The organism is Rhodococcus sp. LB1 (assembly GCF_001583455.1).
Classification (GTDB): Bacteria; Actinomycetota; Actinomycetes; order Mycobacteriales; family Mycobacteriaceae; genus Rhodococcus_F; species Rhodococcus_F opacus.
Map to the genome: position 1 here is coordinate 1 of NZ_LTCZ01000009.1, position 57,671 is coordinate 57,671.

A 57,671-nucleotide genomic window follows, 5' to 3' on the forward strand; every position below is an offset into this window, starting at 1 on the left:
CATCTCGGGGGGAACGCCCGTAGAACAGATCGCCGGGCAGGGTGACCGACCATCGTTGCGCCGGAACCCGCCACAAGCGGGCCCCGGTGAAGAACACTGTCGCCGCCAGCACCCCGAGAGCCAGCGCAATCAGTGGAGCCCGCCGCCCTGCAGCCGAGTACGCCGCCGCACCAAGCATCAGGCCGGCACCCACCGCGTTCAGAGTCAGGGCCGGTTCGGTCGACACCGCCACAACAGCAGGCAGGCCGATCACTGCGGCGCCCATGAGGGTGGTTGCGGCTGCGCCGATCCCGGAACGCAACCGCAGCAGAGCACCGTCAGCGCGGCGATGGCAACGACTGCTGCGACGGTTCCGGCCCACTGAGGAGTGACCAACACCCGCTCAGGCCGTCCTTCGCAGCGATGGTGTGGTCGAGTACCTCCGATTCGCGGAGAGCGAAGGCAGCGAGCACGCCGCCGATCATGGCGGCAAGGACTGGGCCATACCGGTCAACGAGATGCACCGGCCGACCGTAACCCGCGACATCGTCAGAACCCGGAACGTCGGAATAGTGGCGCCGTTCCGATCAGCGATCCCTCAGTGGGATTGATTCTTCACCGTCCATCGCGCCCTGTTTGGAGGGCGTGACCGACAGCCCCACGACTCCGGCAGGCACAACAGGCTCAGGTGGGACTTGCGGGCAGCCCCCGGCCGGGCCGACGCTCATCCGGATTGGTGCTCGATCCCATGACCCGGGTCGGGAGGTTCGTCGTGGGATCTGACCAGCGTGGTGATGTACTGCATGATGGGGCCGATCTGCAGGTGTGTCTGCGGTTGCAGTTCACCGGGTTCGGGCGGCACGTACGGGTCGGGCGTGCCCGGCCGGATGGGCGGCTCGACGGCGAGCGACTTGAGGAATGCGCCGGCCCCGGCGGCGACCGGGTGCAGGACCCAGGCGTGGGGGAAGTCGACCTGATGCTCCTCGCGCGGATCCCACTCCAGGTTGTAGAGGATCGGCACGTTGGTCGGTGCCCAGGTGGAATAGAAGTCGTCCTGCTGGAACAGGTGAACCTTCCATTGACGCCACTTCGCCGCCTGCAGCCGGTTGCCCTGCAGACACAGGATCATGTCGCGGCCCGAATCCTCGTCCGCGCCCAGCAGAAAGCTGGACATGTCCATCCCGTCGATCTGCCGGTCCGTCGGGACCGTGCCACCGGCGGCCGTCACCAGCGTGGTGAAGAAATCGACCTCGTGCACCAACTCGTTGCTGACCCGCCCGGCGGGTACATTCCCGGGCCAGCGCACCAGGCACGGTGTCCGATTGGAGCCTTCGAGGGCGGTGAACAACCCACCCCGCCAGGGTCCGGAGAATCCGTGCCATTGACCGCCGACCGGATCCGGGTCGATCGCCGGGAGGTGGTTGGTGGTGTCCGCGCCGTTGTCGGACGCCCAGACCACGATTGTGTTCTCGCGGATGCCCAGCTCGTCAAGCTTGTCCAGGATCGTGCCGGTGAAGGCATCCATCTGGGTGAGAATGTCGGCCCAGTTCCCTCGCTGGGTGGTGCCCGCGTACTGCGGGTCCGGGATCGGCGGGATGTGGACCTGTGTGTAGGGCAGGTAGACATAAAAAGACTTGCCCGCCTGCGTGGAGCGGGTCATGAAATCACAGGCCCAGTCGGTGATCTTCCGATCGAATCCGGCCCGGAACTCGGCGTCGTAGGTCGCGATCCTCTCCGATTTCTCGCCCTTGCGCCGCGAGTAGATCGGCTCCGGTTCCAGCGGGATCCGCGTCGACCCCGCATAAGGGGCGGCGGTCACCGCGCCATCCGGGAAGTACGACTGCATGGTCCACAGCACCTCGTCGGCCGTGCGCGGGCACCACACCGCCTCGTCGAACCCGAAGTCGACCGGGCTCCGCTGCTCGGGGTCGCTGCCCAGATGCCACTTGCCCCACATCCCGGTGGCGTACCCCACGTCCGAGAGCGCCCGGGCGATCGTGACCTCCCACCGGGTCATCCCGTCCGGGCCGCCGGTGAGGGGCACCGCCTGGGTGCCCGAGCGGATCGCGTGGCGCCCGGTCAGCAAGGCCGAACGGCTCGGCGTGCACTGCGCCTCGACGTTGAAATTCAGTAACTTGAGGCCTTCCCCGGCCAGGTCGTCGATCCGCGGTGTCACCGCACCGCGGAGCACGCCGCCGCCATAGCACCCGAGCTCACCCCATCCGAAGTTGTCCCAGAAAAAGAACACGATGTTCGGTTGTTCGTCGCTCATGCCTAATCCCGCCTGCGGTCGTGACGCTCTGCCGTCCGGTCGGAGCCGAGCACGTGTCCTGTACCGGTAGTGACCACCCCGGGGTGTCGGGCCTTCCGGGCGGCTCAGAAAGGCCGACACAGAAACGGTAATCCGTCGGACAGAGTTCAGGTCAGTGATTTGAATATCGATGGACTGGCTGGCTCTCGCTGAGGAACGACGACCGGGACGGATCATCCGAACGTCGAAGTCCCGACCCGTCCCGCATGCGGATCCGCTTACGGAACCTTCGTCCCGGTGCAGGTTCGGCTTCCGGGTCTCAGTCATCGAGGCCGTTGAGTCCCGCTTCCTCGTCGGACCACTCGAACAACGAATCCGGAAGCCACTCGAAAACCTGAACCGTCCGGAGTTCTCCGGACAGTCGCCCATTGACCGATCCAATACGAAGAGCCAGCCCGGTCTTGTCGTCTATGACGAACTCCAAACGATCCTCCAGGGTGTTCCGTGCTCCCAGAGTCAGTTGGTCGGCGACGAACGACCACCCCCTGCGCCCGCCAACCTCTGCAGCGATTGCGGAGACTGAGGGGGCAAGAACGCCGGACCTCGACAGAAGAGAGCTGGGGCCGAAGAACGACAGCGGATTGACGGGCTGCAGCACCTTGAACTGCCTCGCTGTGGGCTCCTGCCTCTGCATCGTGCCCTTCTTCAGGGCGAACGCAACGTCCCCGGTGCGGACGTACACAGGTTGCTCCGCCACTTCAACCCGCCAACGGTCCTGCGGACCATGCCAAACGGCGAAAGTGCCAGTCTCTTCGGCGTCATCGCGAACACGGAACGAGTACTCAATCGAGCATGACACGAACAGGTCGTGACTCGCCTCATGCCGGTTCACCAGATCGGCCCAGGTTGGAACACTGTCGCCCACGTTCAACACGTTACGGTCGACGGCCAGCGACGCGAGACATATTCCGATCAGCGATTTCCTGCGATCCGCCGATTGCGAATGCGTCCGTCAAAACGACGGACAGCTGACACGGTTCGACGGATTCGGGTGTTCTGCGTCAGTCGACGGGATTCTCGACTGACTTCCCGGAGCCTCTGCCGCGCTTTCTCTGCCTGATTTCGACTTCAGGGTGTGGCGCCGGCGGCATGAACATCGGTCGCTCGAACGAGACGCGGGCCGTCCGATCACGATCGGATCGGTGGATCTCGGCGATGGTCGGGTAGCTGACCCACTCACATACCCAGACTCCGCCCACACGATGGACGACGGGGTCGGATACATCGTCCTCGTCAATGTGGACTCTCACCTCCACGGATGGGTCCGCGTTACCGTAGAGCACCCACCACGAGGGGCGGCCAAGTTCTCCCGGGTCGGCTTCTATGAAACTTGCGGTCGTGCCCGGGCCGCGTGGTTTCTGCCAGATACCGTGCGGACTCGGAGGATCTCGCAGGAGGATCGCGTCAAGGTCGTCTTCCGGGGCTACGAGGCTCATGCCATCGACGCGCCATTGCACGACCACGCGGGACCGCTCGAGTACGAGTCGGATCGGGTCCTCGGGGTCATCGTCTGCATTCATGTGTCACCAGTCCTATCCTCATCCTCGCGGTCCCCGGGTAGGGCGTATCAGTCAGGGCTCGATGTCCGGTCATGGATCCGCTTACGGAACGCTTCGTCCCGGTGCAGGTTCCGCCTACGGGTCACCCATATGGAGCGGTTGGCTCAACAACCATGTTCCAGCTAAGAGACCTGCGCGATGATGTCCTCGGACGCTTGCAGGGCGATGTGCTCGTCGATGAGTACACGGCGGCATCCATCGATCTCGATGAGTACCGGCAACGGTTCGACATCCTCTGGCCCGGCTAGCGTCACTGTCGTGCCGGCCGTGAGGTTCGCGACCGACAAGCACTCGTTTGCGGGCGGGAGCGAGAAGAACGTCTGCCCCAGGCTGTCCTGGAGTTCTTCGGCTCCCGCGAAGGTGATACTCCCGTCCGGATCGGTGGTGTAACGACAAACTGCGCTGCGGACCCAGTACTGGTCGGCTACGAGGTGATCACTACCGATTTCTGGCGTCACCCGACGCGTGCTGCATCCCATCAGCTGTTGCAGCGAATCCGGCGTGTGGCGGACGTAGTGTTCGATCCGATCGACCTGGACTAGTTTTTCGATCTCGCGGAGTCCACCGATCTTGAGGAATCCACAGTCGTCGACAGGGTAGGACGGGCGTAGTGCGCGACCGTGCGCGTCGATCAGCCACAAGTCCGGTATCGGTGCCAAACTCGGCGTTCCGCAACTGTTCTGATCCAGACGTTGGCCCTCAGACGGGGAATTGAGCTTGTCGATTGCCGCAGCGAAGTCGCCCTCCCATCGGTGCTCGGCAAAGCTCCCGGTGAGATCAGCGGCGATCGAATTCGCGAGCCATTCGTCGCAGGTAATGGCCGCGACCGGCTCGAAATCCGACGGCACCGTTCCTGAGCGCGGTGCCGGCGCCCCCATCAATTCGGTCGGTGGAGTGACGCCCAGCAGTTCGCTGCCTTGCGGCATTCGACAGACCGCAGCGTCCACGATCTCGGCAGGATCGCGATCAGGGGCTGGTCCACGGATCAGACTGCATCCGCTCATTAGTGCCGTCAGCGCGACCACTGCGGTGAACAGGCGGCGACGGTCCATGTTGTGCACGCTACCGTCGACGAACATCGCGGGCCGCTGCATCCGAGCGGCCGCCAATCAGCGCCACATACCGCCCGTAAGCGCGGATCAACACGGTGCTCCAGCTCTGCGAGTACCGCCCACTGGTCGATAGGGATCCCTGATCGGTCCGATCATCGATCCTCATCCGGTGCCGACAGGCTTTCCCCGCTGGGGTGCTTCGTTGACATGTGCGGACTTTCGGTCGCCACGCAATGAGGTGTGTCAGGATCCGGACATGGCCTGGTTCATGATCGACCCGTCGAATGAAAAAGAGATCGGTGCGATCGCGCATGGTCCAGTACTGCTCGCCCGTGTCGAGGGTGTCACGGTCGGATTGCGCTCGATCATGGCTTACTCGGCCGGCCTCGAGGTCGCGGTGACCGTCGTCGGCAGCGGCATCCACGCCGAAGCGATGAGACGCCAATACACGGCGCCAGCTGTCATCGACCCTGAGACGGGTAAGCGCAGTCACGGCCAGGTGCACGGTCGTCCGATGCGACTTCGTGCACTCGAAGATTCGATCCTCCAGCCAGTGCCTCGAAGCGACAATCGCGGTTGGTACAACAGCCAGGACCTCTACCAGCGCGAGTACCTGTACGAAGTAACCGGGTTACCGCAAACCCGAAACCTGCCGCTGATCGCTGAGTGGCCCGAGGAACCTGTGACCACGCACCTGGTGCTTCCGGACCCGTCAGAGCTCGCCGCCGCGATCATTCCTCTGCCGTAGTGAAATCTGACGACCCGTCGGTGGATGGGCTTACGGCACTGGTCATAGTCCCGATGGGCTCGCGGGTAGCGGGTTGATGGTGTCGCTGTCCCAGGTGACCCTTTGATTAGGGGTCGCGGGGAGTGCTTCGAGTGCGGCGTCGGCGAGAACGGTGTCGACGCATTCCGCTGAGGCTCCCAGGTAGGTCGTCATGAGGTCGATGTCCGTCGCTACACACCAGGCGTGGTCGTTGGGCCACCACAGGTGCGCGCTCATCCCTCTCGGAAACTGCTTGTCGGCCCCGAACTGGATATCTGCCAGGTCGATACTTCCCGAGAAGAGGATCATGTCTCGGCTAGGGATGGGCAGCCGAGGGTAGTTCGACGGCGGCGTGATGTAGCCGGATCCTTCCCAGTGGGCGAACCAACAGTGGTCGGGTGTGCCTGTGAATCGCCGAAGGATGTCGGCCAGCGCGCGTGTTGTTCGCGCAGGCAGCGAGCCGGCGACCGGGGAGTCGTGCCACAGACCCTCCTGTTCGCTGGTGTTCCAGCTACCCACGATGGACCCCCATTCCATGACGGGGTGCGCGATGGTGCCGTTGGCTTCGGCGACGTCTGCCCAGCGCACGGTCTCATCGTCAAGGGTGTTCGCGGGGTGGAAGATTCGGGCGTACGCGGGGAACACGGGTGGCACCAGGGCGGCGACCGTGTGGTCGAAGTTGTGCACGTGTTTGACGATCCAGGTGCCGGCGGTGGTCTCGGCTGCCATTCGGAGGCCGCGCTCGGCCCAGTCCTGGCTATCAGTGGCGTCGGGATCCCAGGCCATGGTCCTACTGCACCACATCGCGCGGACCGGTGTCCTGACAGTCACGCGCAATACTGACCGATGGCCGAACCCGCACCGGGACGAGATCGGCGCCCAGCGCGCACCAGCGAGGATCAACGCTCGTCCCGAAAGCGGATCGCTGACCGGTGACGTGCTTTCGTCGGTGGGCATCATGTGAACAAAAGGTTCGACAGCGCGCGATAATTCGATGATGAGGAGGTCGGATTCCGAAGAGAACCGGTCAGACCCGGGGCTGGTTCAGCTCGGCTCCCTCGAAGTCGACCCGGCGGCGCTCGAAGGACCCGGTTCGTCGCTGTGGGACCTGATCGGTGGCCGCAAGCTCACCCTTCGCTCTCCTGATGACCTGCTCGATCTCCCCCGCCAGGGTTGGCGACCGATCTTCCCCAGCTGGGAGTTCATCGACAACCCACGAGACGTCTTCGCCGCGCCGCACCCACACCAGCGAAATGGGTGGGTACTGGTGTTCCTGCACTGGATCGGAGAAGCCTGGACCGTCAGCACCGATCCCGGCCCGGTCCCGGTGCGGCGGCCCTGCGCGGCCCGGCGGGCGGGCCTGGAACTGCGGTGGCCCGCCGAGCAGACCGCCACGGTTGGCACAGTGCCCGAATTGTCGATCGATGTACTCAATACCGCCGACCACGTTTGGAGGAACGACGTCGGCGATCACATGACCGTCCGCGGGTGGGTGCTCGGACCGGACGGCGAACGGCTGGGATCCGGCGTGACGCTCTTCGCCCACGCACCTCCGCTGCCCGACCTTGAGCCGGGCGGCCGCATGTCCCTCCAGGTCAACCTGGGATCGGACATCGAGGAGCTTGCGGCTGGGCGCTACCGGGTCGTCGCCGAACTGCTCGACCTACAGTTGCAGTCACCTCCGGGCACGCTCGTCCTGACGGAGCCCGACGACACCAGATGACCCGCTTAGTTCGGCATGGGGATGATGTGGCGACGCAGATCATCCGGGTCAGGGAGCGTGAGTTCGACTGTGGTGGCGGAAAGCCCGACCTGCGGCCATGCGACGAGGTACCGCAGGAGGGTCGAGCGAGGAAGTTCACTCGTGGTGTACAAGAATTCGCGCCGGAACATGCCGGGTTTCGATCGTGCGGCGGTGCTGCGGCGGGGAAATGGTTGCTCGGTCGAGTCGTCGGCAGCACTGAACCGGAAGGCCACCCCCAGGACCGGGTGGGGGTTCGGGCGTCCGGTGACCGGGTCGATCTCGGCCGGCGCCCTGTACTGGCGTTCGGCGACGTCGGCATGCGCGCCGGTCGCGACGACCATCACGGCGATTTCGAGCCCACCCTTGTAGGCGATGATCGTGCGAAGCCCGACCTGCAAGCCTTGGCTGCGCGCCAGAATGGCAGGCCCGTGCGCGATGGCGCCGAGGTCGGGTGTTTCCGGCGGAAGCATCCCTATGTGCCACGACATAGCTCTCCCGATGCGGACGTAGCTCGACGGCGGTACATACCCGAAAACCAGCTCAGAGACGCGACACCGACCCGGATAGGCATGGTCAGGACGTTAGCCTCATCGACGCCATCACCGCCGTGAAACACGGCAGACGAGTGTCCCTCGACAAGGCGACCCGTCCCATTGACGGATCCCTAACCGGAGCAGCCATAATCTGTTTCCAGTACCAGGCGCGGAGATCGTGGGATCCTACTGGTCATGTGGACTGCGGATAGCTTTCAACGCGACGTATCAGCAGGCACATGGGTGGACGAAAGCCTGAAGCGATTCGCCATAGACCATCGTGCCGGCCTCGTCGGTCAGGTGGTGCCGCCGGAATTCGATGCATACGCACGGATATTTCATCCTGCCCATCGGCGCACAGGTCCCTCCGCTGGGCAACGCGAGCCCATCACCTGGCACGCCGTCGCAGCGGCGAACGAGCGTACCGCGCATCCACTGATGGAATGGGAGTTCCTACTCCCTACACCCGCGGCCAGAAAAGGTCAGCCGGGCCTATGGGACGAAGCTCCGAGTACCGGTGAGCTCACTGGCCCGACAGCTGAAGCTCTCATCGGTACCTCGTCATTTCGTCGAGGCGTGCCAGGCAGTCGGTCGGGACACTCAGTGCTTTACCGAGTTCAACAAGTACAGCTCACTCATGTGGACAATCGAAGACACCACGGACGAGATCCCGGCATGGACGATCGGGCTCAATGCCGTCGAGACCCGGACCAACGGTCCGGACGTTCCAAGCGGATTCGGTTTCGGTCTCCCATACGAGACGGACGTCGCGACGGCGACCTCCGTGATTGCCGAGGCAGTTCAGGACTGGCTCTCGGGATACGAGTTCGTTCTGTGGCCCGTGTCGAGCCGCAGCCCATTGCTGCTTTTCGCACCTGAAGTCCGGGATGGGAACGCCGTCTGGATCGACCGCGCTGCCGGCTCCGTCACTTGCCTGATCGGTGAGCTCTGCGCGTGGCGTGCCTCAGCTCAGGTGACACAGTCGTAAAGCAGAGGTGCGCCGTCGAACGCCTGTCGGAGTACCGGATGACGATCCGCTTACGGAACGAAGGCCGACTGCCGCCGGCATGCGCTGGGACACCACTTCGTCCCGGTGCAGGTTCATCTATCGGTCGTCTGGATTGCGGAGGTTGGGATAGTGACTCAAAGCTTGCGTTCGTTCCTCGGTTCCGGCCGTGTAGAACCTGGTTCTTAGTTGATCGAAATGCATTCCGGCGTCTGAGAGGACGTGCACGAGTTGGTCGCCGAGGACGGTGCGGTCCCCGGAGCCTTGGAGGGCCAATGAAGATCTCCCACAGTCGAGTTCCCGGTGGAGGTGATTTCGGTCGATGCTTGGCGTGCAACGCTGCGGTGCACTCGGAGGCCAGCACAGGATTGAGGATCTGCCAGCGGCCGAAGGCTGCGAGGGTGTCGGGAAGGACTGGGTGCAGTGCGGCGACGTACTTGGAGGCGGTGGCTTCGTCCGCGTAGATCTGCAACACGTTTTCGACACCATCTTCGTCGTGGAACGGTGCCGGCGGATCCGGCCCGAGATCCCAGACGCCGCCGAAGTAGACCGGGCGGCCACCGACCGCGGGATAGTCGGTGACCGTGGATTCGACCAGACATAGCATCGGGTGCGCGTAGAGAGCGGCTAAACGCGCATGGACCGCGAAGATGTCGAGAACTATGCCGGCGGTGCGCCGGTCCATTCGGGCGAGAGTGTCGTATCCGGCGATGGCGAGGACGGTCCCAGAGCTGGCGGGATCGCTGCCGTAGTCGAACCTGGCGACGTCGGAGTGCACGTCGTTGAACGCGTCGAGGTTGCGGCCGTAGTAGGAGGGAAAGGACATCGCCTTCGCGAATGCGGTGTGCATGTTCGCGACGGTGGTCCATGGATGGGCGTCGATGCGGTGCACGATGTAGCCGAGATCGGTGAGGCGGGCGCAAGCTCCGCGGGCCCTGTGGAGAGTCCCGGTCACCGCCCCACTCCACACTGAGCAAGGTCGACATGTCGGCACTCTGCGAGGCTCTGCCCCGTTGGGGCATGTAGGTGGGCCAGGCGCGTCAAAACTCAGCGAGAGACACCAGCCGGTCCTGCAGCGCCCGGCTCAATGATCCAGACTTATCGGCAACGGGGCGCCCTGCGGCAGCGTACTTCGCTCGGACCCAGATCAGTGGGTGTTGAAGCTTATTCGCCTCCAGCTGCGCGGCGATGACGACGGACTTCGGTGATGTCGGTGCCCACACTGACGCCGCACGACGTTGAGTCCGCCCATGGTGGGATTCCGCAGCGTGCGATTCTTCTGCCCTCGGTCGCTCGCGAGCTGGTGGGTGGGAGGTACTCGTGCTCAGGCTAATTCCCAGGTCGATGCGGCAACAGTCTTCGATTCACTGCGCTGCCACAAGCGAAGGATCTCCAGCTCGCGCGGTGTCAGCGTGGCCGCCGTTGTGGTTCCCCGACATAGCCGGGCGTGAGGCCAGGGACAGAAGTCATAGCGGGCTCACCTTCTCCAGCCGCAAGGGTTGCTGCAGGACAATGTGTGTTTCGAGGCAGCACACCGGCCGGATGGGTCAATACGATCGGCCCGGCGATGCCTGGCGCAGTCGAGTTCAGGACGCAGAGGTCAATCCGGATGGTCGGGTCTGTGCTCGATCACATTCACGGCGACCTCGTTGACCGGAATATTGACAAGCTGGGACCGCGTGGCCAGGATCGGGAAGGCCTCGTCGGGGTCGGTCGAGCCCACCAGAATGATCTGCAGCGATCACCACCGTTCGCGGTAGTGCGCGGACGTGCCCGCAGCACGCGGAATCAGGTGTGATCGGAGACCCTCATACGCGTGATTACCGGCGAGTCAGTTCGCGGAGCTACCAAGGCCCACATCGTCGCTCGCCATAGGTGAACACCCCCATATGCCGAACGCTGACCCGCACGTCCCGACAGCCGGCCTCGAGCTGAACTCTCTGAGCTGGTGGCACGGGAAACTCTGCTATCCCGGCGGCCGATGAGTTCCGCGTCGCCACGCAGTCTGTATGTAATGAATGCTCCTTCCGCTCCAGCGGGAGGCCCGAGATGAGGTGACAAGGAGCGTGCATACCGTGGACCGAGAGAACGTGAGCGCCACGCTGACTGTCGCCGTGCCCGCCGCCAGGGTGTTCGCACTGCTCGCCGACCCGACGACCCATTCTGCGATCGACGGCACCGGCTGGGTGCAGGAAGCCGCCGATCAGGCGCCGCTGACCGAGGTGGGGCAGATCTTCCGGATGGACATGTATCACCCCAACCACCCAAACGGTGACTACCAGGTGGCCAACCAGGTCCAGGTGCTCGACCCGCCGCGCGCCATTGCCTGGCTGACGGGGCAGGAGAAGGACGACGGTCACCTGGAGTTCGGCGGCTGGTTCTGGCGTTACGACCTGGTGCGACTTGGTCCGTCCGAGACTGCGGTCACGCTCACCTACGACTGGTCGGCGGTGCCGCAGTCCATCCGGGAGTACCTTCAGTTCCCGCCGTTCGGTCCTGAGCATCTCACCAACTCGCTGCACCACCTGGCCGAGCTTGCCGCACCGACGTCCCGGGCTCGGACGCCCGACCGCTAGACATCTGCCTGTCGGCCCGCCGTCACGGTCCGCCCGTGCACAGAAGGCCGTCGAGTAGTCCTACGGTTGGGCGAGCCGCTCGAGGAGCCATGAATCGATGCCGGTGAGCGCCGTCCTGGCCATTGCCGTGGGGTGGGCGGTGAACCCGTGGGGCGACTCGGGATAGATCCGGAGCTCGACGTCATTGCCGGCGGCGGAGAGCCGACCTGCCATCGCGAGGTTGTCTTCCAACAGCACATCATTGCACCCGACGACCAGCAGCGCCGGGGGAAGGCCGTGGAGGTCGCCGTAGACGGGAGAGATGTCCGGAGTGGTGCGATCTTCCACGTGGCCGACGTAGGCCTGGATGAAATACTCGTCTGCGATCCGACGTCCGGCCGGAGTCTGCGCGCTCGAGTCATATGTGCCGAATTGGAGTGCGGCGCCGGTGAACCCGCCGACGGCCCCTCTGTCCCTCAGTCGGAGCAGGGTTACCAGAGCGAGTGTTGCTCCCGCCGACCGCCCCCCGATCGCCAGTCGAGATGATCCGAAGCGGGCATCAGCGTGGCCGACGAGCCAGAGCGCCGCCGCTTCACAGTCATCGGGTGCGGCCGGCCACGGGTGCTCGGGTGCCAGCCGGTAGTCGACGCTGACAACGGCGATGTGGAGAGCGTCTGCGAGCTCACGGTTACGCGCGTCATCTCGCGCTGCGGAATCCATGTAGAAGCCGCCACCGTGTATGTCCAGATAGACGCCCCGCGCTCGGCCGTCGGTGGGAGTGAAGATCCTCACCGGGACATGTGCTCCCGCGGCTTCGACCGTCTCTTCGATCGCCGGTGGATCGACGGGAGAAGGAGCGGACCGCCTCGCCCGCATTTCCCTCAACTCCTCGAGAGTGCTGGGGCCACGTCCAGCTGGCCGCGAGTTGTAGAAGCTCCGAGCTTCTTCGACCTGCTCCGCCGGCACCTCAGCCGACAAATCGCCCAGCGCGAACCGCACGCGCCCTCCTCACACTCGGGGGTCTCATCACGACGCTGGTACCGCACCGAGCGACGCGGACACATCATGTCCTACTTGCTCGCAACAGGTCGCCGGTCAGCGATCGCCAATCGGGTACGCCGATAGGCGTTCGGCTTGCGGAAAGGCTGCATTGCCACGGCCGGAGTTCCCGACGGTTTTTACTGTTCGCGACCCGGCCGAGATGCTATCGGTGCGGATGGCTGCAAGAGTTCGGCACGGGTGCCGGGCATGCCGCTGTCACCGCGTTCGGAGGATTTGACTGCCAGAACCTGGTTGATCCCGAGCCTATTCGCCGAAAACGCCAACGCGGCGCCGGCCATGTAGAGCCGCCATACCCGAGCCCGCCCGGCGCTGCTGCACGCCACCGCTTCGTCCCAGTTCGCCTCCAGGTTCCCCACCCAGGCCCGCAGGGTCAGCGCGTAGTGCTCGCGCAGCGACTCGACGTCGCGCACCTCGAACCCGGCCCCTTCGAGTGCCTCGATCATCGGCGCGATCGGTTCGATTTCTCCGTCGGGGAACACATAGCGATCGATGAAGGACGTTTTGGAGAACTTGGCAGCGGGTTTGCCTGGTCGTCGCGAAATCGCGTGGTTGAGCAACCGCCCCCGCGGGCGCAGCAGTGCGAACAGGTCCGCGGCGTAGGTCGCCAGCATCGCGGCGCCGACGTGCTCGGCCATGCCGATGCTCGAGATCGCGTCGTAGGGACCGTCTGTGACGTCGCGGTAGTCCTGGACTCGGATCTGCACCAACTCCCCCACGCCCGCGTCGACCATCCGTTTGCCGGCGTAGTCCGCCTGCTCGTGGGACAGGGTGACACCGACGACGTGCACGCCGTAGTGACGTGCCGCGTGCAGTGCGAAGGTCCCCCACCCGCAGCCGACGTCGAGGACCCGCATCCCCGCGGTCAGGCCGAGCTTGCGGGCCACCAGATCGCATTTGGCGTACTGGGCCGCGTCAAGATCCTCGCTCGGCTGCGACCAGTACGCGCACGAGTAGGTCATCGACTCACCGAGCACGAGTCGATAGAAGTCGTTGCCGACGTCGTAGTGGTGGCTGATCGCGGCGGCGTCACGATCCTTGTCGTGCCGGTGCCCGCGCGCCGGTTTCATCTCCTCCGCCGGCGGCTTCGGTGGCAGGCCGATGATCCCGAGACGCAGCGCCGCTGTCGCCAGTGCCTTCTTCGTTTGCTTGTCGATCCGCACGCCGGGGCCCCTGCTCGGGTCCGACACCTGCTCCAACACGTCCAGCCCGGCGAGCAGGTCTCCCTCGATGTCGATGTCGCCGGACACGTAGGCCCGGGCGAAACCGAGATCGTTGGGCGCCCACAGCAACCGCCGCAGACCACGCCGATTGACGATGTGCACCTGCCACGGCGCGTCCGAAGGACCACTGCGACTACCGTCCCAACACCTGATCCCCACCGGGACCTGCGCACCCACCACCGCGCGAACCAGCGGCGCCACCGTGTCAGCGACCGTCATACACACCTCCGTCGAAGTTTGGGGTCCGACCAGCCCACAGGCGTGTCAACCCGCATCACCGTCCCGCAAACCCACCTCGTCGACCATATCGATGGAACCCCCGTCGCCGCACACCTTCACACCAATTCCCAATCGGCACAACCCTGCCCCTGAACGCCGCTCGGTTTCACGCGCCGACCGCGATGGCGCGCTGCAACTCCGAGCGAACGGATCAGGCGCCATCGGCTCCGGCGTTATGATTGCGTCGACGAGTCCGTCCGAGAGCCAGGGGTGCCGATGTCGGATCTGGATCAGGCGTTTACCGATGCACAGGAGAACGTCAAGAAGCTCACCTCGCGGCCGGCCAACGATGAGTTACTACGGCTGTACGCGCTGTTCAAACAGGGGTCGAAGGGTGATGTCGAGGGCAAGCGGCCCGGTCGGTTGGACATGGTCAACCGCGCTAAATACGACGCCTGGGCTAAGTTGGCGGGTACGAGCAGCGCCGATGCCAAGCAAGGCTACGTCGACCTGGTAGCCAAGCTGACGCAGGGCTGAGTTCGGAGATTCCGTCCCTGCCCGATCGCCCATCGAGAGCCGAATTGTGTCGCCGCAAGCCGACGTGCGCCCGCACGCGCAGGCGTGCCCGGTGTGCAGGATGTCGTCGGCGGGATGTGCGGCGCGCGCATCGAGATGGGAGTGTTCGGGCAGCGAACCCGGCTTTCACAGCGGGCAGGCCGCTGGCTCTGTGCGGGTCGAAGCCGGAGAAGTACATCGTTCCTCGAAATCAGCTCCCTTTGGCCTTGGACAAAACCGGCACACGCGGAGAACGGCACTCCACGGCGAACCTGTCAGTTTCACTAGTCGCCTGCACGGCGTCCTGTGGTGTTTTGAGCGAGCGCAAGGGTCTTCCGATACCTGCGATCAAGTGCTGTGCACTGTCGCCGGCATTTGTACGCCCGCACCGGTCGGTTGTGATGGGTTCGGAACTCCACTGTGGCAAGGCGGGACCTCGAGGCACAGTGGGCGAAGACGGGTCGGCGGTCCAGGACAGGCCGACCGTCATCGGCGGAGGGTTTCCGAGGGCGACTCGCCGAACTTTTCGCGGTACTGCACCGAGAATCGTCCGAGATGGAGGAATCCACACCTGGTAGCCGCATCGGACACCGTCGTCGTCGACGGATCGGCGTCGAGGAGCCACGTGCGGACCGCCTTCATTCGGACCTCGCGCAGGTATCCCATCGGGGTGGTGCCGTAATACTTCTTGAAACCGTCTTGAAGTGCCCGCACACTGATTCCCGTGGCCGATGCGACATCCTCGACGGTAAGCAGTTCGTCAGCGTGGTGCTCGAGGATTTCGACTGCGCGGCGAATAGTTCGAGGCGCCACCGGCACTGGCCGCTGCAACACTTCGGTGTAGTTATGGGGTTGGGCCACGATGAGCTGACTCAGCAGCAGTCGTTCGAACTCTTTCATGACGATCGGCTCGGTGGGGAGAGTTCCACCGTTCTCCATCTCGGCACGCAAGAGCGTGAGCATGCCGCGCCACGATTGGATACCCGGTCGGTCCAGCTCCATGTGGGGGTCGAACCGCAGGGGCTCGCGGAGCGGCGCTCCGAGTGCCTCTTGCAACTGCCTCTCCATGCTCTGGCGATCGAGGCGAACGATCAGCTGCCGGTTCCCTGGGTGCCACTGCATGGTCACCGACCCGCCCGGTTGCAGGATCGATGCGACGGCGGGCGTCGACTCGAACGTTTCTGAACCCCAGGTTATTTCCGCCACTCCGGAGAGGGGAATCTGTATGAGATAGAAATCGTCGAGATCACTCGGGCGAATGCACATCCCGGTGCCGTAATCCAGGTAGTGCAGGCCGACAGTTCCGGCGGTGGCCGAGTGAAACCTGACGGGCGAGGCGCCATCGGTCCCGATGGGTTCGAGCGTATGTGGGCAGAAGGCGGACCCCACCGCCGACCTGACCTGGTCCAGATCGATTGTGTGAACCTGTTCGAACCGCGCAATGGGCAACGCAGTCGCCCCGTCCGCAGTTGATCTCGGCTCCATCGCCATCCTAGCCTTCCAGCGCGCGCGAAATAGCGACATCAGAACGACCGTCACAATCTCTACGTACGCCATCGTACCTGCCTGGGATTTCTCACGAAGCGCGATTTCCCCAGCTGCACTACTCCGACGACAGCCGACCCGGCTCACGGCAAGGCAGGGAGGGAAGCAGGTGGTGGTGGGGTACCTCCCCAGTGCGGCACCCGTCGGCCTGACGTGATTTCTTGGGATAGCCCTGCCCTGGGAAACACGGCTTCCGCAGATCCGAGCCATCCGGGCGGGTGCCGCCGGGTGTCTATCTCGCCGGGATCTCGTCCTCACCCCAGGGGCCGATCAGTACGCCTTCCGGCTCCGGCGGTGGTCCTCCCGCCCCGTTGAAGGTGAGTGGCTGCAACGGGGCGGTGTTGACGTTGAGAGAGAAGATGTCGAAGCGATTGTAGTGGCCGATGATGTCGTGCATCTGTTTCGGTGCGATGCATCGTGCCAGGTCGATCTCGCCGTAGACGATCCCTTCCTTGTCGACCAGAGGTTCGGACACTGGGCGCCCGTCGGGTCCGAAAATCCCTGACAGGGCGCTGCGTTCGCGCCGTAGCATCTGCGCCGCTTCCTCATCGTCCCCGGCGACGATGTCGATAATTTCCTCGGACACAGTCGAGCATGAGACGACGGAGAACAGTTTGCCTTCGAAGGCGTGCGCCGCGGTGCGGATGGCGATGGCGTCGGCCATGTCGTAGTCCTTGGGCGCCACCGGGAGGGAGATGTAGTTGGCGACGTGCACGAGCTCTCCCTGCGCCAGCAGCGCGAAGCGGGCGAGGGTGTTGGTGTTCTCCCCGCAGGCGAGGACACCGAGCGGACCGACGTCGGTTTGATGCACCCGGAGCGTCGACCCGTCGCCGTTCGTCCAGGTCAGCTTCTCAGCCCAGGTCGGTACCAGTTTCCGGTGAACAGCGATCAGGGAGCCGTCCGGCCCGATCGTGAGGACGCTGTTGTACAGCACTCCGAGGCTGTGTCGGCCGCGTTCGTTGACGCCGATCACGACCGTGGTCTTGGTGGCTGCCGCAGCGGCACGGAGGGTGTCCAGATGGGGGCCGGGAATGTCGATGGCGGCGCGGTACAGCCGTTCGAACCACTCCCCTCCCTTGACCGGGTTCATCGTCCAGTTCCAATACGGATAGCCGGGGACGAACACCTCGGGGAAGGCGATCAGCGTGGCGCCGGCGGCGGCGGCCTCGTGGATGAGTCCGACCGCTTTCTCCACGGTGGCGTCGGGGTCGAGATACACCGGGGAGGCCTGCACGGCCGCCGCGGTGAAACGCGGGAAGGTGTCCATCAGTGTGCCGCCTCGGTTACGGCGCCGGCGCCTGGGCGCCAGCGTTGGTGGATGTTGTGCTCGGTCGCCCCGAACAGGGCCAGCTGGGGCCGCGCCCGTCCGGCTGTGGGCGGCTTCGCCGATCCGGCAGCGTAGAGAGTCGGCCATTGGCCACCAGCTCCGCGGTATCCGATCTCGGCGGCGGCGTGCAGGGTCCAGGAGGGGTTGTGCAGGTGCGCGCGGCCGATCGCGATGAGGTCGGCGCGCCCGGCCAGCAGGATCGAGTTGGCGTCGTCGTCGGAGGAAATGGCACCGACGGCGATGGTGGTGATGCCCACGTCGGCGCGGATTCGCTCGGCGAAGGGGGTCTGGAAGCCACGGCCGTACTCGGGGCGCTCCTCGGCCACGACCTCACCACTGGAGACGTCGATGGCGTCGACTCCGTGTTCGGCGAACGCCCGCGCGATGGCGACGGCGTCGTCGATGGTGGTGCCGCCTGGGTGCCAGTCGACGGCCGAGATACGCACCAGCAGGGCCTTGCCTTTCGGCCAGGTCGCCCGGACCGCATCGATGACCTGCAGCGGGAATCGGAGGCGGTTCCGCAGGCTTCCGCCGAAGTCGTCGGTGCGCTGGTTCGTCAGCGGCGACAGGAAGGTCGAGAGCAAGAATCCGTGACCGGCCTGGATTTCGAGGACATCGAATCCGGCGGTGTCGGCGGCCCGGGCGGCCCGGGCGAAATCCTCGGCGATGCCCTCCAGCTCGGAAGCGTCGAGTTCGCGGGGCGCGGGGAGGTCACCGAACGCGATCGTGGACGGGCCGACGGTCTCCCAGCCCTTGTCACCGAGGGACGTACCGAGGGTTCCGGCGGCGGGAACGGTGGTCGCACCCTTGCGTCCGGAATGGTTGAGCTGGACGCCGATGGCCGCGGTGGTGTTGTTGTGGACCAGATTGGTGATCCGACGGTAGGCGAAGATTTGTTCGGGGGCGTACAGGCCGGCGCACGCGGGTGTCACGCGTCCGGCAGCGCTGACGGCGGTCATGCCGGTCATCACCAGGCCGGCGCCGCCGAGTGCCGCGCCGGCCAGGCGTGCGAGTTCCGGGTCGCCGACTATCCCGTCCGTGGCGGAGTAGGTGGCCACGGGTGCGGCGACGATGCGGTTCTTCAGCCGCGTGTTCGCGATCCGATAGGGCTCGAACATCGGACGGGGCGGCTGTTCGGTGGAGTCCGCCGGCTGGGCACGGTGGTACCAGTCGTTGAGGGTGTCGATGTATTCCGGATCGCGGTCGCGCAGGTTGTCGTAGGTTACGCGGCGGCTGCGGGTGAGCAGGTTGAAGCCGAACTGTGGCGGTTCCTGCCCGACGGAGTGCTCGATCGACTCGAACCACTCCAGGCTCGCCTGTGCCGCACGTTGCGTGGATTCGACGACGGGTCGCCGTTCCTGCTCGTAGCGGAGCAGGGCCTGTGCGACGTCCCGGTCGTCGACTGCCAGGCTCGCTGCGAGAGCGAGGGAGTCCTCCATGGCGAGCTTCGTCCCCGAGCCGATGGAGAAGTGCGCGGTGTGCGCGGCATCGCCGAGGAGGACGATGTTGCCGTCGCGCCACGACGTGTTTCGGACCGTCGAGAACTGGATCCAGCGGGAATTGTTGGTCAGTAGCTGGTGCCCATCGAGATGCTCGCCGAGCAGTCCGGCGCACAACTCGACGCTTTTCGTATCGCTCTGCCCGACGGCGAGCTCCTCGGCGGCGAAGGTGTCGAATCCCGCGTTACGCCAGGTCTTCTCGCTCATTTCTACGATGAAGGTGCTGCGTTCACTGCTGAACGGATAGGCATGCACCTGGATCGGCCCGAATTCTGTCTCCGCGACGATAAAGGTGAACGCGTCGAAGATCTTGTCGGTCGCCAGCCACATGTAGCGGCAGTTCCGAACGTCGAGGTCGGGTCCATATGCTTCGGGACGCGCCTTGCGAGTGACCGAATTTACCCCGTCGGCCGCCACCACCAGGTCGTGCGTACGGGCGAGATCTTCCGCGGTGGGGGCGATGGTTTCGTATCGCACGTCGACACCGCGTTGTGCGCACCGCGTCTGCAGGATGTTGAGCAGGGTCCGTCGCTCGATGGCCGCGAACCCGTGTCCTCCCGAGGTCAGCACCTCACCCCGGTAGTGGATGTCGATATCGGACCACCGCGCGAACTGCGCTTCCATCTCCGCGAAGATCGCCGGATCCGCCGCAGTGATTCCGTCGAGGGTCTCATCCGAGAAGACGACGCCGAAGCCGAAAGTGGTGTCGGCGGCGTTACGCTCGAATACCGTGATCTCCCGTCGCGGGTCGAGTTGCTTGGCCAAAGCGGCGAAGTACAGGCCGCCCGGGCCGCCCCCGATGACGGCGATCTTCAACGACGGCAGGCCGGCGTCGACTCGCGCAGAACGCGCTGTTGCTTCTCGACTGGTCACTGGGTCACCACTGCTTCCTGGGCACGAATCGTGCCGAATGCGTCTATTACGGGTTGCGGCCAGGGCGTCGATGTCGGCGACTGCGGGGTGGCGTGGGCGACGACGAGGGTTCCGTCCGCCGCCACGCCCTCCTTGCCGCGAACCTCGAAGGCGTACTGGAGTGAGGTGTTACCCAGGCGAACAACCTCGAGGGTCACTGTCACCGTTTCGCCGAACCACAGCCGTGATCGGTAGTTGATCTCGTGGCGGACCCGGGGAGTCTCCCCGAACAGCCACGCCAGATCGCGCTCGCGGAGCAGTGCCGCCTCGGCGGCTTCCACGAATCGCACGATGCACGAATGATGTTGGTGGCCAGCAGCATCGGTGTCATACCACTCCACCGTCCGCTCGATCGTCACTTTCGCCATCTGTCACTAACCACCTTTCATCGAAGCCGATGACCGAACTTTATAGCGCTCTTGTGACTATCGTCAAGCGCGGTGTATATTCGGTTTTGCGGCGGGCGGTGACAGCTTGCACAGTTCGATCGAAATCCACGCAGGTTGAGGTCGGCCGCACGCGCCCATTGCCATACACATGCGTCGCCGACGAAAGGGAGGAACCCACATGTCACTCAGTGACGACGTTCTCGGTCGGGCTCGGGTCAAGGACACCGAAGCCTTGGAAGCGTTCTATGACGAACTCGGCAAGCGCGACACGGTGGCGCTATGGACCGTGGCCAACAAGATCGAGCCGTGGTTCCCGCAACCGGCGTCCGTGCCCATCCTCTGGCGCTATGAGGACATCCGCCCGTTCGTCATCGACTCGCTCGACCTGGTCAAACCGGAAGACGCCGGGCGACGGGTGGTGGCCCTGGTCAACCCCGAGCGCAAGGACGTCACCGCGGCTGTCGGCCTGCTGTACACCGGCCTGCAGGGAATGGGACCCGGAGAGTCGATGACCGCACATCGCCACATGGCGGCCGCCCTGCGCTTCGTCGTAGAAGGCCAGGGCGCCTGGACGGTGGTGGACGGACAGAAACTGAAGGTCGGCCCCCGCGACTTCGCCATCACCCCCAGCTTCACCTGGCACGAACACGGCAACGAGGGCTCCGACGAACCGGTCGTCTGGCAGGACGGACTCGACATCCCCCTGGTCAATGCCCTCGACGCCGGGTTCTACGAGGTTCACCCCAATCACTGTCAAGAGCAGGGGGCGGTGATCAACTCCTCGCTGCTCACCTACGGCGCGGGCCAACTGCGTCCCGTGGGCTTCGAGGACGGCTGGACCAAACCGTACTCCCCGCTCTTCGCCTACCCCTGGGAACCCACCTACGCGGCCCTGCAGAACGCGGCGAAAGCGTCGGAAGGATCCCCCTTCGACGGCATCCTGCTCGAATACTCGAACCCGCGTACCGGCGGGTCGGTGATGCCGACGTTGAGCGCTCATATCCAGTTGCTCCGGGCCGACCAGCACACCCGCGCCCACCGGCATACCGGATCGGTCGTCTACAACGTGGCCAAGGGAGAGGGCTATTCGGTCATCGCGGGCCGGCGGTTCGACTGGAAGCAGGGTGACATCTTCGTCGTGCCCTCCTGGGCGTGGCACGAACACGCCAACCTCGGCACCAGCGACGACGCGGTCCTGTTCTCGTTCAACGACTTCCCAGTGATACGCTCGCTGGCCTTCTGGCGCGAGGAGGCATACCTGGAGAACGACGGTCACCAGCCGATCCGGTAACCCGCCCCGTACACCAAGTCTCACCAACCCCCAGAATAGGGACCGTTCATGATTCTCCTGACCTTCTCCACTCGTGACAACACCCCCCGGCTCGGCGTCCAGCGCGACGACACGGTCATCGACGTCTCCGCCCTGGCACGGAGCACCGGCGCCGAGGCGCCGGCCGACCTGGCGACCCTGATCAGCCAGGGCAGTGCAGGACTTGCCACGCTGACCACGCTGGTCGGCGGGGACGAGGCGCAGCAGTTCAGCCTCCCGATCTCGGAGGTCACCGTGCACGCCCCGCTGCGCCCGGGCAAGATCATCGGGGTCGGCCTCAACTACACCGAACACGTGGCCGAGTCGGCGCGGACCCTCGACACCGACAAGGAACTGCCCCAGCGCCCGGTGCTGTTCAGCAAGCCGGCGACGGCCGTCGTCGGCCCCGGCGAGCCGATCCGCCACAACGCGAACCTCACCAATCAGCTCGACTGGGAATGCGAGGTGGCCGTGGTCATTGGTCGCACCGCAAAGAACGTCTCGGCGGCCGACGCCCTCGACTACGTCTTCGGATACAGCATCATCAACGACATCAGCGCCCGCGACCAGCGCCGCGGCGGCCAGTGGTTCTTCTCCAAGGGCCAGGACTCCTACGCACCCTTCGGGCCGGTCGTCCGCACCGCGGACGACCTCACCGACCCGCACGACCTGGACCTGTCCCTGCGCGTCAACGGCGAAGTCAAGCAGAAGTCGAACAGCCGCTACATGCTGTTCAAGATCCCCGAACTGATCGAGGACATCACCTCCGGAATGACCCTCGAGCCCGGAGACGTGATCGCCACCGGATCCCCCGCCGGCGTCGGCGCCAGCTTCGTTCCCCAGCAGTTCCTCTCCCCCGGTGACATCGTCGAATGCACCGTGGAATCCATCGGGACGCTGAGCAATCCAGTCATCGATGCTCGCTGACACCTGCTCGATCAGAAAGGAAACCCGGTGAACAACCGCCCTTACCGCATCGGCCAGATCGTGCCGAGCTCCAACGTGACGATGGAAACGGAGATCCCCGCCCTTTTTCGCGCGCGGGAAACCGTCGCCCCCGAGCGATTCACCTTCCACTCCAGCCGCATGCGGATGAAGGAGGTGACCAAGGAGGAACTCGAGGCGATGGACGCCGACTCGACCCGATGCGCCGCCGAACTCTCCGACGCGCGAGTCGATGTCCTCGGATACGCGTGCTTGGTGGCCATCATGAGCATGGGCAAGGGGTACCACTGCGTCTCCGAACAGAAACTGGCGCAGATCACCCTCGACAACGCTGCCCCGGCTCCCGTGGTCACCAGCGCCGGCGCGCTGGTCTCCGCGCTCGAGGTGCTGGGAGCGAAGAAGATCGCCCTGGTGGCGCCCTACATGAAGCCACTCACCACACTCGTGGTCGAGTACATCAAGGATCAGGGTATCGACGTCGGCGACTACCGAGCGCTCGAGATTCCCAACAATCTCGACGTAGCCGCGCACGATCCGCGCAACCTGGTGGGTATCGCCAGACAACTCGACCACCAGGACGCCGACGTCATTGTGCTCTCGGCCTGCGTTCAGATGCCCTCGCTGCAATCGATCGAGATCGTGGAAAACGAACTCGGCAAGCCGGTGGTCTCGGCGGCGATCTCCACCGCGCATCAGATGATGCGGGCACTGGATCTGCCCGCGATCGCCCCCGGCGCCGGAGCTCTGCTGTCCGGAAAATACGCCGACGCTCCCTACATCCCGAGCCTGCCGATCGCCGCGAAGTGATCCTTCCGGCCTTGGGCACAGAGTGACCGTGTGGGCCTCGGCGCAATCCGCCCGGGGCCCACACGGAACCGTGGACCCCTCATTGGTCGCATGCCGACCCCCACCGCTCGCCCAGACTTTTCGAAGCGGCGCCCTGACGGGTGCGAACCGAGGCGACCAGGCCCGATCACACCTGTCATCGGACCTGTCGCTGTAGGTCGCTCCGGTCTCCGCTGACACCAGGCTCGAGTCGCCGCGATCAACGGGGTGCCACCGCCGCCACGCTGGTGTGATACTGAGGCAGAGGTGGTGACATGTGCGAGCCCACGATAGATCGGCGTTCGAGACCTGACGGCACCGGGCCGCACCGGTGGCGGACGTCATGGTCTGAGTTGGATTGCCCCGACCGAGTTCGTTGAAGGCGCGAACTGGTGGATGACCTCGATCCCTTTGCAACACAAGCCGACGTCCACCCCACTGTCGTCGGCGACCTGATCCTGGACGGCTTCGACGACCCCGTAGAGATCGGACGAGGCGGATTCGGAGTCGTCTACCGGTGCATGGAAACTGCACTCGATCGGACGGTCGCGATCAAGGTGCTCTCCGGGGTGGGCGAAGAAAACCGGAATCGCTTCCTCCGCGAACAACAGGCCATGGGCCGGCTCTCCGGACATCCGAACATCGTGACCATCTACCACGCCAGTAGCACGCCCCATGGTCAGCCGTACATCGTGATGGAGTACCACCACCTCGGATCTCTGGAAGCGATCATCCGCCGCGACGGACCGCTCGGCTGGGAGAAGGCACTCGGTGTCGGCATCAACATCGCCCGAGCCCTGGGCAGAGCGCACCAGGCCGGGATCCTTCATCGAGATGTCAAACCCTCCAACATCTTGCTCACCGACTACGGCGAACCCCAGCTCACCGACTTCGGCATCGCCCGCATCCACGGTGGTTACCAGACCGGCACCGGCGTGGTGCTGGGTTCGCCTGCCTTCACCGCACCGGAAGTGTTCACCGGACGGGCACCGACCGTACAATCCGATCTTTACAGCTTGGCCGCGACTCTCTTCTGTCTCATCACCGGCCACGCCGCCTTCCAGCGCCGCGACGGTGAACAACTGGTCGCGCAATTTCTTCGAATAACCTCGGAACCGGTGCCCGATCTCCGCCAGAGCGGCATCCCCGCGCAGGTGTGCAGCGTCATCGAGCGCGCAATGTCGGACGACCCCGCGCGCCGCCAAGAGACCGCAGAGGTATTCGAGCAGGACCTCCGCACAGCCCGACGACGCACCAGCGCCGGATCCCCGGATCTGGTACCCCCGCCAGACGCGGACATCACGCAACGCGAGCACACAGACCTGACACCGGGTTCCGACGAACACGCGGGGCCGCCCTCGGTGTCCCCACCCAGTATCTCGACGAAGTACCGGCCACGTACCCAACCCCGCACCCCGGTGCAGCGTCGCCGCCTGATCGAGGCCCTGCACGCCGGCGGGGATCGGCGTCTCGCGCTGATTCATGCACCGGCAGGATTCGGCAAGAGCACCCTCGCCGCCCAATGGCGCGACCTGTTGACCAACTCGGGGGCGCCCGTCGCCTGGCTCAGTGTCGACAACGACGACAACAATGTCACCTGGTTTCTGGCTCACCTCCTCGAAGCGATCGCGCGGATACGACCGTCACTCGCACGCGACCTTCCACAGGTGCTGCAAGAGCAGGGTGAGCAAGCCACACGGTACGTCCTTTCCACACTGATCGACGAGATCCACGACACGGGCGAGGTGATCACGGTCGTCATCGACGACTGGCACCGAGTTTCCGATACGGCGACGATCTCCGCGATGGCGGCACTACTCGACAGCGACTGTCACCACCTGCGATTTACCGTCACCAGCAGAACCCAGGCCGGGCTTCCGCTCAGCCGGCTGCGGGTACGCGACGAGTTGGTCGAAATCGACTCCACTGCGCTACGTTTCGACCTTCCCGAGGCAAAATCGTTCCTGGCCGACCAACGTGGGCTAACTCTCACCGCCGCCGACATAGCCGATCTTCGCGAATCCACGGACGGATGGGTGGCCGCGCTGCAACTGGTCTCACTCTCACTACGGGGACACACCGACCCGAGCACGCTGATCGGTCAACTCTCCGGCCGCCACCACGCGATCGGCGAGTATCTCGCCGAGAACGTCCTGGCCTCACTCGAACCCGAGCTTCTCAACTTTCTGCTCACGACATCGGTGACTGAACGCCTCAGTGGCGGACTCGCGTCGGCGCTGACGGGTAGCAGTCACGGTCAGGCCCGACTCGAGGAGATCGAGAATCGGGACCTATTCCTGCGACGACTCGACGAGGACGGCGAGTGGTTCCGCTATCACCACTTGTTCGCAGAGTTCTTGCGCCGCCGGCTCGAACGAGACCAACCGGACATGGTCGGCGAACTCCACCGCCGTGCCTCCCACTGGTTCGGTGAACACCACCTGCTCAGTGAGGCCGTCGATCACGCCCTGACATCGGGTGATCCCGACCTGGCGGTGAAGTGGGTCGAACGCGAAGGAATGCGCTTGATCGAACAGTCCCAGATGGCGACGCTGATCGGACTGATCGACAAGCTCCCACCCCAACAGCTGATCGCACACCCGGTGTTACAGATCGCATTGGCCTGGTCGCATGTACTGCTGCATCACCCGGCGCCCTCGGCGCTTCGAGCACTGGACCGCGCCGAAGCGTCGCTGACCCAGCCCGCCCGCGCAGACGAATCCACGACCGCCCTGTTGATCGAGGCCTCGTTGATCAGGGGCGTTGTCGAGCTCTTCGCCGATCGTTCCGACACCCTCAGCGAGCGGATCTCGGACTGCCTCGAGCGCCCCGAGACCGTGCGGCCGTTCGTCGTGTCGGGGGCGGCGAACGTCGCGTCCTTCGAGGCGATCTACCGGTTCGACTTCGCCGCGGCCCGCCGATGGCAGGAGTGGGCGACGCCCTACAACCAGCAGACTTCGGGACCGTTCAGCGTCCTGTACGGATACTGTTTCGCCGGGATCGCCGCACACGAGCAGCTCGACATCACCGCGGCCGAGAGATACTTCCGGATGGCGCTACGGCTGGCGAAACAATCCGGCGGCGGGCAATCGTATGCAACCCGCGTGGCCGGCGCGATCTTGGGAGACTTGCTGTACGAGCAAGGTCATGTGCCCGACGCGGAAGAACTTCTCGACGCCAGTCATACCCTTCGATCCGAGGGCGGCATCGTCGATTTCATGCTCGCGACCTACGGCACCGGATCTCGTATCAAGGCGCTGCGCGGAGATCTCGGAGCCGCGTACCGACTCCTCGACGAAGGGGCTGAGATCGCCGACATGTTGACGCTGCCGCGCCTGTCCGCCCGAATCCGGAACGAGAGGATACGGTTGGCGCTCGCCATTCCTGCGGTTCTCGATGAGCATCCGCGGTGGGCACAGACAGTCCCACGGGACAGCGCCGCCCCGGCATCCCGCATGAGCGGGATCGACCTGATCACGTGGGAGCTGCACGAAGACTCCGACATTCGACTCCTGCTCCACACCGCCTCGCCGACGGATCGGGAATCGTCGGAGGCGGCGTGTCGTCGATCGCAGGCGCTGGTGGAGCGAATCTCTCGGCAGGCGCGGCCGAAAGCGCTGCTCCGGGCGAGGCTTCTGCACACCACGTGTTTGTTCGCAGCCGGCCGTACGTCGGAGGCGAAAGAGTTCGTGGTACCGGCTTTGGCGCTCTGCGCCGACCGCGAACTCCCCCGCGTCGTGCTCGACGCAGGGTCGGCGGTGGCCGAGGTGGTCGACTCGCTCGAGACCGATCTGCGGCTCGGCAGATGGCAACGAGGATGGGAACGTGTGCCGAGTTCATTTCTCACGCAATTGGTGGACGACTCCGGGTCCAGCGACGCTGGTCATCCGCCGGTGTCCACACGATAGGTCGCGGCACGGGCCGCATCGGTTCGCCGTGGTTGGGTGTGACTGCACCATAGGACGTCAGGTGCAGGCAGCAACCGGCGTACGGTCGCGCCCTCGCTCGGCGGGCGCCGGACGCCGGCTGCATCAACCTACTGCGCGAACCTACCGTCGGCAGGTCGCTGATCGATCGGCTTGCCCTCGCTGCTCGCCCAGCTGAGCATGAGTTCGTTCGAGGGAAGTGTCTTGTCGAGAAGTTTTCTGCCCTGTGCGACGCCGGCAACGGGGAGCCCGTCCGGATCGAGCAAGCCGATCTGCACCAGCACCCCGGCCTGATCCCAGTAGATGTGCTCGTTGTACAGCTTGTCGCCGCGCAGAGTGACAACAGCAACGAGCGGGATCTCGACGTATCGTCCGGTCGGCTCCACACCGGGAAGCATCCAGTCGATCTCGCGGTCATGCGTAAAGCAAAACAGCTGTTCTTCCACGATCCGATCGGCTCCGACGGTCCGAGAAATCGGGATCGTCTTCGTATCTTCAGGATTGTTGTGCACGAAGTGGTGGGCGTAGAACCGTGAGAGGTCCTTCTGCCCGACGCCGCCGGTCAGCGTCGGGATGTGGTTGACGTAAGGTTCGTCGACCATAGTGGCCATGGTGGCGGGTACGTCCCGGGCCTCGAACTCGTAGAAGATGTGCCGGTCCCAGAGTGCAGGCAGGTCGTATCGGGGGCCGATGGTGGCGCGCAGCACCTCGAGGGTGCGCGAGTAGGCCAGACCCGCGGAAAGCGGCTCGTAGACATCCCTGCCGTGAGTGGCGAACGCATGATCGACGCCGGCGTAGCCGTAGATCCGGACGCCGTCGTTGCCGTCGAACGCCTTGCGGATGGAGTTTCGGGCATCCTCGGGGCAGTAGGAGTCGAGTTCGGCCAGGTGGAAGACCACAGGAACTGTCAGCTGAGTCGCTTCATCGAGGTGATCGTGGACACCGACACCGTAGTAGCTGATGGCGCAGTCGACGTCGAGCCGGACCGCGGACAGGTACGCCAGCAGTCCGCCGAGGCAGTATCCGATGAGTCCGACGCCCCCGACGTGATTGGTCAGACCACGAAGGGCTGTGACGGTGTCGCCGATGTCCGTGATGGCCAGGTCCTCGTCGAGTTCGTCCCGCAGTTCGAGTCCGCGAGTGAATCCGGCTTGGTCGTAGCCGAGTTCCTGCCGAGCTCCCGAACGCCAGAACAGGTCGGGGACCAGGACTACGTAGCCTTCCTCGGCATACCGGTCGGCCATGTCCCGCATGTAGTCGTTGATCCCGAAGATTTCCTGCAGAAGTACCAGGCCGGGGCCGGAGCCCTGGGCGGGCTCGGCAAGATACGCGGCGAAAGTCTCACCGGAGCTCGTGCTGATATCGATGTATCTACCCATTGGTTCGTGTCGCTTTCGGTGGGGATGCAGCTGCGCGGCTGCTTTTCAGAAGTCGGGATGCTTGGTCACCAGGCGGTAGGACCCCGAGTGGAAGACCAGCGGCTCGCCGGGGTCGGCATCGTATTGTTCAATTTCACCGAGGAAGATGATGTGATCACCGGCCACGATTCGCTGCACTGTCCGGCATTGGAAGTGCGCGATGGCGTCATCGATCAAGGGAACGCCCGCAATTCCTTCGGTGGTCGCCACGCCGGCGAACTTGTCCTCGGCCGGTGTCGAGAATTGCCGGGACAGATCATGCTGGTTGGCTGCCAGGACATTGACGGCGAAATGTGTCGCACCGGTGAGGTCGGGGAGGCTGGGTGCCTTACTCGCGGGGCACCAGGAGACCAGAGGTGGATCCATGGAAACGGAGGTGAACGAGTTCGCCGTGACACCGATTTTCCGTCCGTCCGGGCCCCTCGTGGTGATCACCGTGACGCCCGTGGCGTACTGGCCTAGGGCTCGCCGTAGATCGCGGGGATCGAACTGGGCCTGCTCGGCGGCCTTCGCGGTCTCGATCAAGCGCCTCGCTTCGGTGTCGTCGAACCACCAGTTGTGCACGGTGCGGGGATCATCGAACCCGGTGGCAATTGCCGACGCCAGGGTCGGCGAGTCCTGCGCGGCGGCGAACAGTCCGAGGACCGGGTCTGACGGTCCACGGAGTAGGTCGTTGGTCCACGACACGGCCCACTGAGCCCATCCGCGCCAGAACTTGTCGAAGGTGCGTTGCATCCACTGTGTGTCGAAGGGCTGTTCTCCCCGGCCCACGATCGCATCGAGGTAGACGGCGACGGCTTGAGCAGCGTTGTTGCTGCCCTGACCGGTGAGCGGATCGTTGAGGACCACCGCGTCAGCCATGCCCAGCACGACGCTGCCCGATGCGAGTTCGGCCACCGGGCGGCGGACCGTTGGCGTCAGGCGGCCGCGCAGTACCCCGGCTTCGTCGGTCAGGGAGATGTCGCCGGTCCTGGCGAACTCCGACGGGAAGTGTTCGGCCAGAATCTCTTTGGCACGCTCGAGGTGCGCTTGGGGAGTGTGGACATCGTCCCAGCAGTCCATCGGTCCACCGGGGACGCCTTCGAACACCATCACATGGCAGGGTCCGGTGGTGGTCAGCGCCGGGAGGACGAAGTACTCGCCGACCCCGGGGACGATATTCAGCGCGAGGTCCGCGCCGTCGGAGTGCTCGGTGAGGCCGTTCACGTAGGCCAGAGCCAAGGCTCGCTGCGGCCGGTTGTAGGGCGATTTCACCGGATCCGGAGGGAAGAGCCGTCCGAGGTCGCCCTTGCCGCTGGAGATGATGACCAGGTCGTGGCTCTGGGCGAGGATTTCGATGTCCGCGGGGCTTGCCGACTTGATGACCAGATTGCCACCAAGTTCTGCAAACTCGTCGACCCAGTCCGCGCACTTGACGCGCTGATCGACCGACTGGGCGAAGCCGACCAGCGGGGTGGTCACGGCAATTTCGTTGCTGCCGTGCGTTTTCGCCACATTGACCGCCATCGTGTCGATGCGTGGGCACCGCTCTTCCCAGTGGTCGAGCCCGAGATCCCGTTCGATCTGCAGTGCCGAGTCGAACATGCACTGGCTCGACATGACGGGTCCGATCCGGACCTGGTCGGGCGTTCGGTCGGTTACCAGGGTGACCTGATAGTCACGTTTGAGTAAGGCAAGGGCAAGAAGTGCCCCCGATTGTCCTGCTCCCACGATAGCGATGCTGCGCATGGCGACGGTTTCCAATCGATGGTTCGGGCGAATATCAATTCGCGACGTCGGTGAGGTACTCGGCGGCGGCTTCCGGCGTCATGAACCAGTGGAAGAAGTCACGCGGATCGTCGAACCCGTTGGCGAACCGGCGTGCAATGCGTGGTTCGGTGGCGGCTGCGCGGAGGAGGTTCAGCACATGCTCCGGCGGCGGGCTGAGCAGCGCGTTCGTCCACGCCGCGACGTATTGTGCGTAGTCCCAGTACCGTTCGAAGGTGTTGGTCATGAATTCGGCGTCGAAGGGCCGGTCGCCGTGTTCGAGAATGCTGGCGAGGTATGAAGCAGCGCACTTGCTGGCATTGTTCGAGCCCTGGCCGGTGATCGGATCGTTGAGGACGACCACGTCGGCGAGTCCGAGAATGTTCGCACCGGAGGGCAGTACTCCGATCGGCTTGCGGACCGTGGGCGGGAACCGTCCCGCGAGAAGTCCGTTGTCGTCGGTGAGGGTGATGTCGGCGCAGCGCTCGGCCTCCCAGGGGACGAACGTCTCGACGATCCACTTGGACTTCTCCAGGTGCTCTTCGGGAGTCGTCACGTCCGCCCAGCAGTCCATCGGTCCGCCGGGGATGCCCTCCATCACCATGATCTCGCACGGCCCGCTGGTGGTGAGGGCGGGGAACGCGAAGTACTCGCCGACGCCGGGGATCATGTTGAACGCGACGGCGGAGTGTTCCTCGCGCGGCACCATGCCGTTGACGTAGGTCAGCGCGAGGGCACGCTGTGGGCGGTCGAAGACCGACCGCGTGGCGTCGCGCTCGAACATCTTCGCGATCTCGCCCTTGCCGGCGGCGAGGATGACCAGATCGGAGTCGGCAGCGAACTCTTCGAGGTCGTCGATCCCGGCATCGAGGAGGATCAGCTTGCCGCCCCGTGATTCGAATTCCTTCAGCCACGCGGGCATTTTCACGCGCTGATCGACCGATTGGGCGGGGATGTCGAGGCGCGATGCCCAGGAGAAGGCGTGGTTTCCGTTGTCGGCGACAGTGAATGAGATGCCCTCGACGGAGGGGCATTCCTCGCTCCAGAGGTCCAGTCCGACGGCGCGTTCACGGGCGAGGGCCCCGCCGAACATACACTGGCTGGACATGACCTTGCCCTCACGGATCTGTTCCGGGGTTCGATTGGATACAACGGTCACGTCGTATCCGGCGTCGACCAGGCCTATGGCGAGCTGGAGTCCGGCTTGTCCGGCTCCGACGATGGTGATTTTGCGCATGGGAGGGGATTCCTTCGGTCGAATGTTATCGGGCGAGAAGCGGGATTGCCGGGGACGACTGTTCAGGACCCATTGCGGAGTAGCCTCCGTCGATGGCCCAGTCGGCTCCGGTGACGAATGCGGCGCGGGGCGAACACAGGTAAGCGATCACGTCGCCGACCTCGGTGGGGTCGCCGACTCGGCCAGCGAGGTGGAATTTCCCGGCTACCCGGTCTGTTTTTGCTCGGTCCGATCCCGAAAGCTCATCCATCACCTTCGACCAGATCCAGCCCGGGCTCACCGAGTTGACGCGGATGTTGTCCCCGGCGAGGTCCATCGCCATGTTTCGTGTCATCTGCACGACTGCAGCCTTGGAGACGGGGTACAGCCATCGCCCGGTCTGGGCGACCTTCGAGGAGATCGAACCGAAGTTCACGATGGCTCCGCCGCCCTGCGCGACCATGTGCGGGCGTACCGCCTTGGCGAACATGGCTGCGCTCACGACATTCACATCGAGAGCGGTGGCCCATTGTGCCCGGCTGGACTCGGCGCCGTCGTCGATGTAGGTGCACGCGAGGTTCACGAGGAAGTCGATGGAGCCGAAGGTGTCGAGGGTGGAAGTCACGCAGGCGTCGATCGCGCGGTCGTCGGTGATGTCGGTCTCGCTGAACAGCGCGTTGGCTTTGCCGTCGACTGCCGTCTTGCCCCCGTCCCGGTCGATGTCGGCGACGACGACGTTGACCCCGTTCTCGTGGAGGCGGTCGACGACGCCGTGCCCGATCTTGGTCGCACCGCCGGTGATGATGGCGGTCTTGCCACCGATGCCGAGATAGTCGCTCATGGTCTAGATCTCCTGACTTCGATCACGATGTGATCCGCAACACTAGGAACATTCCGGGTGATGATCTATCCGCTGGACGCGTCGACTGTGCAGATTGCGCTCACTTTTGATCGCGTGGGGTCTTCGCTGTCCGACGAAACCCCTACTTCCACCGGGATGGAACGGCGTCACCGCCGGCCGGCTCTTCAACGAGCTGAACGGCGCCCTCAACGGACCCGCCAGGGAACACGCTATGCGGGTCATCCACCAGCCCTGACCGCTGCCCGCCACCGAAAAGACCGCGAGCTTCCGCACTATCCCTTCCGGTATCTCGAAAAGTCGAATGCCGTCGGCAGGCCGGTGAGGGGTGCTCCCCCGTGCGCCCTCCACCGACACGTCCGAGACGACCTCAACAACCAGCGAAAGGGTCATGGTGAACCCCGACCCCCGCAACTACCCCTTCGGCGACTTGCTGGCGACTGGAACTGGCAGATTGGCGCCAGCTGCCGAACTGCGGATCCTCGAGTCTTTTTCGCTTGCGAGGACGAGAACAGATCTATCCGCCGAGATCGTGAACACGCCGCCAAGCGGCTGTGCCTGCACTGCCCCGACCAGGTCGAATGCAGACGTTATGCACCTCCAACCGCGAGGCGTACGGGGTGTGGGGCGGCACGTCCGAGTCCGAACGGCGATACGTTCAACTCGCGCCGCCCGCGACGCGCCGGGAGCGAACTCCGCTTCGAATACTGCCGTGGCACCGCCCTCCTGGGCATCGAACCTTCGAGTGAGAATCGCCAAACTGCCTGCGGCAGAGCACCTTCTCATGCCTGATCGCGCAATGGTCCCGCGTCGGCGGCACCACCGAGTGGCCGGCAGACACGGACGAACAGCTACTGCACGAAGCACGTATGCCAACGCTGCACGGCGGCGTCGGCGGCTGAGCTTATTGCACTGACCCAGGTTCCCTGGGAGGAGAGCTGGAAGAGGTGCCCGGCTGGGAATCGGATCCCAAGCCGAAGAGCCAGGCACGCCATGTGCTGAAGTTGCTGTCGCGATCTTTCACAGCGATCGACGGCCGAACCGGCGATTCTTCGAGACGAGCATGCGTCGATTCCGAAGGTCAGTCCGTTATCGCTAGATCGACCGGGTTGACTTGCATAGCGAAACGCCTCGAATTGGTCTCTACGCTTTTCGATCCTGGATGCAGTGATGCGGCTGGGCAACGCCCGCCCGGAATACCCTGCCGATACGCGTGTCGGCATCATCGACGACTCAGACTGCTGAACAACCGCGCTCGCGATTGAACCGCAGTCCGCTTCGAGTCGACATATCAGGTATCGGGTATTTGCCCACAGCATGCGCGTGCGCCGTACCGGCCCCGCACGATGCGCGATCGAACTTTTCACCAACCTGTGCGAATGGCACGAGTGCCGTCACACCTGGAATATTCCAGGCCGCCGCGGGGGTGCCCGCCGATCAGCGTCTTCGAAGCAACGGCTGGCCATGCGACCCGCTTATCAGTTCGAGGTAGCCTCCAGAGCCTCGACAAGACTGTCTCCCAGCGTCATTGTGGCTAGCTTGGCGTCCAGTCGGGCTCCGTCTTCGTCGGCGAGCGCGGCATCACGGAGCCCTGCCAGCGAAGTGACCGCGTCGGGTGAGCCCACCAATCCATGGGCCGCGGACATCAACTTGGTGAAACTGTCGCCTCCGTGCTCGTAGGTGGCACCGTAGCCCTTGAGGACACGCTGGCACTCGACGATCTCACGTCCGAGGTCGGCATCGATTGCTGCAGCCTGGAGAGCTTGGTCGATCCATTCCTCGATCGCCGCCTGCTCCCGGACGAACCGCAGTGAACGCGGGCGGAGGGGACGCATTCGCGCCATCGTGCTCAACATCGTGTAACCGGTCACCGAACTCGTGTTCAGTATCATCCCCTTGTGGGTGATCGCGCCGACCAGACGCTGGAACCACTTCGAACGGTGCATGCGGGCCCCCAGTCGGGAGGGCATCGTGTCGGTGATCTCGTCGATCTGTGGATGGAGATACTCACGAACCTGCATCAGTTGGTGCCGTTCCGCGCGCGCTTCCTTGCGGATTCGGTCCATTCGCGCCTGACGGGTCTTCTGCACTGCCACCTGGATTGTGTCCTGGTAGCACATCCACAGCCCGATGTGGCGGGCCGCCTCGATGGTCAACCGGGCCGCTCCCGTGGCGTCCGGATCCAGCTCGGCGAAGCGGATGACCCGGGACAGGTACCGTTCGGCGTAGTCCAGGTTCTGGTAAACCGCGGTGCGCACGAGACCGTGGAGGATCATCGACCGCGCCGCTGGCGGGAGGTCGAGGACGCGGTCGGCGAGCGCCCGCAGAGCTGGCCCGACCAGGGTGGAGGGGTCGGTCGCTGCGACCGTCGTGCGTCGAGCTTCTTCCTCGGCTTTTCGGTCCTCCGGCGTCACCGGGCGCGGTCCGATGGAGATCGGAATCGGATTCGACTTCCGCGCGGGGCGTGGTTTCTGCTGTGCGGCAGCGTCAAAACCCGCGGAGAAGGCCTTCAGTGAGGATTCGACACCCTTTCCGAACGCGTGAATCGGGGCCTCGAACTGTTCCCTGCTGAACGGAAGGGTCCCGGATCCGGCAAGGGCACCGAACAACGCGGCACTGATGACGCTGCGACTCTGTTCGGCCATTTCCATGAAGTCTGCGGCGATCAACCGCTTCGAGGCGCGTTGCGCTCCCGCGACGAGTTCGGAGCTGTCGGCGCGGCCGTCGCCGAGGGCCATCTTCTCGTCGATGGAGTACACGCGATTGGTGGAGGTGATCAAGGTCGTCCGGTCGGGTGTGACGAACCCTCGCTGGACGGCTCGGCCGCATTCCATCAGTTCCGAGGCGATGAGGACGTCGACCTCGCCGGGGCTCGGGAACACGCTGAGCACCGGTTCGATTCGGGCCTCGGCTGCCGATGACGGATCCGGCTCGTCGCCGGGTGGGAAGATCTCGACGTAGTAGACCGTCGCCCCGGTGCGCTGAGCGACACCGGCGACGGAGGTGTTCTGCGCGTAGTGGCCGGCGTTCTCGGCGACAGCGACGATCCAGTCGGCAAGCACTCCGCCGCCTTCGCCGCCGAGGGCGACAATCGCCAGAGTGATCGGACGTTGACCGTTGTACCAGTTGGACATCATGCAGCCTCGAATTGTGCGGCGCGGCGCTCGAGGCCGCGGGATGCGATCTTGATCCACCACGAGCGGACGCCGGCGAGGAGCTGTTCGCGACGAGTGGGGTTGTCGACGACGTCGGTGCGATAGAACGACGGGCAGAGAACCGCGGCGTGTGCGTTCGCCCCGCACACTCCGCAGCCGACGCAGCTGTCGAGGACCTCGGCGATCGGGTCGGTTCGCATCGGATCCGGGTTGGGTGCGATCGTCAAGGACGGGCAGCCGGAGATCCGGATGCAGGCGTGGTCGCCGGTGCAGGTTTCGGGATCCACCCCGAACCGCTCGCGCACTACCCGCTTGCCGGCCGCGAGCGCTTTGGTCCGGTCGCGTTTGACGCGACGCTGGGCATTGAGCTGGCACTCGCTTTGCATGACGAGCACCTTGGGCCCGGCCTCGTCGGTAGTGAGGGCCTCGACGAACGTGTCGCGTACCTTGCCGACGTCGTAGGTGTTCTTGATTGTGCGCGCCCATTTGACGCCGATACCGCGGACAGCCTTTTCGATCGGGTGCTGGGTTGACCGGGTGGGGAGGTCGGCTTGGGAGGAGAGCACGTCCTGGCCGCCGGTCGCGGCGGCGTAAGCGTTGTCGACGATCAGGTGGACCTGGTCGCTCTTGTTGAACACTGCATTGCCGACGCCGCTGGTCAGGCCGTTGTGCCAGAATCCGCCGTCACCCATCACCGCGATGCTGCGCCGGTCGGTGTCCTTGGAGTTCAGTGCGGAGGCGCCGGCCGATCCGAGGCCGTAGCCCATCGTCGTAGCACCGAGGTCGAACGGTGCGTTCACTGCGAAGAGGTGGCAGCCGATATCGGCGCTGACGTGGTGTTTGCCGGTCTCCCGTTCGGCGAGCTTCAGGCCGCTGAAGATGGGGCGCTCAGGGCAGCCGGTGCACAGGCCCGGCGGCCGCGGCGAGATGACCTCGGATGAAACCCTGGGGGCTGTGGGGCTCGTCGGGTCATCAGGATCGCGCAGCAGTGCCGGCTGGTGCTGGACGGCATCGGGTAGGTACTGCTGGAGGAACTCGTTGACGCCGCGGGTGACGACCGTCGAGGTGTATTCGCCGGCGAGTGTCAGCATGTCCTTGCCGTGTAGGGCGGCGGGGATGTCCGCTCGGCGCAGGATCGCGTTGAGGTTCTGCTCGATGTAGTCGGGCTGGCCCTCCTCCAGAAGGAGGACGGCGCGTTTGCCCTGGCAGAACTGGATGATCTCGTCGTCGATGACCGGGTAGGTGACGTTCATGACGTAGGTCGGTATCTGGGTGCGTCCAAATGCGTCGGAGCAGCCGAGCAGCTCCATCGACCGGTTCAGCGTGTTGTACAGACCGCCCTGCACGATGATGCCGATGTCGGCTTTGTCGTTGCCGAAGACCTCGTTGAGGCCGCGGTCCTTGATGAACTTGACCGCCGCCGGCCACCGGTCGTGGATCTTCTCCTTCTCGTGCAGGAAGCTGGCCGGCGGGAGCACGATCCTGTCGACATCCCGCAGCGGATTCTCGAGGGCGTCGGTGACCGTCATGGGCGGGCGCTTGTTGTCCTTGGCGTCGAATGCGCCGTGCAGGTGGCAGGAGCGGAGCCGCAGATCGAGCATCACCGGGGTGTTGCTCGCCTCGGACAGCTCGAAGCCGACCTCGACCGCGTCGACGATCGCCGAGACGTTGGGCCGGGGATCGAGCAGCCACATCTGCGACTTCATCGCGAACGCGTGGGAGCGCTCCTGCATGATGCTCGAGCCTTCACCGTAATCCTCGCCGAGGATGACGAGCGCGCCGCCGGTGACGCCGCCACTGGCCAGGTTCGCCAGGGCGTCCGAGGCGACATTCAAGCCGACGGTGGACTTGAAAGTCACCGCGCCGCGCAGCGGATAGTGCACCGAGGCTGCGAGCATCGCGGCCGCGGTGGCCTCCGACGCGCTGTTTTCGAAATAGACGCCGAGTTCATCGAGGATCTCGTGCGCGTCACCGAGGACATCCATCAGATGCGAGATCGGTGCGCCCTGGTAGCCGCCGACATAGGCGACACCGGATTGCAGCAGCGCCTTGGTGACGGCGAGGATGCCCTCGACGTGCAACGTGGTGCCGGCGCCGTTGCGGAGTTGTTCGACCTCGGCGGCGAACGAACGTTCAGCCATTTTCTCTTTCCTTACTTCTCGACCAGGGCGACCACGCGGGCCGGACTACCCGATCCCCCGACAATGGGCAGCGGCAGGACCGTGATCGCGAACCCGGTCGCCGGCAACTGATCCAGGTTCTGCAGCTGCGTCAGTCCCAACTTGCCCGCGCCGAGCAGGTGGTGATGGCACGGGAACGCCGGGTCCAGTGCCGTGGCCTGGCCGGCGTCGGTGCCGACCGTTTCCACTCCCACACCGACCAGCTCGGTCTCTTCGGCGAGCCAGCGTGCGCACTCGGCGGTGAATCCTGGCGTGTGCGGTCCGGACTCGTCGGCGTTGAGGAAGTCGTCGCTGTTCTCAGACCGGCTCGACCACCCGGTGCGGTAGAGGAGCCACCCACCGGCAGGGAGTGCACCGTGCGTGCGTTGCCATTCTTCGATGTCGGCGACATCGAGGAGGTAGTCCGGGTTGTCGGCCACCCGGTCGGTGACATCGAGGACGACCGCGGGGGCGAGCAGTGAACGCAACGGCACCTGTGACACGTCGAGTCCGTCCTTGCCGGTGATCCAGTGGTTCGGTGCATCGAGGTGGGTGCCGGTGTGTTCGCCGGCATGAATGTTGTTCCAGTACCAGCCCGGCCCGTCCTCGTCGAATCGGCTGATCAACTCGAGCTGGAAGGGCAGGGTGTTCTTGAACGGTTCCGGCAACGCCAGCACCGGGGTCTTGTCGGTCAGTGGTGCGGTGAGGTCGATCAACTCGATGCGTTCGCCGGCGATGGACGCGAGCAGGTCGGTGATTACTGACATGTCAACTCCTCATTGGATTTACGGTGCCGCTTCGCGGCAAGTTCGGTGGCAACGAGGTGGCCGGAACCGGCGCCGAGTCCAGCCCCGGGATGAGTGGATGCACCGATATGCCAGAGACCGTCCACACAGGTGCGATGCCGCCCCGCCTCGGGCAGTGGGCGCCACAGAAAGCTCTGATCCAGCTCCGAACTGCCGCCGTACGGGTCGCCGCCGACGGCATTCTCGTTGTATGCCGCGAGATCGGCGGGCGAGATCATATCCGTTCCGAGGATCTTCAAACCATGGGTGTGCGCGTCCAAGCGATCGATGACACGCTGGGCGTAGGCCTTGGCCAGTTCCGGGGTCCAACCGTCCGCGGTGTTCAGCTCGCCGGCGGCATCGCCGAGCGGTTCGTACGGAACTTCCTGCAGTTGCAACCAGAGCGAAGCGGCACCGGCCGGAACGCGCGAGGGATCCAGGAGGGACTGTTGCCCGACCACTACTGTCGGCTTCCTGGGGAGTAGGCCGGCTTCCGCTTCCGCACGGGCAATGCCGGTGCTCGCCGATCCATCCGAGATATGCACCAGCGGAACCTCGTTGAGGCGGGCGTCGCGCCACTGGGGCCGTTCGGACAAGGCGATGTGGATCTGCATCTCACCGCGCCCGTACCGGTACCGCCGTGCCTGGGCACGCAGCGGGGCAGGACTTGCGTCCGGAGGCAGCAGCGACCCGTACAAGGCAGTCGGTGTCACCGACGCCAGCACGGCGCGCCGGGCTCGGTAACGCCGCCCTGCTGCCTCCACACCGATCGCACGGCCCCGCTCGACAATGATGCGGTCGACGCGGGATCCGGTATGCACCTCGACACCCAATTCGTCGAGTAGTCCTCGAAAGGCCTCGAGCAGTCGTGCAGAGCCTCCCTCAACCACAGGCAGACCGAAACCGTGGACCGTTGCCGCCAGCACCGGAATCATGAAGCCGCCGGAGGCATTGTCCGGCGACAGACCTGCGTGCAGCAGCCACGGCACCCACAGGTGATCCACTTCGGGACCGACATACTCCCGAGAACAGTAGGCGCGGCCCGACGCAGCGAGGTCTCGGAGCCACTGCTCGGAGCCGCGCCGCCCGTTGGTTTTGAAGAAACGCGCCAGCAATGGAACGACTCCGGCGCTGCGGATTTCGCTGCCCATCATTCCGCCGATCACCGGTGCGTTCCGGCCGAACCGTTCCAACGCCTCCAGATACGTATTCCCGTCTTCTTCGTTGCCGAAGCCCGCTGCCGTCAGCTCCGGATCGCGGTACGCCAGGGTGACACGGCCGTTGTCGGCAACGCTCGCGGTCACGGCCTCGTCGGTGTTGCAGAACCGCAGCCCGTGACGGGCCAGGTCGTCGCCGAGCGCCGTGTGCGCCGGGCCCGACACGAACAGCGGATACCACGATGAAAACGTGTCGTGCACGTAGCCGGGCACCGTACGCTCACCGCTCCCGACAAAGCCGCCGATCTCCGGATTGCTCTCCAGCAGAAACACTTTCCAGCCTGATCGAGCCAGCGTGGCTGCGGCGACGAGTCCGTTGATTCCGGACCCGACGATGACGGCATCGACTTCGTTGTGCATCACATCTCCCTTCGAGTGTGAGCGACGACATTAGTGACCCAAGGAGGCGGCGGCTATCCTGATTGCGCGCGCCTTATCCGTATGCCGCTCAGTTGCGAGGGACCCGCCGCTGACCGGCGTGACGCCGCCCCCGACAGGGCGTTCCTCGAACCCTGCCCGCGCGATCGCATCGTCCCCGCGCGAAGAGCGGCAAGTATCGACAGAGCCCTTCTCGACCGGACTCGCGAGGACGGCTGCGAGAAGATGTGCGAACGCCTGTCGATCAGCTGTAGGCCGGTTCTACGCCTGTGTGGCGATGGCGTCCGCGGCGTCGTGTAGCGCCCGGGAGACGGCGTGCATGCCGGGGGTGTACTGCCGGCGGGCGAGCGAGGCGATGTAGATCGAGCGTGTCGGGACCCGGTCAGTGGGACGAAATCGGACCGCGTAGACGTCGGGGCGATGATGTGCGACGGCCAGACGCGGGACCATGGCGATGCCGACTCCCGCTGCGACCATCGCTTCGATCTCTTGGTAGTCATGGGCCTCGTAGACGACGTTCGGGGTGAATCCGGCCGTGTCGCAGCTGCGGTACAGCACTTCGGCCGCCGGGTGGTCGGCGTTGCGGATGATCCACTTCGCCGATCGCAGCGATGCCACCGTGACATCGTCGGCGTGCGGCGCGTCGAGCGGGACGAGCAGGACCGTTTCGTCCTCCATCAGCGGCACGAGGGCCAGGGATTTCTCGGTCTCCTCGGTCCAGGCGTAACTCCAGAGCAACGCCATTTCGACCTCGCTCGAATGGAGCATTTCCAGCAGTCGCGGGCGGACCGCGGATTGGACGCGCACGTCGATGCCCGGCCAGTGGGCGTGATAGTTCTTCAGCGCGTCCGAGAGCAGTGAGGCGCTGACGGTGGGGAAGGAGCCGAGTCGGACGGTGCCGCGCTCGAGTCCCAGCAGAGCTTCCAGGTCACCGTGGGCGCCACGCATTTCCTGACGGAACAGCCGCGCACGCGTGACGAGAATTTCGCCGGCTTCCGTCAACCGGACGCCACGAGGCAGGCGGGTCAGTACCGGCTGCCGGATCTCCTGTTCCAGTTTGGCGATGCGCTGTGACGCGGCGGATGGCGTGACGTTGGCGCGTTCGGCGCCGCCGGTGAGCGATCCGGCCTCGGCGATGTCGAGGAGCAGGAACAGGGTCACCACATCGAACGAGTTGCGCATCGATACCTCCGACAAGCCTTTAATCCTGCTAAACCCCACCGTAGAAATACGACATTGTCATAAACATAACCCCCTCATAGTGTGATCTGGGTAATGATCAAGCGAAGGATGTGACATGCAGACGATCACTACTCCCCCGCGCGGGATCACGGCACGGAATCGCCCCGACGACCCGGTCGATCACCCAGTGCGCTCACTGCTCGTCGCGCCAGTCGGCATCGGCGAGGTGGCGGAAGTGACAACTCGCACTCCACACCTATTGCTTCCCAACACTATTCACGTCTGTCCGTCGCGACCGGCTGCCGCCCAGGAGCCGTTCGATCCGCCCCGCAGCGAACCGAAAGTACGCCCATGACTTCCATCGAGATACTGCCACTGATCGCGTTGGTGGCAATGTTCGTGATAGCCACCTTCTTTTCCATCAACATCGGCATCTTGGGGTTCATCGGCGCATTCGTCGTGGGCGCCTTCATCCTCGGCTACGACGACAAGGAAATCCTCGCCGAGTTCCCCAGTTCGATCGTGCTGACGATCATCGGCGTCACCTACTTCTTCGGTATGGCGAAGAAGAACGGGACAATCGACCTCCTCGTCAATGCCTGTATACGTGGTGTTCGTGGACGAGTGACGATCGTCCCGTGGGTGTTCTTCTTCTGCGCCTCGGTGCTCACAGCCCTGGGCACGTTCAGCCCGGCTGCCGTTGCCCTGATCTCGCCGGCGGCGATGTCCTTCGCCGCTCGGACTCGGATGAGTCCGCTGGTGATGGGCATCATGACGATCAACGGTGCGCACGCCGGCGCGTTCTCGCCCATCTCGGTCTCGGGTGTGCTGGTCCGTGACATCGTCGAGTCGAGCGGCCTGACGATCGCCCCCTGGACCCTGTTCTTCGCCAGCTACGGCATCAATTTGCTGCTCTCGGTCCTGACCGTGGTCGGCTACGCCGTCCTCGCCCGGGTACGGAACCTCGAGTTCACCGCTACCGGCTCCAGCGCCGGCATCGACTCCGACGGCGTCGGGAGCGCACTGCGTGCCCCCACTGCGGGACCCGGTGGAATCCCGGCCGGCGGATCGTCCGGTGGGGGCGGTACCCAGGTACTCATCCGGACGCCGCGCACCGAGGTCGGCACCGACCACGACGTGCAGCCGGTCACCGGGGTCCAGAAGCTCACCCTCGTCCTGATCGCCGCGGTGTTGGTGCTGGTCCTGGTCCTGCATATGCCGATCAGCTTCGTCGCCATCGCGGCCGGTGCGATCCTCGCCTTCACCGACCTGTCCAAGCAGAGTGAGGCCATCGCCGGTATCAGCTGGTCCACGGTCCTGCTCGTCGCCGGCATGGTCACCTACATCTCGCTCATGCAAGAGATCGGCACGATCGACCATCTCGCCGAGATGGCGATCACCATCGGCGCACCGCTGCTGGTCGCCGTCGTCCTCTGCTACGTCATCGGCGTCACCTCGGCGTTCGCATCGTCGACGGCGCTTCTCACCGCCGTCATCCCACTCGCGCTTCCTCTGCTGCAGACCGGGGCGCTGCCGGTCGTCGGAGTCGTGGCAGCACTCGCCATCTCCGCCACCGTGGTCGACGTCTCCCCGTTCTCGACCAACGGCGCACTCGTCCTCGCCAACGCCCAGAACATCGAGCGTCCCCGGTTCTACCGACAACTGCTCCTCAACGCGGGCATCGTGGTCGCGATCGCGCCGGCCCTGTGCTGGCTGGTGCTGGTGGCCGTCCCGACTCTGGTCTGACGCGCAGACAGCACCCGCGAGGGTTTAACTGAAGTTAACCCTCATCGATTTATTCGCCATTGTTCTCCACCCTGATGTAGGTCAGGGTGGGCAGTGGGACACCGCTGGGAAGCACGCTCCCCATCCGATCAGAGCCTCCAGCGGTGCCTCACAAACTCTTCGAACCCGAAAGGTGGTCCGGACCGTGTTCACACTTCATGGAACCTGGATGCGGGGAGGAACCAGCAAGTGCTGGCTGTTCAACGCATTCGACGTCGATCCGCTCATTGCTCAGGCCGGCGGCCTGGATGCCATCTTGACGTCGGCATTCGGCTCGGGTGATCCGCGTCAGCTCGACGGTGTCGGCGGCGGCAGCTCGACCACATCGAAGGCGGCGATCGTGCGCCGCTCCAGCGAGCCCGGAATCGATGTCGACTACCTGTTCGCGCAGGTCGCGATTGGTGACCGCCAGGTCGAATGGGGCAGCAACTGCGGAAACTGCGCCACGGCGATCGGGTTGTACGCGCTGCAGTCCGGGTTCGTTCCGGTGGACTCCACGACGACGACCGTACGGATGCGGAACCAGAACACCGGCGCGATCCTGGACGCCCAGATCGCCACCCCGGGCGGGATGATCCCCACCGAAGGCGACGCAGCCGTGCCCGGTACCAGCGCGTTGGGTGTCCCGGTGGGGCTCACCTTCACCGGTCTCGCCGCCGGTGCGGCCACACTGCTGCCCACCGGCGTCGCCGCCGATCAGATCTCGATTGCCGACCACACGTACCGCGCGACGATGGTCGTCGCCGGAGCCCCGGCTGCGTTGTTCAACGCTGCCGACCTCGGGCTGACCGGTGCGGAGGACAACCAGACGATCGCCGAACTCCTGCCGTTGCTTCTCCGGCTGCGACAGGAGTCGTCGTTGCGGATGGGACTGAGCAAGCCGGGAGATCCCGTCTCCCATGCGATTCCGAAAATCGGTGTCGTGGGTCCGCCGGCGGACTACCGCACCAGCGCCGGCGTCGACATCAGCGCTGACGATTACGACATCTCGGTCCGGATGCTGTCGATGCTCGCCCCGCACCCGGCGATCGGGCTCACATCCGCGGTCGCCGTCGCCGCGGCTTCCACCGTGACCGGAGGTGTCGTCACCGACAACACGCAGGTCCGGTGGCCGGGATCGCTTCGGGTGGGAACACCCGCCGGGGTACTCGATGTCGACCTCTCCGTTTCCCTCGACGGGGTACTCGAATCGGTCACCCTGCACCGGGCGGCCCGCCGGATCGCATCAGCGGAACTGTTCGTCACTGCCCCGGCGCCGGCTCCGGCACTGGTCGGCTCCGCGCGGTGAGGACTCCGCACAGCCCCGCCCCCGCGATGCGACAGGAATCCTGATGCCCGAGAAGATCGCGATCGCGCCCAGACCGATCGACACGCGGATCGCCCGATCCTGGCTTCTGGTCAACGGCACCCGAACCGACCTGTTCGACCAGGCCGACCGCTCCTGCGCGGATCAGATCGTCCTCGACATCGAGGACGCCGTCGACCCCCAACTCAAATCTGCCGCGCGGGAGGAGGTCGCCGCCTGGCTCGAGAACACCTCGGCCTGGGTGCGGATCAACGACCGGTCCTCGTCGTACTGGAGCGATGACGTCGATCGCCTCGCCGGACTTCCCGGACTGGCGGGCGTGATGCTTGCGAAAACCGAAGCTGCAGAACATATCACCGAAACCTTCGACCGACTCGGCGGAGCCACCCCAGTGCTCGCATTGGTCGAATCCGCGCTCGGAATCGAGCAGGCCGGTGATATCGCCCGCGCCCGCGGCGTCTTCCGACTCGCCTTCGGCAGCGGCGACTATCGCCGCGACACAGGCACCAGCGCGGACGACCTCGCCATGGCCTACCCCCGCTCCAGGCTGGTGGTCGCGAGCAGAATCGGCGACCTGCCCGGACCGATCGACGGTCCCACCGTCAGCAACGGTCACACCGTGCTGCGCGAGCAGTCGGCCGTGTCCGTGTCCCTCGGGTTGACCGGGAAGCTGTGCCTGGACACCGAACAACTGCCGGTAATCAACGAGTCGATCAGCCCCACGCCCTCGGACGTGACCTGGGCGCGGGAGTTTCTCGCCGATTTCGAAGCCCGCGGCCGCGTTGTCCGCGACGGCAGCGACCCGCCCCGGCTCGGTCGGGCCGAGAAGATCACCCGCCTCGCCGACTGTTTCGGAATCTGCCGGAGCTGACCGGTCCTATCCGGTTTCGAATCCCTCTTGCAACTGGTGGGCGGCGGCGGTGCACACCGCGATCCCTTCCTGCGCGGCCGGGCTCAGCCGCCGCTCGGTCAGATGCGCGACCAGGATCCGGCGCTGCGGCGGACGGGTCGCGAGGGGAATCGACCGGACGTCGGGCCGAAGGTTGAGTACGGCCAGTCGCGGAGCAATAGCCACGCCGAGCTCGACAGCCACCATCGCCTGCACCTCACCGTAGTCGTGCGCGAAGACACTCGTGCGTGGCGTGAAACCACCTTGCTGACAGAGTTTTTCGAGGGTCTGTGCGACCGGATGATCGTCGGCGCGGACCACCCACGACTCGTCGCGCAATTCGGCGATCCGGATCGAGTCGCGGTCGGCCAGGCGGTGCCGTTCCGACACCAGTAGCACGGTCGGATCGTTCATCACGTGGTGGTACGTCAACGTGGGGTCATCCACCCGGTTCCACTCGTAGTCCCACAGCAGCGACAGTTCGGTCTCCCGGCGGCGAAGCGCATCGACCAAATACGCAAACCGGCCACTGAGCACCTTCAGCTCGACCCCCGGGTGCCGGGTCTTGAACTCCTTGACCACCAGTGGCAGCAGCGACGACCCGGCCGTGGGGAAGGTGCCGAGCGCCAGCACACCTGCACGCAGCCCTTTGATCTCCGCGAGTTCGGCATCGGCGGCCTCGAGTTCGATCAGGATGCGTTCGGTGTGCTTGACCACTGACCGCCCGGCGTCGGTCAACACGATGCCGCGCGCGTGCCGCTCGAGGAGCGGTTGCCCGGCCTCCTTCTCCAGCTTGGCGATTTGTTGGGAGACAGCCGAAGTGGTGTACCCGAGCGCCGACGCTGCCGCGGTGATCGACCCGTGCTCGGCGACCTCGCGCAGCGTGAACATCCTGGTCGTGTCCAGCACCCACCCACCTCCTGACTTTAGAGAAAGTTAACACCTGTCGATACACCCGTGATTGTAGTTGAACCGTGCGAGTGTCAGTCTGAGATGGCGGCAGTGACAGCTCAACACTCTCGGCCGCACCGTGACAGCGGCTCGCACCCGCCCCGTCGGACGGCGCTCGTCCACGGCGACGGATGTCGAGTGCCGCCACCGTATCTACTCCCCCACGCGTGAGGACACCCCTATGACTGCATACCCGAGTGACGTCCATTCGCCTGATGACCAGGCGGACGCGAGCACAGGCAACCGCCCTTCTCCGACGCGCGGCCCCCTGCACGGCATTCGCGTCCTCGACATCAGTACCGTCTACGCTGCACCGATCACTGCCATGATGCTCGGCGACTACGGCGCCGACGTCATCAAGATCGAGCACCCCGCAGGCGATCCCGCCCGCTCACACGGAGCACGCAAGGACGGCCACGGTCTGTGGTGGAAGGTGATCTCGCGCAACAAGAGATGCATCACCCTCAATCTCGGCACCGCCGAGGGTCAGCAGATGCTCCGCGACCTCGTCGTCGATGCCGATGTTCTGGTGGAAAACTTCCGCCCCGGTGTCCTCGAGAAGTGGGGGTTGGGACCGGACCCGCTCCACGACCTCAACCCCGGGTTGATCATGCTGCGGGTCACCGGCTTCGGCCAATCCGGTCCCTACGCCGAGCGCCGCGCGTTCGGGACCCTCGCCGAGGCGATGAGTGGATTCGCGCACCAAACGGGTGGCGAGGACGGTCCGCCGACGTTGCCGCCCTTCGGTCTCGCCGACGGTGTCGCCGGACTCGCCGGCGCATTCGGTGTGGTGACCGCGCTGCTGCACCGCAACGGCCCGGACAGCGACGGAAGGGGGCAGGTCATCGACCTGTCTCTGCTCGAACCGCTGCTGGGGATCCTTGGCCCCGGCCCCACCGCGTACGACCAGCTCGGCACCATCGCCGGTCGTAATGGCAACCGCTCCCCCAACAACGCCCCGCGCAACACCTATCTCACCAAGGATGGGCGGTGGGTCGCCATCTCCGCGAGCGCCACCTCCGTCGCCGCGCGCGTCATGCGCCTGGTCGGCCGCCCTGACGTCGTCGAACTACCCTGGTTCGACTCCGCCGGCGAACGCAGCCGAAACGGCGACCTTCTCGACGAGGCCGTCGCGAAATGGATCGCAGACAGGCCGCTGGACGAAGTCACGGCCGAATTCGAACGCGTGGGCGCCGCACTGGCACCGATCTACGACATCGCGCAATTGATGCACGATCCGCACGTCCTCGACCGCGACTGCATCACCACCGTCGACGACGACGACCTCGGCCCGATCAAGATGCAGAACCTCATGGTCCGCATGCTCGGAACACCCGGTGCGATCAACTTCGCCGGCCGCCGACTCGGCCAGGACAACCAACAGTTCTACAAGGAATCCCTCGACATCGACCCGTACCGACTGACCGAACTCGCCGAGAAGGGGGTCCTCTGATGGACCGCAGCTACCTGTTCGCCCCGGGCCACAACCGAAAACTCCTCGGCAAGGTGTTCGACGCCGGCGCAGACGCCGTCATCCTCGACCTCGAAGACGCGGTGCCGCCCGCCGAGAAGTCGACGGCGCGGGACAATGTCGCATTCGTCCTCACCACCCACACCGCATGGGTGCGGATCAACGCGCCCGGCACCGAACTCGCCGGAGCCGACCTCGATGCTGTCGCTTCATCGGCTCACGGCATCCGCATCCCCAAGGTCGAAACACTCGACGACATCCACTGGGTCGCGGACCGCGCCCCCGGAAGACCCCTGATCTGCGCTATCGAAACCGCGAAAGGCGTCGCCAACGCCTTTGCGATCGCCGAGCACCCCGCGGTCACGCATATCGCGCTCGGCGGTATCGACCTGCAGAAAGACCTCGGCACCGGGAAAGGGGACGCACCTATGCAGTACGTGCGCTCCCACCTCGTCGTCGCCGCACGCGCCGCCGGCATCGCCCCACCGATCGACAGCGTCTACCCGCACATCGACGACACCGACGGACTCGTCCGCCAGGCCACCCACAGCCGTGACCTCGGCCTGTTCGGCAAGTCCGCCATCCACCCCGCTCAGCTTCCGGCCATCCACACCACCTTCAGTCCGCGACAGCACGACATCGACTGGGCTCGACAAGTCATCGAGGCATTCGAGAACGCCGGCGGAGCCGCGGTGCGACTGCCCAGTGGCGAGTTCGTCGATCTCCCCGTCGCGGAACGGGCAAGGAAGATCCTGGACTGTGCGCACGCCTGACAAACCCCACCGATTCGAGCCGACCCTCCACCCGCCCTGGACCTGGCACGATGGCAGGGTGACTGAACCCAACCGCGTCCTCGTCCTCGGCTCGGGATTCGCCGGATTATGGGCCGCGCTGGGGGCGGCGCGGCGACTCGACGAACTCCACGCGGCGGGCACCGTCGATGTCACGGTGATCAGTGCGCAGCCGTTCCACGACATCCGGGTCCGCAACTACGAGGCAGACCTGAGCGCGTGCCGTATCCCGCTGAGCGATGTGCTGGACCCGGTCGACGTCGGGCACATCGCCGCCGAGGTGACTGCGATCGACACCGCCGCGCGCACCGTCACCGTCTCGGGCCGCGGGGCACAGCGCACGCAGAGGTACGACCGTCTGGTCATGGCTCTGGGCAGTCGGGTGTCGACGCCCGATATCCCCGGTCTGCGGGAATTCGGCTTCGACGTGGATACGTACGACGGCGCGATGAAGCTACAGCGCCACCTGGCCGCGCTGTCCGACCGCCGAGCGGACGTGAACGCGGCGACCGCGGTGGTGGTCGGCGCCGGCCTCACGGGCATCGAAACTGCGTCCGAGTTGCCCGGAAGGCTGGCAAAGGTGTGCGCGGGACGCAACGTCGAGCCGCGGGTGGTGCTGATCGACCACAACCCCTACGTCGGTTCCGACATGGGCTCATCGGCGCGACCGGTGATCCAAGCGGCGCTGTCCGACAACGGCGTCGAGACGTTGACCGGTGTCGGCGTCGCATCTGTCGACGAGCACGGCGTGACGCTCTCCTCCGGAGAGGTGCTGGCCGCGGGCACCGTCGTCTGGTGTGCGGGCATGCGGGCGAATCCGCTGACCGCACAGCTCGGTGGCGAGCGCGACCGGCTCGGTCGCGTGCCGGTCGACGACTACCTGCGGGTGATCGGTTCCCCCGGAGTATTCGCCGCCGGTGACGTCGCCGCGGCGCAGGTGGACGTCGACCACCTGTCGGTGATGTCGTGCCAGCACGGGCGCCCGATGGGCCGTTACGCGGGCTACAACGTCATCGGCGACCTGCTCGGGGAGCCGATGCTCCCGCTCCGGATCCCCTGGTACGCCACCATTCTCGACCTGGGACCGGCCGGCGCGGTGTACACCGAGGGGTGGGACCGCCAGGTGGTGTCGCGCGGCGCGCAAGCCAAAGCCACCAAGGTCACCATCAACACCCAGCGCATCTATCCCCCGTTGAACCGAGACCGCGGCGCGCTGCTGGCCGCCGCCGCGCCGGCGCTGCAGGCACGACCCGATCCTGGACAATGACTTTCGGGAAATCGAGGACTCGTCGCGGCCTACTGCGCCACCGCCGCAGGAAGCAATTCGTCACACGCGGCGAGCCCACCGGGAGGATGGTCCGGGAAGCCAACGGGACCGCACCGTCCACCGTTCACCGTTCACCGTTCACCGTTCACCGTTCACCGTTCACGGGATGGTGAGCGCCGGCACTGCCGGAGGGTCGGCGGGAGCCGGCGCACTGCGGTTGGCCGCGACGAGGTCCCATGCAGTCTGCCGTGGCGCCACGCCGTCCAGGATCCATTTCCCGAGCAGCAACGCGACCTTGGACAGCATCTCGGTACGCAACCGCAGGAACGAGTCCTCGGGGTCGGTGCCGACCTGACTGAGTAGTACCCACCAGGCCCAGGCGACTGCTCCGGCATTGGCAACGAAGTCGGGGACCACCGGAATGCCCCGGCCGGTGAGCACCGCCTCGGCGCGCGGGGTCGTCGCGGCATTCGCAGCTTCGATCACGACTTTCGCAGCGACCTGGTCGACGTTATCCGTCGTGATCGCATAGGAGATCGCGGCCGGGACGAGGATGTCTGCCTCAGTGGCGATCACAGCCGCGCTCGGCAGCCTCTGAACATACGAGGGGACGCGGGAGCGGTCGATCTCGCCGTAGCCGTCCCGCAGGTCGAGCAGCGCGGGAACGTCCAGGCCGTCGGGGCAATACAGCGTGCCGAGGGCGTCGGCGACAGCAATCACGCGCATACCGGCCTCGTACAGATACCAGGCCGCGCCGCCCCCCATGGTTCCGATGCCCTGGATGGCCACCGTCGTTTCGGCCTGAGTCCATCCACACGCTTGCACGGTGCCGATGCAGGCCTGCGCGACTCCGTAACCGCCGATCACATCGCCCAGCAGAAAACCACTGGGCACCGGGGCGTTCAACGCGGCCCGTACCCGGCGCAGAGTCCCCTGCGGATCCTCCGCACGGCTGATCGCCGCATGGTAGGACTGTTGAAGGCCGAGTCGCGCGAAGACGTCGTCGAGCAGATGCTGCGGCACCCCCAGATCCTCCGCGGTCACCCAGTGCGCGGCCAGCCACGGGCGCATCGCCTGACAGAACCGCTCCAGAACACCGACGGCGCGGGGGTCCTTCCGGTCGAAGTCGATGCCACCCTTCGCGCCGCCGACAGGCAAGTCGAAAACCGCGGTCTTGGCAGCCATGCCTCTGGCCAGATCCTCGACCTCCGACATCGTGCAGCCTGCCCGCATCCGAGTGCCCCCGGTTGCCAGGTCGGACACCAACGTGTGCACGACGAGGTAACCATGAGCTCCGGTGACCGGATCAGACCACGTCACACGTAACAGGGGCTCACCGCTGTGCACGGTCGCCACATCGACGTGGCGCTGCGTCGCAGTGTTCGCACGGTGGTCATACTCTCGGTGCTCGGTGGTGCGTCCGAACCCGCATTCCGTCGTCGTAGTCACCTCGATTTACCCCAATCGTCCTCAGAAAATCTTCGTCGCCACGACCACTCAGCCGATGACGCCAGAGTGCGCGCGCTGGTGACCAGGCGTCCAGTTACGAATCTTGGATGATTGCGTTCACGCTTTCTACACAGCGCAACGCGTGGTCCGGTTGGACGGTTCGGAATGGATGCCTAGGCTGGCGGCATGGAGCTGTCATTGCGCCGGTTGCGGATGCTTCGGGAGTTGCACCGCCGAGGCACCGTGACAGCCGCGGCACTGGCCTTGCACTACACCACATCCGCGGTATCGCAACAGCTCACCCAGCTCGAACGCGACGTCGGCGCAAAGCTATTCGAGCGGCGCGGTCGGCGGGTACAGCTCACCGAGATCGGTCTGCTCCTCGCCGAGCACGCTGAGGAGATCATGCGATCGGTGGACCGCGCGACGACTGCCCTCGAGCAAACGCAGGAAGGGGTCACCGCCCGATTGACCGTTGGAGTGTGGGCGTCCGTCGCGTCGAGCCTGGTGCCGAGTGCGCTGACGTTGCTGGCCGCCGAGCATCCCGGCATCGAGGTGCGAACGAGGGAGCTTGCGCCGGAAGATACCGCAGTCGCAGTGCAGGACGGCTCGCTGGACTTCTCGTTCGTGATCGACTATTCCGACTACCCGATGCAGTGGGACCCGGAGTTGACCAGAGTGGTGATCGCGGTGGAACGACTGCACGCAGCACTGCCTCCGGGAACGGTTTCCGCCAGAACCATAGCGCTGGCGGATCTCGCTGAGCATCCCTGGATCCTTGCGGGACCCAAGTCGCATTTCGGCCGCGCGGTACGCATGGCCTGTCAGCGTTGCGGCTTCGAACCCAGGATCAACCATGAGGTCGGCGAGCAGGCGACGGCACTCGCGATGGTTGCCGCGGGCCTGGGAGTCACCCTTGTCTCCGATCTCGGACTGACGCTGCGCCCGCCAGGAATGGACGTCGTCGCGCTGACCGAACCGCTCACTCGGACGATCTCCATCGCCCATCGGGGGACAGCAGCGCACCGACCGCCGCTGCAACTGGTGATCGACGCCGTGCGCGCCGCGGCGGCCGCACAGGGGCTCGCCGCGCGGTCGCCGTACCCGTAGCCGTAGGCGACACACGTTTTACCGGACATGAACGGTTACACCAGTAGAGGCACTTCCGGCAGGATCACACTGAACTGGAGACGTCCAGGTCCCCCCGGACAGCGCCGGGGACAACCGTCGGATGAATGATCCCTATCCGCACTCGCACCGCCGCCGGATTGCGATGCAGTGCAAGTCAACTCCTGCACGAGGCCTCTCGCGGATAAGTGTCCCGGAATCGACCGAACGAGAGATGAGCCGAATCAGTGCATAACCATGCGGTGGCTGATTTTGTTGGGAAATGCGTGGGTGAGGATGTGCCCGGATCGCTCGGAGCAGCCACTGGCGAAACCGATTTGCGGTTGCTCCGGTCGCACGTCGCACTCACACCTCGCACGACCTCGAACGACTATCCGCGGAAAGGGTATACCGTCGAGGTGAGAGTCCAGAGATGAGGCCACGGTGAGTACAACCGATGACAAGAGACGAGACGTCCTCGACGAGCACACGCTACGCATGGGCGCGGGCTTCAAAGAGAAGGACCGCGCGCACGTGCGAGAGGTGTTGTCGGCGCTCGCACCGCACCTCGGGCGTTGGGACCCCAGCGATGTGGACGTGGAAATCTCGGTGAAAGACCGGGGCGGCAAAGAACAGCGAGTCACGTTACGCACGACGCTCCCCGGCCTTCCGCCGCTAGTGGCGGCCGCCACCGATCCCCACCTGGTTCAGGCTCTCGGCGCAGCGAAGCATGAGCTGATCCGGCAGATCGAAGACCAGAAGTCGGCACGGGAACCAAAGAACAACCGACAGCTCAGGAACAAGACAATCCGACATCTCGGTGCCCTTCGGACGCCACACACGGACACTCCGTGACCGCCGGCGTCGGCGCACCGGGCGGCCCCACGAAGAGGTCCAACGTGACCGTCCTTCTGCTTCGGCAACACGGCACCGTTCTTCGTCACCGGGAGCGCGACCGTGACGTGACCCGACCCGCGCAGTCCAGCTCGTTGCCGTAGACGAGCCGTGCACTCCCCGTCGAACACCCACCGAAGGACCGTCACCGCCGCAGTTCCGCCACCCTTCCCAGCCGCCCCAGTTTGTGCGGGGTTGCTGATCGCGTAGTGCGGGTGATCCGGCCGTCCTCGACCAGCAGACTCATTGCGGCGGCTGCGCGATCGAAGTCGAATCGGGCGCCCGGTTACACCCGCGAGTGCAGGTCTGCGGCGAGTTGCGTCACGGTTCCCGTGGCGCAACTACGGTTGTCGCCGACGCCGCCGACGGCGCCTCGTTTCGCCCATCCGACGACATACAGTCCGTCGAGCGGCTCGCCCGTCTCGAGAGAGATCACTCGTCCTCGGCGGTTAGGCACGACCCCCCGCTCGTCCACGGGGATGCCGTCGATCTGCTTCGTCGTGAATCCGGTGGCGCATATCGCGGAGTCCGCGAGAAAGGTCCGACCGGTCGTCGTGGTGACGGCGACGCCGCCGGCCACTGCCTTCCCGAGACCGGTCACTTCCTGTCCGAAGGACAACACAACGCGCAGCCTGCCAGCGTCGGTGGGGGTCGGGCCGTCTCCCGCGCAAATGTCGGCAGCGGGCAGGGCGGAAATGTCACGTAGAAGCGGGGCATCGGCACCGGCGCTCGGGGGACGGCCGGAACGGTCGATCAGCACCTCGGCGTTCTCGAGGTCCAGAAGCTCGTAGAACGCCGACGGTGTGAAGGAGGCGCGATCCGGGGCCGATCGCGACAACACCACCACCTCCGTCACCGCTCGAGCGGCGGCACCTCGGTCGCGTGTCCTGGCCATCCATCGGATGACATCGAAGGCGACGTTTCCCGCCCCGATCACGAGGGATCGCGGTCCCAGCGGCCCGCGCGGGCGAAAGCCGGACGCCCCAGAGTTCTCGGCCACCAGAAGGTCGATGGCCTCATAGACACACTCGCCGCGATCCGCAGTCGCGGGTCCGAGTCGCCTCGGCTGCGAAGCGCCACACGCGAGCACTATGGCGTCGAATCTGGTCCGGAGGTCTTCGACCGAGACATCCACACCGACTTCCGTGTTGTGGATGATTGTGACGCGATCGTCGTTGAAGGGCACGTCGAAGAGCCGCATCATGTCGCGAACGCCGACGTGGTCCCGGGAGACGCCCCGGCGCAGTAGGCCCCCGATCTCGCCGTGTTGCTCGAAGACGGTGACGCGTACCGAGGTCGATCGTCGAAGGAGTTCACGAATGGTGTACATCGCCGCCGGCCCGGATCCAACGACGGCAATCTTCAGCCTGTCGCTGGGTTTGCCCAGCGGTTGCTCGAAGCGGATCCGTCGCGACCGGGGCCGGGACTTGGCGGGAGCCTGCTCGAAGAACTCCGCATTGCGGGCCGCGTAGGGCCGTTCGGTGACGGTCAACATCCACTCGGGTTTGATGGCAGACGCCGGGCAGGCCTCGACGCAGGCGGTGCAATCGATACACGAGCGCGGGTCGATGTACAGCGTCTCGGCCGACTCGAAACCCGCTTCGCCGGGGGCAGGGTGAATGCAATTCTGCGGGCACACCCGCACGCACGAGGCATCCTTACAACAATGCCCCAGGACAACGTGGGTCACAACGACTCCTGCTCGCTCAGAGAAGATTCGATTTTCGGTAGATCCATCGCGCGCCGAAATTCAGCAGCCCTTCTCTGCTCAGGAATTCGATAAACGGTTCTGCGGCCCTGCGGAACATTATCCGGTGGTGTTCGTTTTCATCTATTTCCGGCCCTACGACCTTCCAATCCAGGCCGAGATCCTCGTACATTCGACGATTGATCAGGCTCTTCGCGACGAGGTGCGTTCCCATCGCAATGATCAGGGTGCTGATAAACCGTCGGACGCGCGAAATCGTGGTCAACCGAGTCCGGATTTTCTGACGCGCGTACGCCATGTGCCGGGATTCCTCGACAACATGGATATAGCAAGCCCTGCGGACGGGCGCGGCGACGTCTTCGCTCGCCATCCAGTCACGTTGCATGACATCGAAGATCTCTTCGCCGGCCAGTACGATTCCGTACGCCACCTCGTCCCACGCGATGGTCCTGAACAGCCATCCGAAAAAGTCCAGTGAGCGGTCACGTCGATAGAAGTGCGATCCGATGCTGTCGATGACGTTGACGAACATCAACGAGTGCAGGTTCTCGTCGGCGCATTCGTTGAACAGAAACTTGACGTCCGAGCGAGCGGGGTCCGCACTGTGGCTGGCCCGCAGCAATGCCACCTGCAATCCCACCTCCAGCCAGATTCCGACACCCAGGAACTGCGCGACCTCGCTTCTGGTGAGCCGGACGCGCTCCGACTCGGTCATGGAGTCCCACGTAGCGGTGCCGAAGAGAGGCGACCACTCGGGTGTCATCCCGTGAAATTCGGCGCCATCTGAATCGGGTTGGCAAACCAGGGGGTCCCGGGGATCGAATGAGAGGCGCTTAGCCGATTCCAAGAGAGTATCGAATATCGCATCGCTTCCGGATGTCGTCATCCTTTCTCTACTCCTATATCCTGTTTCACTCGAATCTCGAATCGATTAGAGAGCAATTGTGTTTATCCCGGGTGCCAAAACTCACCCTTGCGCTCTGCCTCACCTGTGTTCCGCCCGGCACATTAGTCGGTTACGGAAGCAATCGCAGAACTTGCAGCGTACCTCGTCAACGACTCGACGATCAGGTCGCCGCATCCACTGAATTGATCTTGAATGTCTCGGCGTTTTCATGAGAATTCAAGTAACACGCAGTTGTTGTGGGGAACCGTGGCCGATCACGAGGCGAAACCCTGCGCAAGGATTTCCTCGAGCCACTCGGCGTCACGCAGAACCCGGGTCTGACGACCGTCTCCGCCGCAACTCGCTGCGCAGGGCTACCAGCAGGTCCCGAACTCCGATGGTGGGCGGGAGCCGCGGGGGGTCCTGACGACGAGCCCGCGAGCCCCGATGGAGGCGCAGGCAAAGTCGGTGATGGTGGACAAGCCGGCGGAGGAGGCTCCGGTTGCCCCCGCGCCCGCCTCGGTTGGCGCTGCGCTGGCGGCCGATCAGGACGAGTGGGACGACGACGCGTGGTGACTGCGGTCAGCCGGTGATCTCGCTGCCCGGCCATCCTCGTGGAGCCGGGCAACAGCCTCGAGGCGCGTTGCACCGTTCAGGTTGCCCAATCCTCAGATCCGGCGCATCACCGATACCACCTTGCCCAGCACGACTGCGTCGTCACCGTCAATCACGGCGTAGGCAGAATTACGGGGCTCGAGGAAGACGTGGCCATCGCGGCGCCGGAGCACCTTCACCGTGGCCTCGCCATCAATCATCGCGGCGACGATCTCGCCGGAATGGGCTTCGTCCTGGCGGCGCACCACGACGACATCGCCATCGCAGATCGCGGCGTCAATCATCGACTCGCCGCGCACCCGCAGCCCGAAGACGGTGCCGGAGCCGACGAGCTCGCGAGGGAGCGTCAGCATCTCATCGGCGTGCTCCTCCGCCAGGATCGGTGCGCCGGCTGCGATGTCGCCGACTACCGGGACCGTCACATTGTTTTCGGACGAGCGGCCTTGCTTCGCCTCGGAGAGGAACGGGCGCACGTCCAATTGCCGAGCCATTGCCGTGCCCCTTCGGAGAAAGCCCTTTTCCTCGAGGCTCTTCAGATGCTTGGACACCGACGACGTCGACCGCAGGCCCACCGCGTCCCCGATCTGTCGGGTGCTCGGCGTGCATCCGTGTGCAGCCACCCAGTCCCGGATCGTTGCCAGAATCCGCTGCTGGCGCGATGGCAGAGTGGAGGCGTCGAGGCCACCGAACATGTCGAGATCGTCGTAATCGGTCACCGAAGAATGGTAGGGGGTGACGACAGCCCCCTCGAGCACGGTGTAGGCGTGCGGACCAGGAGCGGGGTCTCCCGGCTGTGGCGCAAGATGGCCCCGCCCGTCCCACCTCGCTGAAATGCGGACTCGGTCGAGGCACTCCAGGCCGTTAGTGGCTCGACATCTCAGACGGGGACGGCGGACTTGCCGATTTCGACCTCCCGCAGGCGACGGTCGCGCAGTCGTGTCGCAGATCGCGGCGGAAGGTATCAACGCGGTATCCGCAGCCATTCACGGGTTGACCAGAACACGCCGCGTGACGGCACTCGCGTGCCGCGAGTTCGCGTCGTCCTGCTCAACGCTTGCGGCGGCTGGCGCGTACCTCGAGCTTCTGCGGGTATGGGTCCGCCGGGATCCGCTTTGCCGGGTGGTCCGTCCAGGCAGTCACCTTGCTCTCACGGGCCAAACGCTGCCGGCACCGATCCCCGGAACCCGGACCGCGGGGAT

48 protein-coding genes and 2 pseudogenes are annotated in these 57,671 nt (G+C 65.1%); 20 read left to right on the forward strand and 30 right to left on the reverse strand.

The annotated features are described in order from the left end of the window. From AZG88_RS01730 to AZG88_RS01755, 5 genes and pseudogenes are all read right to left on the reverse strand, one after another. Nucleotides 1-301: pseudogene (locus tag AZG88_RS01730) on the reverse strand (hypothetical protein); the annotation flags it as partial. 402 nt (nt 302-703) lie between these two features. After that, nucleotides 704-2,251: a sulfatase-like hydrolase/transferase gene (locus AZG88_RS01740; protein ID WP_061043439.1), complete on the reverse strand. Its 1,548-nt coding sequence runs from the start codon at nt 2,249-2,251 to the stop codon at nt 704-706. A gap of 298 nt (nt 2,252-2,549) precedes the next feature. Beyond that, nucleotides 2,550-3,155, reverse strand: coding sequence for a hypothetical protein (locus tag AZG88_RS01745; RefSeq protein WP_156517405.1), 606 nt, complete (start codon nt 3,153-3,155; stop codon nt 2,550-2,552). A gap of 136 nt (nt 3,156-3,291) precedes the next feature. Further along, on the reverse strand, nt 3,292-3,810 hold the full coding sequence (locus AZG88_RS01750; RefSeq protein ID WP_061042386.1) for a hypothetical protein: 519 nt from the start codon (nt 3,808-3,810) through the stop codon (nt 3,292-3,294). Nucleotides 3,811-3,971: 161 nt separating this feature from the next. Continuing rightward, nucleotides 3,972-4,928 (reverse strand): hypothetical protein, encoded by a 957-nt coding sequence (locus tag AZG88_RS01755; protein ID WP_061042387.1) that lies wholly within the window; start codon nt 4,926-4,928, stop codon nt 3,972-3,974. 229 nt (nt 4,929-5,157) lie between these two features. On the opposite strand from AZG88_RS01755, the gene AZG88_RS01760 reads away from it, so the two are divergent. Next, nucleotides 5,158-5,649: a hypothetical protein gene (locus tag AZG88_RS01760; RefSeq protein ID WP_061696861.1), complete on the forward strand. Its 492-nt coding sequence runs from the start codon at nt 5,158-5,160 to the stop codon at nt 5,647-5,649. Between the two features lie 42 nt (nt 5,650-5,691). Here the strand turns inward: AZG88_RS01760 and AZG88_RS01765 are convergent, their stop codons facing one another. Further along, nucleotides 5,692-6,453, reverse strand: a complete 762-nt coding sequence (locus AZG88_RS01765) for a hypothetical protein (protein ID WP_231913767.1) — start codon at nt 6,451-6,453, stop codon at nt 5,692-5,694. A gap of 211 nt (nt 6,454-6,664) precedes the next feature. On the opposite strand from AZG88_RS01765, the gene AZG88_RS01775 reads away from it, so the two are divergent. Next, nucleotides 6,665-7,390, forward strand: coding sequence for a hypothetical protein (locus AZG88_RS01775; protein WP_231913768.1), 726 nt, complete (start codon nt 6,665-6,667; stop codon nt 7,388-7,390). 5 nt (nt 7,391-7,395) lie between these two features. Here AZG88_RS01775 and AZG88_RS01780 read toward each other — a convergent pair whose 3' ends face one another. Then, a complete protein-coding gene (locus tag AZG88_RS01780; protein ID WP_156517406.1) occupies nt 7,396-7,899 on the reverse strand; it encodes a hypothetical protein in 504 nt (167 codons plus the stop codon). A gap of 682 nt (nt 7,900-8,581) precedes the next feature. Here AZG88_RS01780 and AZG88_RS01785 point away from each other — a divergent pair. Next, the gene (locus AZG88_RS01785) at nt 8,582-8,932 is read left to right on the forward strand and encodes a hypothetical protein (protein WP_231913769.1); all 351 of its coding nucleotides are present in this window, start codon (nt 8,582-8,584) and stop codon (nt 8,930-8,932) included. On the opposite strand, the gene AZG88_RS49410 is transcribed toward AZG88_RS01785, so the two are convergent. From AZG88_RS49410 to AZG88_RS54910, 3 genes and pseudogenes are all read right to left on the reverse strand, one after another. Beyond that, the gene (locus tag AZG88_RS49410; RefSeq protein WP_331712219.1) at nt 8,871-9,800 is read right to left on the reverse strand and encodes a barstar family protein; all 930 of its coding nucleotides are present in this window, start codon (nt 9,798-9,800) and stop codon (nt 8,871-8,873) included. The two genes, AZG88_RS01785 and AZG88_RS49410, sit on opposite strands and share 62 nt — an antisense overlap. Before the next feature lie 190 nt (nt 9,801-9,990). Further along, a pseudogene (locus AZG88_RS55230) lies at nt 9,991-10,101 on the reverse strand (LuxR family transcriptional regulator); the annotation flags it as partial. Between the two features lie 449 nt (nt 10,102-10,550). Continuing rightward, nucleotides 10,551-10,673 carry a hypothetical protein gene (locus AZG88_RS54910; RefSeq protein WP_257014437.1) on the reverse strand — a complete coding sequence of 41 codons (123 nt, stop codon included), beginning with the start codon at nt 10,671-10,673 and terminating at the stop codon, nt 10,551-10,553. Nucleotides 10,674-11,025: 352 nt separating this feature from the next. Here AZG88_RS54910 and AZG88_RS01795 point away from each other — a divergent pair, with 352 nt between their 5' ends. Beyond that, a complete protein-coding gene (locus AZG88_RS01795) occupies nt 11,026-11,526 on the forward strand; it encodes a polyketide cyclase (RefSeq protein ID WP_197487760.1) in 501 nt (166 codons plus the stop codon). 60 nt (nt 11,527-11,586) lie between these two features. Here AZG88_RS01795 and AZG88_RS01800 read toward each other — a convergent pair whose 3' ends face one another. After that, nucleotides 11,587-12,504, reverse strand: a complete 918-nt coding sequence (locus AZG88_RS01800; RefSeq protein ID WP_061696867.1) for an alpha/beta hydrolase — start codon at nt 12,502-12,504, stop codon at nt 11,587-11,589. Between the two features lie 179 nt (nt 12,505-12,683). Beyond that, the gene (locus AZG88_RS01805; RefSeq protein WP_025432493.1) at nt 12,684-14,006 is read right to left on the reverse strand and encodes an SAM-dependent methyltransferase; all 1,323 of its coding nucleotides are present in this window, start codon (nt 14,004-14,006) and stop codon (nt 12,684-12,686) included. 276 nt (nt 14,007-14,282) lie between these two features. Here AZG88_RS01805 and AZG88_RS01810 point away from each other — a divergent pair, with 276 nt between their 5' ends. Then, nucleotides 14,283-14,543 (forward strand): acyl-CoA-binding protein, encoded by a 261-nt coding sequence (locus AZG88_RS01810; RefSeq protein ID WP_061696868.1) that lies wholly within the window; start codon nt 14,283-14,285, stop codon nt 14,541-14,543. A gap of 504 nt (nt 14,544-15,047) precedes the next feature. Here the strand turns inward: AZG88_RS01810 and AZG88_RS01815 are convergent. The 4 genes from AZG88_RS01815 to AZG88_RS01830 are packed head-to-tail and all read right to left on the reverse strand — an operon-like array spanning nt 15,048 to nt 20,212. Further along, entirely contained in the window at nt 15,048-16,316 is a 1,269-nt protein-coding gene (locus AZG88_RS01815; protein ID WP_331712217.1) for an AraC family transcriptional regulator, read from the reverse strand. A gap of 22 nt (nt 16,317-16,338) precedes the next feature. Beyond that, nucleotides 16,339-17,373 (reverse strand): carbon-nitrogen hydrolase family protein, encoded by a 1,035-nt coding sequence (locus tag AZG88_RS01820; protein ID WP_061696870.1) that lies wholly within the window; start codon nt 17,371-17,373, stop codon nt 16,339-16,341. After that, a complete protein-coding gene (locus AZG88_RS01825) occupies nt 17,373-19,805 on the reverse strand; it encodes an oxidoreductase (RefSeq protein ID WP_231913773.1) in 2,433 nt (810 codons plus the stop codon). The genes AZG88_RS01820 and AZG88_RS01825 overlap by 1 nt, the downstream gene beginning before the upstream one ends. After that, on the reverse strand, nt 19,802-20,212 hold the full coding sequence (locus AZG88_RS01830; protein ID WP_005241489.1) for an acyl-CoA thioesterase: 411 nt from the start codon (nt 20,210-20,212) through the stop codon (nt 19,802-19,804). Before AZG88_RS01830 ends, AZG88_RS01825 begins: the two co-directional genes overlap by 4 nt. A 199-nt stretch (nt 20,213-20,411) precedes the next feature. Between AZG88_RS01830 and AZG88_RS01835 the strand changes: the two genes are divergently transcribed. From AZG88_RS01835 to AZG88_RS01850, 4 genes are all read left to right on the forward strand, one after another. Further along, entirely contained in the window at nt 20,412-21,524 is a 1,113-nt protein-coding gene (locus AZG88_RS01835; RefSeq protein ID WP_061696871.1) for a cupin domain-containing protein, read from the forward strand. A 48-nt stretch (nt 21,525-21,572) separates the two neighbouring features. Next, on the forward strand, nt 21,573-22,469 hold the full coding sequence (locus AZG88_RS01840) for a fumarylacetoacetate hydrolase family protein (RefSeq protein ID WP_005241487.1): 897 nt from the start codon (nt 21,573-21,575) through the stop codon (nt 22,467-22,469). Between the two features lie 27 nt (nt 22,470-22,496). Further along, nucleotides 22,497-23,294, forward strand: coding sequence for a maleate cis-trans isomerase family protein (locus tag AZG88_RS01845; protein WP_025432490.1), 798 nt, complete (start codon nt 22,497-22,499; stop codon nt 23,292-23,294). A 410-nt stretch (nt 23,295-23,704) separates the two neighbouring features. Further along, the gene (locus AZG88_RS01850) at nt 23,705-27,220 is read left to right on the forward strand and encodes a serine/threonine-protein kinase (RefSeq protein ID WP_061696872.1); all 3,516 of its coding nucleotides are present in this window, start codon (nt 23,705-23,707) and stop codon (nt 27,218-27,220) included. 128 nt (nt 27,221-27,348) lie between these two features. Here AZG88_RS01850 and AZG88_RS01855 read toward each other — a convergent pair whose 3' ends face one another. From AZG88_RS01855 to AZG88_RS01870, 4 genes are read right to left on the reverse strand one after another with little or no spacing between them, the layout of a single operon-like run. Then, nucleotides 27,349-28,617: a dienelactone hydrolase family protein gene (locus AZG88_RS01855; protein ID WP_061696873.1), complete on the reverse strand. Its 1,269-nt coding sequence runs from the start codon at nt 28,615-28,617 to the stop codon at nt 27,349-27,351. A gap of 45 nt (nt 28,618-28,662) precedes the next feature. Next, nucleotides 28,663-30,366, reverse strand: coding sequence for a styrene monooxygenase/indole monooxygenase family protein (locus AZG88_RS01860; protein WP_231913775.1), 1,704 nt, complete (start codon nt 30,364-30,366; stop codon nt 28,663-28,665). A gap of 52 nt (nt 30,367-30,418) precedes the next feature. Beyond that, complete coding sequence (locus AZG88_RS01865) at nt 30,419-31,639, reverse strand: styrene monooxygenase/indole monooxygenase family protein (protein WP_005241474.1); 1,221 nt, start codon at nt 31,637-31,639, stop codon at nt 30,419-30,421. A 25-nt stretch (nt 31,640-31,664) separates the two neighbouring features. Beyond that, a complete protein-coding gene (locus AZG88_RS01870) occupies nt 31,665-32,459 on the reverse strand; it encodes an SDR family oxidoreductase (protein ID WP_061696874.1) in 795 nt (264 codons plus the stop codon). 106 nt (nt 32,460-32,565) lie between these two features. Here AZG88_RS01870 and AZG88_RS55235 point away from each other — a divergent pair, with 106 nt between their 5' ends. Continuing rightward, on the forward strand, nt 32,566-32,715 hold the full coding sequence (locus tag AZG88_RS55235; protein WP_331712220.1) for a PaaX family transcriptional regulator C-terminal domain-containing protein: 150 nt from the start codon (nt 32,566-32,568) through the stop codon (nt 32,713-32,715). An 83-nt stretch (nt 32,716-32,798) separates the two neighbouring features. Continuing rightward, nucleotides 32,799-33,269 (forward strand): WhiB family transcriptional regulator, encoded by a 471-nt coding sequence (locus AZG88_RS49425; protein WP_331712218.1) that lies wholly within the window; start codon nt 32,799-32,801, stop codon nt 33,267-33,269. A 686-nt stretch (nt 33,270-33,955) separates the two neighbouring features. Here AZG88_RS49425 and AZG88_RS01875 read toward each other — a convergent pair. The 5 genes from AZG88_RS01875 to AZG88_RS01895 form a co-directional block, all read right to left on the reverse strand. Next, a complete protein-coding gene (locus AZG88_RS01875; protein ID WP_061043977.1) occupies nt 33,956-35,614 on the reverse strand; it encodes an indolepyruvate oxidoreductase subunit beta family protein in 1,659 nt (552 codons plus the stop codon). After that, nucleotides 35,611-37,773, reverse strand: coding sequence for a thiamine pyrophosphate-dependent enzyme (locus AZG88_RS01880; protein WP_061043978.1), 2,163 nt, complete (start codon nt 37,771-37,773; stop codon nt 35,611-35,613). The genes AZG88_RS01875 and AZG88_RS01880 overlap by 4 nt, the downstream gene beginning before the upstream one ends. Before the next feature lie 11 nt (nt 37,774-37,784). After that, nucleotides 37,785-38,558: a cyclase family protein gene (locus tag AZG88_RS01885; protein ID WP_061696875.1), complete on the reverse strand. Its 774-nt coding sequence runs from the start codon at nt 38,556-38,558 to the stop codon at nt 37,785-37,787. Continuing rightward, nucleotides 38,549-40,153, reverse strand: coding sequence for a phytoene desaturase family protein (locus AZG88_RS01890; RefSeq protein ID WP_061696876.1), 1,605 nt, complete (start codon nt 40,151-40,153; stop codon nt 38,549-38,551). The genes AZG88_RS01885 and AZG88_RS01890 overlap by 10 nt, the downstream gene beginning before the upstream one ends. Before the next feature lie 279 nt (nt 40,154-40,432). Then, nucleotides 40,433-41,353, reverse strand: a complete 921-nt coding sequence (locus tag AZG88_RS01895) for a LysR family transcriptional regulator (RefSeq protein WP_005241437.1) — start codon at nt 41,351-41,353, stop codon at nt 40,433-40,435. A gap of 351 nt (nt 41,354-41,704) precedes the next feature. On the opposite strand from AZG88_RS01895, the gene AZG88_RS01900 reads away from it, so the two are divergent. The 3 genes from AZG88_RS01900 to AZG88_RS01910 all read left to right on the forward strand — a co-directional run bounded on the left by AZG88_RS01900 (nt 41,705) and on the right by AZG88_RS01910 (nt 45,315). After that, complete coding sequence (locus AZG88_RS01900; RefSeq protein WP_061043981.1) at nt 41,705-43,099, forward strand: SLC13 family permease; 1,395 nt, start codon at nt 41,705-41,707, stop codon at nt 43,097-43,099. A gap of 208 nt (nt 43,100-43,307) precedes the next feature. After that, nucleotides 43,308-44,426 (forward strand): PrpF domain-containing protein, encoded by a 1,119-nt coding sequence (locus AZG88_RS01905; protein WP_005241431.1) that lies wholly within the window; start codon nt 43,308-43,310, stop codon nt 44,424-44,426. Nucleotides 44,427-44,469: 43 nt separating this feature from the next. Next, nucleotides 44,470-45,315, forward strand: a complete 846-nt coding sequence (locus AZG88_RS01910; RefSeq protein ID WP_061696877.1) for an HpcH/HpaI aldolase/citrate lyase family protein — start codon at nt 44,470-44,472, stop codon at nt 45,313-45,315. A gap of 6 nt (nt 45,316-45,321) precedes the next feature. On the opposite strand, the gene AZG88_RS01915 is transcribed toward AZG88_RS01910, so the two are convergent. After that, entirely contained in the window at nt 45,322-46,242 is a 921-nt protein-coding gene (locus AZG88_RS01915) for a LysR family transcriptional regulator (RefSeq protein ID WP_005241429.1), read from the reverse strand. 223 nt (nt 46,243-46,465) lie between these two features. On the opposite strand from AZG88_RS01915, the gene AZG88_RS01920 reads away from it, so the two are divergent. From AZG88_RS01920 to AZG88_RS01930, 3 genes are read left to right on the forward strand one after another with little or no spacing between them, the layout of a single operon-like run. Beyond that, the gene (locus AZG88_RS01920; RefSeq protein ID WP_061043984.1) at nt 46,466-47,737 is read left to right on the forward strand and encodes a CaiB/BaiF CoA transferase family protein; all 1,272 of its coding nucleotides are present in this window, start codon (nt 46,466-46,468) and stop codon (nt 47,735-47,737) included. Beyond that, on the forward strand, nt 47,737-48,528 hold the full coding sequence (locus AZG88_RS01925; RefSeq protein WP_061043985.1) for an HpcH/HpaI aldolase/citrate lyase family protein: 792 nt from the start codon (nt 47,737-47,739) through the stop codon (nt 48,526-48,528). The genes AZG88_RS01920 and AZG88_RS01925 overlap by 1 nt, the downstream gene beginning before the upstream one ends. Nucleotides 48,529-48,586: 58 nt before the next feature. Beyond that, nucleotides 48,587-49,813 (forward strand): NAD(P)/FAD-dependent oxidoreductase, encoded by a 1,227-nt coding sequence (locus AZG88_RS01930; RefSeq protein ID WP_061044028.1) that lies wholly within the window; start codon nt 48,587-48,589, stop codon nt 49,811-49,813. Nucleotides 49,814-49,972: 159 nt separating this feature from the next. On the opposite strand, the gene AZG88_RS01935 is transcribed toward AZG88_RS01930, so the two are convergent. Then, on the reverse strand, nt 49,973-51,262 hold the full coding sequence (locus AZG88_RS01935) for a glutamate dehydrogenase (RefSeq protein ID WP_061043986.1): 1,290 nt from the start codon (nt 51,260-51,262) through the stop codon (nt 49,973-49,975). A gap of 186 nt (nt 51,263-51,448) precedes the next feature. On the opposite strand from AZG88_RS01935, the gene AZG88_RS01940 reads away from it, so the two are divergent. Both AZG88_RS01940 and AZG88_RS01945 read left to right on the forward strand, forming a co-directional pair. Then, nucleotides 51,449-52,372, forward strand: coding sequence for a LysR family transcriptional regulator (locus AZG88_RS01940; protein WP_005241421.1), 924 nt, complete (start codon nt 51,449-51,451; stop codon nt 52,370-52,372). A gap of 441 nt (nt 52,373-52,813) precedes the next feature. Continuing rightward, complete coding sequence (locus tag AZG88_RS01945) at nt 52,814-53,224, forward strand: hypothetical protein (protein ID WP_231913776.1); 411 nt, start codon at nt 52,814-52,816, stop codon at nt 53,222-53,224. 325 nt (nt 53,225-53,549) lie between these two features. Here AZG88_RS01945 and AZG88_RS01950 read toward each other — a convergent pair whose 3' ends face one another. Continuing rightward, nucleotides 53,550-54,953 carry an FAD-dependent oxidoreductase gene (locus tag AZG88_RS01950; protein WP_061043987.1) on the reverse strand — a complete coding sequence of 468 codons (1,404 nt, stop codon included), beginning with the start codon at nt 54,951-54,953 and terminating at the stop codon, nt 53,550-53,552. Between the two features lie 16 nt (nt 54,954-54,969). Continuing rightward, nucleotides 54,970-55,857 (reverse strand): AurF N-oxygenase family protein, encoded by an 888-nt coding sequence (locus tag AZG88_RS01955; RefSeq protein WP_005241415.1) that lies wholly within the window; start codon nt 55,855-55,857, stop codon nt 54,970-54,972. A gap of 447 nt (nt 55,858-56,304) precedes the next feature. On the opposite strand from AZG88_RS01955, the gene AZG88_RS54915 reads away from it, so the two are divergent. Then, nucleotides 56,305-56,433, forward strand: coding sequence for a hypothetical protein (locus tag AZG88_RS54915; protein WP_257014434.1), 129 nt, complete (start codon nt 56,305-56,307; stop codon nt 56,431-56,433). A gap of 92 nt (nt 56,434-56,525) precedes the next feature. Here AZG88_RS54915 and lexA read toward each other — a convergent pair whose 3' ends face one another. After that, a complete protein-coding gene (gene lexA / locus AZG88_RS01960; RefSeq protein WP_037179205.1) occupies nt 56,526-57,188 on the reverse strand; it encodes a transcriptional repressor LexA in 663 nt (220 codons plus the stop codon). Nucleotides 57,189-57,671: the final 483 nt, after the last annotated feature.

Bases quoted from the DNA above. Each gene is read 5' to 3' on its own strand.
- AZG88_RS01740 (WP_061043439.1), bottom strand. From the start codon at position 2,251: ATGAGCGACGAACAACCGAACATCGTGTTCTTTTTCTGGGACAACTTC.
- AZG88_RS01750 (WP_061042386.1), bottom strand. From the start codon at position 3,810: ATGAATGCAGACGATGACCCCGAGGACCCGATCCGACTCGTACTCGAG.
- AZG88_RS01755 (WP_061042387.1), bottom strand. From the start codon at position 4,928: ATGTTCGTCGACGGTAGCGTGCACAACATGGACCGTCGCCGCCTGTTC.
- AZG88_RS01760 (WP_061696861.1), top strand. From the start codon at position 5,158: ATGGCCTGGTTCATGATCGACCCGTCGAATGAAAAAGAGATCGGTGCG.
- AZG88_RS01765 (WP_231913767.1), bottom strand. From the start codon at position 6,453: ATGGCCTGGGATCCCGACGCCACTGATAGCCAGGACTGGGCCGAGCGC.
- AZG88_RS01775 (WP_231913768.1), top strand. From the start codon at position 6,665: ATGAGGAGGTCGGATTCCGAAGAGAACCGGTCAGACCCGGGGCTGGTT.
- AZG88_RS01780 (WP_156517406.1), bottom strand. From the start codon at position 7,899: ATGTCGTGGCACATAGGGATGCTTCCGCCGGAAACACCCGACCTCGGC.
- AZG88_RS01785 (WP_231913769.1), top strand. From the start codon at position 8,582: ATGTGGACAATCGAAGACACCACGGACGAGATCCCGGCATGGACGATC.
- AZG88_RS49410 (WP_331712219.1), bottom strand. From the start codon at position 9,800: ATGCACACCGCATTCGCGAAGGCGATGTCCTTTCCCTCCTACTACGGC.
- AZG88_RS01805 (WP_025432493.1), bottom strand. From the start codon at position 14,006: ATGACGGTCGCTGACACGGTGGCGCCGCTGGTTCGCGCGGTGGTGGGT.
- AZG88_RS01810 (WP_061696868.1), top strand. From the start codon at position 14,283: ATGTCGGATCTGGATCAGGCGTTTACCGATGCACAGGAGAACGTCAAG.
- AZG88_RS01815 (WP_331712217.1), bottom strand. From the start codon at position 16,316: ATGGCTCGGATCTGCGGAAGCCGTGTTTCCCAGGGCAGGGCTATCCCA.
- AZG88_RS01820 (WP_061696870.1), bottom strand. From the start codon at position 17,373: ATGGACACCTTCCCGCGTTTCACCGCGGCGGCCGTGCAGGCCTCCCCG.
- AZG88_RS01830 (WP_005241489.1), bottom strand. From the start codon at position 20,212: ATGGCGAAAGTGACGATCGAGCGGACGGTGGAGTGGTATGACACCGAT.
- AZG88_RS01835 (WP_061696871.1), top strand. From the start codon at position 20,412: ATGTCACTCAGTGACGACGTTCTCGGTCGGGCTCGGGTCAAGGACACC.
- AZG88_RS01840 (WP_005241487.1), top strand. From the start codon at position 21,573: ATGATTCTCCTGACCTTCTCCACTCGTGACAACACCCCCCGGCTCGGC.
- AZG88_RS01855 (WP_061696873.1), bottom strand. From the start codon at position 28,617: ATGGGTAGATACATCGATATCAGCACGAGCTCCGGTGAGACTTTCGCC.
- AZG88_RS01865 (WP_005241474.1), bottom strand. From the start codon at position 31,639: ATGCGCAAAATCACCATCGTCGGAGCCGGACAAGCCGGACTCCAGCTC.
- AZG88_RS01870 (WP_061696874.1), bottom strand. From the start codon at position 32,459: ATGAGCGACTATCTCGGCATCGGTGGCAAGACCGCCATCATCACCGGC.
- AZG88_RS01875 (WP_061043977.1), bottom strand. From the start codon at position 35,614: ATGATGTCCAACTGGTACAACGGTCAACGTCCGATCACTCTGGCGATT.
- AZG88_RS01880 (WP_061043978.1), bottom strand. From the start codon at position 37,773: ATGGCTGAACGTTCGTTCGCCGCCGAGGTCGAACAACTCCGCAACGGC.
- AZG88_RS01885 (WP_061696875.1), bottom strand. From the start codon at position 38,558: ATGTCAGTAATCACCGACCTGCTCGCGTCCATCGCCGGCGAACGCATC.
- AZG88_RS01890 (WP_061696876.1), bottom strand. From the start codon at position 40,153: ATGCACAACGAAGTCGATGCCGTCATCGTCGGGTCCGGAATCAACGGA.
- AZG88_RS01895 (WP_005241437.1), bottom strand. From the start codon at position 41,353: ATGCGCAACTCGTTCGATGTGGTGACCCTGTTCCTGCTCCTCGACATC.
- AZG88_RS01900 (WP_061043981.1), top strand. From the start codon at position 41,705: ATGACTTCCATCGAGATACTGCCACTGATCGCGTTGGTGGCAATGTTC.
- AZG88_RS01905 (WP_005241431.1), top strand. From the start codon at position 43,308: ATGCGGGGAGGAACCAGCAAGTGCTGGCTGTTCAACGCATTCGACGTC.
- AZG88_RS01910 (WP_061696877.1), top strand. From the start codon at position 44,470: ATGCCCGAGAAGATCGCGATCGCGCCCAGACCGATCGACACGCGGATC.
- AZG88_RS01920 (WP_061043984.1), top strand. From the start codon at position 46,466: ATGACTGCATACCCGAGTGACGTCCATTCGCCTGATGACCAGGCGGAC.
- AZG88_RS01925 (WP_061043985.1), top strand. From the start codon at position 47,737: ATGGACCGCAGCTACCTGTTCGCCCCGGGCCACAACCGAAAACTCCTC.
- AZG88_RS01940 (WP_005241421.1), top strand. From the start codon at position 51,449: ATGGAGCTGTCATTGCGCCGGTTGCGGATGCTTCGGGAGTTGCACCGC.
- AZG88_RS01955 (WP_005241415.1), bottom strand. From the start codon at position 55,857: ATGACGACATCCGGAAGCGATGCGATATTCGATACTCTCTTGGAATCG.
- AZG88_RS54915 (WP_257014434.1), top strand. From the start codon at position 56,305: ATGGAGGCGCAGGCAAAGTCGGTGATGGTGGACAAGCCGGCGGAGGAG.